Below are 56876 nucleotides of genomic sequence, written 5' to 3' on the forward strand. Positions count from 1 at the left end.
GGCGCGAAGCCGGTGCCCGACTGGTGGAAGCAGTACCGCTCCGACGCGCTGAACGCGCTCGTCGACGAAGGGCTGCGCAACAGCCCGACGTTGAGCGCGGCATCCCACTCGCTCGATGCCGCGCGCGAACAGTTGCGCGCACAGATCGGCAGCTCGATGCTGCCGTCGATCGACGCGGGCGGCCAGGCCACACGCCAGCGTGCGCTCGGCGTGCCGATTCCCGCGCTCGGAGCGCCGACGCTGCTGTACGACACGTTCGTCGGGCAGCTGCAGGCGAGCTACACGATCGACCTGTTCGGCGCGTCGCGTTTCGCGAACCGCGCGCTGGCGCGCCGCGTCGACGTCAGCGCGTTCCAGCTCGACTCCGCACGACGCGCGCTGGCCGCGAACATCGTCACCGCATCGATCACGGTGTCGGTGCTGAATGCGCAGATCAATACGACCGAGCGGCTCGTCGCGCTCGCCAACGACCAGGCGCACGATGCCGAACGCCGTTACGCGCTTGGTTCCGCCTCGCGCAGCGACGCGCTGAACGCGCGGCAAAGCGCCGAAACGTTCGCGGCGAGCCTGCCCGCGCTGCGCCAGCAGCGCGACTCGGCACGCCACGCGCTCGCGGTGCTGGTCGGCCGCACGCCTGACCAGCCGCCAGCCGATCTGACGCTCGCCGATCTGCACCTGCCCGAGCAGGTGCCCGTCGTCGTGCCGTCGGACTTGCTGCAAAGCCGCCCGGACATCCAGGCGGCCGACGCGGGGCTGAAGGCGGCCGCGGCCGAAGTGGGCCTCGCGACCGCGCAGATGTTCCCGCAGCTGTCGCTGTCGGCCGCGATGGGCAAAGGCGGCTTCAGCTGGCCGACGATGCTGTCGGGCGCCGGCGCGATCTGGAACGTCGGCGCGTCGCTGAGCCAGCCGATCTTCCATGGCGGCGCGCTGCTCGCGCAGCGCCGTGCGGCGAAGGCGACCTACGAGGCCGCCGTCGACCAGTACAAGCAGGCCGTGCTCGGCGCATTCCAGAACGTCGCCGATTCGCTCGCCGCGCTCGAGCACGATGCGGAGGCGCTCGACGCGTCGTCCCGTGCCGCGCTGTCCGCGCGCGGCGCGTACGACGACGCGGCGGCCCGCGTGCGGCTCGGCGCGCTGCCGCCGTCGGCCGCGCGCGCCAGCGAGCTGCAGTATCGCAACGCACGGCTCGACGAGATCCGCGCGACCGGCGCGCGGTTCGCGGATACCGCGCGGCTTTACCAGGCGATGGGCACGCCACCGGTCGACAAGACTGACAAGGCCGACCAGTCGGGCAAGACCGACAAGTCGGCCGACGCTTCCGCCACCGGCCAGCCAGCGCGCACCGCCGGCGCCGACACCCCGCCTTCGCCGCAATAGGCCGGCCCTGCCATCGGGTGCGCGGAATTCCCCCGCGCACCCGATTCCCGATCTTCCGCTTGACCCTCACGTAGCGTAACGTTCGAGACTCCCGTGTGCGACCCGAATGGAGGAACGAATGCGACTGAAAGTGGGAGAACTGGCGAAACGCAGCGGGCTGACCGTCCGCACGCTTCATCACTATCACGCGATCGGTCTGCTGACGCCTTCGGCGCGCGCCGACAACGGCTACCGGCTGTACGACCGCCACGACATCGCCCGGCTCCATCAGATCCAGGCGCTGCGTCGCTTCGGCCTGTCGCTCGCCGAAATCGGCGACCACTTGAACCAGCCCGACACGCCGCTCGTCGAGATCGTCGCGAAGCAGATCGCGCTGCTCGACCGTCAGCTCGCGCAGACCGCGCAGTTGCGCGAGCGGCTCGTGAACCTGCACGCGCAGCTCGCTGCGGGCACGGAGCCGGAGCTGGCCGATTGGCTCACCACACTGGAGTTGATGACCGTGTACGACAAATACTTTTCCGAGGAAGAACTCGCGCGCCTGCCGATGTACCAGAAGAGCCAGACGGGCGACGCCGAATGGATCGCACTCGTCGATGAAGTTCGCGCGCTGCACGACGCGGGCGTGCCCGCCGAGGACGAACGCACCCGTGCGCTCGCCAGCCGCTGGATGGCGCTGCTCGTGCGCGACACGAACAACGATCCGCGGCTGCTGGCGAAGCTGAACCTGATGCACGAACACGAACCGGCGATGCAGTCGAAGATCGGCATTTCGACCGCGCTGCGCGACTATGTGTTGCGCGCGTCGTCGGAAACCAAGATGAGGATCTTCGAGAAGTATCTAGCGCCGGACGAGATCCGCTTCATGCGGGCCCACTACGGCGAAAGCGCGATGGCATGGCCGCAACTGATGGGCGACGTGCGCGACGCGATCGATGCGGGCGCCCGGCCGGATTCACCGGAAGGCCGCGCGCTCGCGCAGCGCTGGCTCACGCTGTTCTGCAGCTATGCGGGCAACGATCCGGCCACGCACGCGAAATTCCGCCACGCGATGATGAACGAGCCGTCGCTGACGAAGGATTCGTGGATCGACGACACGTTGATCGGCTTCGTGCGGGAGGCGATGGCGCAGCTGGCGCCGGCGCGATGAGCAGGTTGAGCGCATGAGGTTGCGGGCGGCAGGCGGGTTTTCCGCGTGTCGCCCGCTTCACCTTTGCAACCCGTGCGCGGCGCGGGACCGGCGGCACGCCGCCACCACGTCACCTCGGCACCTGGAAGTCACGGTGTGTCAGTCCGCCTCGCCGACACCGTCATCGCTGAACGCGAGCAGGTCGCCTGGCTGGCAGTCGAGATAGCGGCAGATCGCCTCGAGCGTTGCGAAGCGGATGCCCTTGACCTTCCCTTGCTTGAGCAGCGACAGATTCTGTTCGGTGATGCCGACGGCCGCCGCGAGATCCTTCGAGCGGACCTTGCGCGTCGCGAGCATCACATCGAGCCTGACCACGATTGACATGGCGCGCCTCAGACGAACTGCCGATGCTCGGCGTCGAGCGTACTCGCCTGCCGGAGGATGTGTGCGATCACGGCAATGCAGGCCGCGGTGAACAGCGCGACGACGTACGGCAGACCGAAGCCGATGCTGACCATCCGCTGGCCGACCGGTTCGAGCATCGTCGCCCACATACTGAGGAGCGGTTCGCACAGTACGCTCAGCAATACCCACAGGCCGATCGCACGCCCGGTCTTGCCGAGATGGCCGGCCGCTTGCGCGGAGAAGTAGTCGCGCTGCGCATACGTGCGGAACAGCAGACGCAGGTGACGCAGGCCGTTCGCAAGCGCGACGAGCGGTACGCCCGACAACAGAAAGCCGCCGACCTTCTGCCACCACGGGAACGCAGCGACGTCGACGTTCAGGTTGGAGATCACCGAGTCGGACAAGCCGAACGCAAACCCGGGCCCAGTTCGACTCAGGATCAACGACGGAAAGGCCCAGAACGCGGCGTTAAGCACCAACAAGCCGACGATCAACGACAGCGTGACGGCAGCCATGCACTGGCTGATACGGGCAATGCGATCGGAATGCATGCGAAGTCCTCGGCGGGAAATGAACGTGCGTTGAGTGTACACCAAAAATTATCGTAAAACGATAATTAATCATCGCACACCCATGATTTCTTATCGTACAGCACGCTCGATTCACCTCGACAGGCGCAGGTCGAACGCACAGTCACGACCGCCGCGCGCGTCCCTACCGATAGTCGCGCACGCTGATCCCGTGCCAGTGCTTCGTCATGTAGCGCAGAAACGCGGGTTGGGCTTTCAGGTCCGCATTCGGCACGGGCGCCGCGCCGCCGTCCATGAACTTGCCGTTGACCGTGACCGTTTCCTCGCCGCGCAGCACGTACTTCGTGCCCTGGTCGATCAGGAAGTATTTGACCTGGTCGGCGCTCACATCGCCGCGGCAGCCGATCTTGTACGCGAACAGGAACTGCTTGCGGCCGTTGCCGAGCAGGTCGCGCATTTCGATCGACGCGGGGACGACGTCGAGAATCACGTCGACCGGGCAGGCCTTCACGTAGTCGCGCACGGTCCAGTCGGGCCGGCCGTCAAGCGTCGCGGCGACCTTGAGTTCGACGTCGTCGCCGGACTCGGTTCTCGCGAGCGTCACCGCATGCGCGCCGGCCGCGTCGGTCCACGTGTACTCGGCGGCGGCCTGCGCCACGTTGCACAGCGCAGAGGCTGCTAGAAACAGGCAAGGCGAAAGGAGGCGTCTCTTCATCGGCGAGGGGGAGGCAGATTCGAACGCGCCATTATCGACAAAGCCGCCTGCCGCTGCCAGCGACCCGTCGCGTGCGCACGCTCAGCGCTCGCGCGCCCCGAGCCCCAGTGCCTTCATCCGCCGGTACAACGTCCGCTCGCTCATCCCGACCTGCTCGGCGAGCGCCTTGCGCGTGCCGTCGAACGTGCGCGCGATCCGCACGAGTTCCGCGTCCGACACGCCGCGCGCATCGGCAGCCCGGTCCTGCGGCGCGACCGATGCGGCGACCAGCTCGGCCGGCAGATGCTCGATCCGGATCGTCCCGTCGTCCGCGAACAGGCACGCGCGTTCGAGCACGTTGCGCAGCTCGCGGATGTTGCCCGGCCACGCATACGCATCGAGACACGCGAGCGCGCGCTCGGTCAGCACGAACGGCCGGGCCGCGAACGGCCGCGCGCCCGCATCGCCCGCACTGGCGCGCACGTTCGCGATCCGCCGCAGGATCGATTCAGCCAGCAGCGCGACGTCCCCGCGCCGCTCGCGCAGCGCCGGCAACGGAATCGGAAACGCGTTGATCCGGTAGTAGAGGTCCTGCCGGAACCGCCCGTCGTCGATCATCTCGCGCAGCGGCTTGTGCGTGGCCGCGACCAGCCGGAAATCCGCGCGCAGCGCCTCGACGCCGCCCACGCGGCGGAACGTGCCCGACTCGATCAGGCGCAGCAGCTTCACCTGCATCGGCAGCGGCACGTCGCCGATCTCGTCGAGAAACAGCGTGCCGCCCTGCGCGGTCTCGACGAGGCCCGGCTTGCGCTGGTTCGCGCCGGTGAACGCGCCCTTCTCGTAACCGAACAGTTCGCTCTCGAACAGCGTCTCGGCGATCCCCGAGCAATCGACGACGACGAACGGCCCCATCGCGCGGTCGCTCGCCTCGTGCAGCGCGCGGGCGAACAGCTCCTTGCCGGTGCCCGATTCGCCGAGCAGCAGCACCGGCAGCATCGAGGGCGCTACGCGCTGCAGTGCGCCGAGCGCCGCATTGAACGCGTCGGCGCCGCCGACGAGCCCTTCCGCGCTCGGCTGCGCTGATGCACTGCGCACTGTCGTCAGGCGCTCGACATAGGCAATCACGTTGCCGTCGGCATCGAAGATCGGCCGCAATTCGACGTCGACATGCTCGGGGCCGCGCGGCGTGTGGTGGATATGCAGCACGCGGTTCAGCCCGCGCGATTCGAGCGCCTGCTTCATCGGGCAATGCTCGCCCGCCTGGTCGCACGGCACATCGTAGTGATGCGAGACCTGGAAGCAGTGCCGGCCCACGTGCTCGACGCCCGCGACGCCGAACTGGCGCCGGTACGCATCGTTCGCCGCGAGGATGCGGTAGTCGGGATCGACGACGATCATCGGCTGCGGATCCTGCTCGAGATACGCGACGAGCGCGCGCACGTCGGGCATGGCGTCGCGGCGCGGCGCGGGGACGATCGGGATGGTGTCGTGCGGATTCATGCGGACGCTCGGTGAAGGAGTGCCTGACGAACTGCCAGGCAGACTGCCAATTCTGCCACGACACTGCCAAACATGGCAGTCAGCAGCCGCAGCCGGGTGCCGCCAACACCCGCGCATCGCTGCAACCGCACCGAAAACCCGAGCCGAATCAAGCCCCTGGCGGATCGGCCGGTGCGTCGGCGCACGCTGGCACGCTTCTTGAGTGACCCATCCCGATTGCAGATGCAGAACCCGATCGAGGACACCCCGTGAGCCATGCCACCACGCTGTCGGTCGAAGGCTTTTTCGACCCGGCGACCCACACCGTCAGCTATCTGCTGCTCGATACCGTGAGCCGCGCGTGCGCGCTGATCGACAGCGTGCTCGACTACGACCCGAAATCCGGCCGCACGCACACCGCGAGCGCCGACCGGCTGATCGCCCGCGTCGCCGAACTCGGCGCGGACGTGCACTGGCTGCTGGAAACCCACGTGCACGCCGACCACCTGTCGGCCGCGCCATACCTGAAGGAACACGTCGGCGGCCGGATCGCGATCGGCTCGCACGTGCGCCGCGTGCAGCACGTGTTCGGCACGCTGTTCAACGCGGGCCCCGGCTTCGCGCAGGACGGCCGCCAGTTCGACCGGCTGCTCGACGACGGTGACACGCTCGCGCTCGGCGCGCTGACGATCCGCGCGTTGCATACGCCGGGCCACACGCCCGCATGCATGACCTACTGCGTCGACGACGCGACACAGCGCGCGGCATTCGTCGGCGACACGCTGTTCATGCCCGACTACGGCACGGCCCGCTGCGACTTCCCGGGCGGCGACGCGCGCACGCTGTACCGCTCGATCGCGCGCGTGCTCGACCTGCCGCCCGACACGCGCCTGTACCTGTGCCACGACTACCAGCCGGGCGGCCGCGACGTGCAGTTCGAGACGACCGTGGCCGAGCAGCGCCGCGCGAACGTGCACGTGAAGGACGGCGTGACCGAGGACGATTTCGTCGCGATGCGCACCGCGCGCGACGCCACGCTCGCGATGCCCGTGCTGATGCTGCCGTCCGTGCAGGTCAACATGCGCGCCGGCCATCTGCCCGAGCCCGAAGACAACGGCGTGCGCTACCTGAAGATCCCGCTCGACGCGATCTGAGCGACACGCCCCGCCCCATCCGGAGACCCCCGACATGACCATCCGCAAGCTGACCGACACGCTGTCGGTCTCGCCGCAGATCGCGGCGGCCGACCTGCCCGCGCTTCACGCGGCCGGCATCCGCGCGATCATCTGCAACCGCCCCGACGGCGAAGGCCCCGACCAGCCGACCGTCACCGAGATCCGCGCGGCCGCCGCGTCGCTCGGCATCGACGTGCATTACCTGCCGGTCGATACCGGCAAGGTGACCGACGATCAGGCCGCACAGTTCGGCGCGCTCGTCGCGTCGCTTGAAGGGCCGGTGCTCGCGTACTGCCGCAGCGGTACGCGTTCGGCCACGCTGTGGGCGCTGTCGCAAGCCGGCCTGCGTCCGCTGAACGACATCGTCGCGACGGCCGCTGCGGCCGGCTACGACCTGCACGCGATCGCCTCACGCGTCGCGCACGGCGGCAGGCTGGCGGCACCGGCGGTCGACGCGCGGCACGACATCGTGATCGTCGGCGCGGGCGCAGCAGGCATCGCGGTTGCATCGAGCCTGCTCGCGCGTGACGCATCGCTCGACATCGCGGTGATCGATCCGGCCGACGTCCACTACTACCAGCCGGGCTGGACGATGGTCGGCGCGGGCGTGTTCCGGCCCGAGACCACCGCACGCCGGATGACCGACGTACTGCCGCGCGGCGTGCACCGGATCCAGGCCGCCGTCGCGGGCTTCGAGCCCGACGCGCACACGGTCGTGCTCGACGGCTGCCGCCGCATCGGCTATCGCAAGCTCGTCGTGTGCCCGGGGCTCAAGCTCGACTGGCACGGGATCGAAGGCCTGGCCGACACGCTCGGCCGCAACGGCGTCACGTCGAACTACCGCTACGATCTCGCGCCGTACACGTGGGAACTCGTTCGCGCATTCCGTGGCGGCAACGCGCTCTTCACGCAGCCGCCGATGCCGATCAAGTGCGCGGGCGCGCCGCAGAAGGCGATGTACCTGTCGTGCGACCACTGGCGGCGCGCGGGCCGGCTCGAAGCCGCGAACGTCGAGTTCCTGAATGCGGGCGCCGCGCTGTTCGGCGTCGCCGACTACGTGCCCGCGCTGATGGAATACGTGAAAAGCTACGACATCGCGCTGTCGTTCGGCCACAACCTCGTGTCGATCGACGGGCCCGCGCGCCGCGCGACGTTCGCGCGCGCGCTGCCGGACGGCGGCAAGGAAACCGTCGTGCGCTCGTTCGACATGATCCACGTCGTGCCGCCGCAGAAGGCGCCCGACTTCGTGCGGTCGAGCCCGCTCGCCGATGCGGCCGGCTGGATCGACGTCGATCCGGCGACACTGCGGCACAAGCAGTATCCGGACGTCTACGCGCTCGGCGACGCCACCAACACGACCAACGCGAAAACGGCCGCGGCCGCCCGCAAGCAGGCGCCGGTGGTCGCGCACAACCTGCTCGCGTCGCTCGGCCGCGCGCACGGCGACGCGGCGTACGACGGCTACGGCTCGTGCCCGCTCACCGTCGAGCGCGGCAAGATCGTGCTCGCCGAATTCCTGTACGGCGGCAAGGTCGCACCGACCTTCCCCGCGTGGCTGATCGACGGCAAGCGCCCGTCGCGGCTTGCCTGGCTGCTCAAGGAACGCGTGCTGCCGCCGCTCTACTGGAAGGCGATGCTCAAGGGCCGCGAATGGCTCGCGAAGCCCGCGATCGCACGTTGACCGGAGCGCGCTGACGCCATGCTGATTTCCCTCGTCCTGGGCGGTTTCGTCGGCGCCGTGCTCGGCCTGACCGGCGCCGGCGGCGGCATCCTCGCGGTGCCGGCGCTGGTCGTCGGCATGAGCTGGCCGATGCAGCAGGCCACGCCCGTCGCGCTCGTCGCAGTGGCCGGCAGCGCCGCGCTCGGCGCGCTCGAAGGTTTCCGCCGCGGGCTCGTGCGCTATCGCGCGGCGCTGCTGATGGCCGTGGCCGGCGTGCCGCTGACCACGCTCGGCGTACGGCTCGCGCACGTGCTGCCGCAACGCCTGCTGCTCGCGTTGTTCGCGCTGACGATGCTGGTCGTCGCCGGCCGCCTGTTGCGGCAGGCGCTGCGACACGCGCCGGTCGACGCGGAAGCGTCGCCGCTGTGCGTCGGCCGCGTGAATCCCGATACGGGCCGGCTCGTGTGGTCCTGGCCGGTCGGCGTCGCGCTGGCGTCGACCGGCGCGATGACGGGCCTGATGACGGGGCTGCTCGGTGTCGGCGGCGGCTTCGTGATCGTGCCGATGCTGCGCAAGTTCACGAACGTGTCGATGCACGGGGTCGTCGCGACGTCGCTGATGGTGATCGCGCTCGTCGGCACCGGCGGCGTGTTCGCGACGCTCGTGTCGGGCACGCGCGCACCGCTCGACGTGACGCTGTGGTTCACCGTCGCGACCGCGCTCGGCATGGCCGCCGGTCGCGGCGCGTCGCGCCACCTCGCCGCGCGGCACGTGCAGGCCGGGTTCGCGGCCGTGCTCGTATGCGTCGCGCTCGGGCTGCTGGCGAAGGCGGCGGTCGGCGCGTAGGGCGGCGCGCGACCGGGCGCGGGAATCGAACCCGCGTCCCGTCTACGATGCCGTTCATCTGTCGCAATCGCGTATAGACCGGCACCGATCCACACGCAGCGCCCCCCAAACAAAACGCCCGGCCCGACTCGTCGTCGGCACCGGGCGTTTTTTACGGCAGCAATCCCGACCCGAACGTCAGGCCGCGAACCCCGCCATCCGCTTGCGCTCCTGGCGCAGCATCACGAAGTTCGCGATCACGACGCCGGCCGTCACCGCGACGATGAACAGCGTCGCGAGCGCGTTCATCTCCGGGTTCAACCCCAGCCGCACACGCGAGAACACCACGAGCGGCAGCGTCGTCGAGCCGGGGCCCGACAGGAACGCCGACAGCACGAGGTCGTCGATCGACAGCGTGAACGACAGCAGCCAGCCCGCGATCAGCGCCTGCGAGATCAGCGGCAGCGTGATCGTGAAGAACACCTTCAGCGGCGTCGCGCCGAGATCGAGCGCGGCTTCTTCCAGCGACGGGTTCAGCTCGCGCACGCGCGACTGCACGATGATCGCGACGTACGAGATGCACAGCATCACGTGGCCGAGCCAGATCGTGAATACACCGCGCTCGGCCGGCCAGCCGATCCACTTCGCCAGCTCGATGAACAGCAGCAGCAGCGAGATCCCCTGGATCACCTCGGGAATCACGAGCGGCGCGTTGATCATCCCGCTGAACAGCGCGAAGCCGCGGAAGCGCCCCATCCGCGCGAGCACGAAGCCGGCCCACGTGCCGATGAACACCGACGCGAACGCGGTCAGCACGCCGATCTTCAGCGACAGCCATGCGGCCGTCAGCAGCTCGTCGTCCTCGACGAGCGCCGCGTACCAGCGGAACGAGAAGCCCGACCACACGGTGACGAGCTTCGACTCGTTGAACGAATAAACGATCAGGCTGATGATCGGGATGTACAGGAACGCGAAGCCGGCAAACAGCGCCGCGAACTGCAGGTAACGATTCGGCTTCATCGGCGGCCTCCCTGCTCCTTCGCCTGGAAGTGCTGGAACATCGCCATCGGCACGAGCAGCAGCAGCACCATCGCGCAGGTCACCGCCGACGCCATCGGCCAGTCCGCGTTGTTGAAGAACTCGTTCCACATCACGCGGCCGATCATCAGCGTGTTCGCGCCGCCGAGCAGTTCGGGAATCACGTACTCGCCGACCGCCGGGATGAACACGAGCAGGCAGCCCGCGATGATCCCGTTCTTCGACAGCGGCAGCGTGATCTGCACGAACGCCTTCCACGGCTTGGCGCCGAGGTCGTACGCGGCTTCGAGCAGGCGCAGGTCCATCTTCACGAGGTGCGCGTAGAGCGGCATCACGAGGAACGGCAGGTACGAGTACACCATCCCGATGTACACCGCGTAGTTGGTGCGATACAGCTCGATCGGCGTATGCGTGAGGCCGATCCACATCAGGAAGTTGTTCAGCAGCCCGTTGTTCTTCAGGATGCCGATCCACGCATACACGCGGATCAGGAACGACGTCCAGAACGGCAGCATCACGCCCATCATCAGCAGGTTGCGGGTCGCCGGGTTCGAGCGCGCGATGTAGTACGCCATCGGATAGCCGATCAGCAGACACAGCAGCGTCGTGATCGCGGCCACCCACACCGAATTCACGTAGGTCGCGAAATACAGGCTGTCCGTGAACAGGAACGCGTAGTGCGACAGGTTCAGCGCGACGTGCACGACGCCGTCCGCGTACGACGCGAGCTCCGTGTACGGCGGGATGCCGAGCTGCAGCTCCGCGAAGCTGATCTTGACGACCAGCACGAACGGCACGAGGAAGAACAGCACGAGCCACGTGAACGGCCCGGCGACGACCGCCGTGGCGCCCGTCAGGTTGAAGCGCCGCACCGGCCACTCGAGCAGGGACTTGAACGCGGTCATGACGTCAGCACCACGCCGGCCGTCGCGCTCCAGCGCACGTAGATCTCGTCGCCGAGCGCCGGCGTCTCGAGCTCCGAAATCGCGAGGCTCGACACGTTCGCGATCACCGTCTTGCCGCCGTCGAGCTTCACGTGATACAGCGAGTAGCCGCCCATGTAGGCGACGTTGCTGATCCGGCCGCGCGCCCAGTTGAACGCGCCTTCGGGCGGCTTGCGCGTGAGCGCGATCCGTTCGGGGCGCACCGACACGGTGACCGGCATCCCGAGCGGGCCCGAGATCCCGTGGCTCACGTACAGCCGGCTCGGCAGCTCCGGCGACTCGATGTACACGTGGTCGGGCTCGTCCTCGACGGTCACGCCGTCGAACAGGTTCGTCGAGCCGATGAATTCGGCCGAGAAGCGGCTGTTCGGATATTCGTACACCTCGTTCGGCGAGCCGATCTGCACGATCTGCCCTTCGCTCATCACCGCGAGGCGATTGGCCATCGTCATCGCTTCTTCCTGGTCGTGCGTGACCATGATGCAGGTGACGCCGACCTTGTTCAGGATGTTGACGAGCTCGATCTGCGTGCGCTGGCGGATCTGCTTGTCGAGCGCGGACATCGGCTCGTCGAGCAGCAGCAGCTTCGGCCGCTTGACCAGCGAGCGCGCGAGCGCGACGCGCTGCTGCTGGCCGCCGGACAGCTGATGCGGCTTGCGCTTCGCGTACTTGCTCATCTGCACGAGTTCGAGCGCCGAAGCGACGCGCTCTTTCAGCTCGGCCTTCGGCGTGCCTTCCTGCTTGAGACCGAACGCGACGTTCGACTCGACCGACATGTGCGGGAACAGCGCATACGACTGGAACATCATGTTCACGGGCCGCTTGTACGGCGGCATCTGCGCGAGGTCCTCGCCGTCGATCAGGATCTTGCCCGACGTGACCGTCTCGAGGCCCGCGAGCATCCGCAGCAACGTCGACTTGCCGCAGCCCGAGCTGCCGAGCAGCGCGAACAGCTCGCCCTGGCGCACGGTCAGGTTGACGCTGCGCACGGCTTCGGTGTCGCCGAATTTCTTGACGACGTCGACGATCTGGACAAAGGACTCGGCGCGCGCATCGGCGCCGGAGGAGGAAACGGAGGACGGCGCGCCCGCGACCGGCGCACCCGACTGGCTATTCATGATGTGCTGCTTCTCTCCTGCGTTGAACGAACAAAGCCCCCGGGGGTACCAGGGGCTTCATGACTGCCGGGAACATCGGCTCGCGTCAGCGGCCCGACTTCAGCTCGGTCCACAGACGCGTCTGCAGACGCTGGATTTCAGGCGGCAGCGGCTTGAGCAGGAACAGCGTCTTCACGACGTCGGCCGGCGGATAGACGGCCGGGTCGTTCGCGACGTCGGGCCGCACGTACTTGCGGGCCTCTGCGTTGGCGCTCGGGTAGTACACCGCGTTCGTGATCGCCGCGTGCACCTTCGGATCCTCGATGTAGTTGATCCACTGCAGCGCGGCATCCTTGTTCTTCGCGTCCTTCGGGATCGCCATCACGTCGAACCACACCGGCGCGCCGCCCTTCGGAATGTAGTACTCGACCTTGTACGGCTTCTTCGCCTCGATCGCGCGATGCTTCGCGATCACGACGTCGCCCGACCAGCCGAACGCGAAGCAGATGTCGCCGCCGACCAGGTCGTTGATGTAGCCCGACGAGTTGAATTGCGTGATGTACGGGCGGATCTTCTTCAGCACGTCCATCGCGGCCTTGTAGTCGGCCGGGTTCGTGCTCATCGGGTCCTTGCCGATGTAGTGCAGCGTCGCCGCGAACATCTGGTCGGGGGCGTCGAGCACCGACACGCCGCAGGTCTTCAGCTTCGAGATGTTTTCCGGCTTGAACAGGATGTCCCAGTTGTCGAGCGGCACCTTGCCGAGCGCCTGCTGCGCCTTCGTCAGGTTGTACGCGAGACCGGTCGTGCCGTACGCCCAGGGCACCGAGTACTTGTTGCCCGGGTCCGCGCCGGCGACGAGCGCCATCAGTTGCGGATCCAGGTACTTGAGGTTCGGCAGCTTCGACTTGTCGAGCGGCGCGAAGATGCCGGCGGCGATCTGCTTGCCCGCGTAGTTGCTGGTCGGCACGACGATGTCGTAGCCCGAGCTGCCCGTCAGCAGCTTCGCCTGCAGCGTGTCGTCGCTGTCGTAGTTGTCGTAGCGGACCTTGACGCCCGTCTGCTTCTCGAAGTTCGGGATCGTGTCCTTCGCAATGTAGTCCGACCAGTTATAGACATTGAGCTGCGTATCCTTCGCCGCTGCCGCCGATGCACCCACGCACAGCGCGAGCGCTGCGAACCGGCCCACTACCTTTGCTTTCATCCCGTTCTCCCTCCGGCCGGACCGTGTGTCCGGCTGCCGTCTGCCTCGTCATGACGGCGCATTCTGGCGCGCCGCCCCTCGAAAACCCCGAAAACTACCATCATTCGCGCCCCGTCACAAAAAAATCATGCCGGTGTCGCGCAAACGGAACAGATTACCGCCGCCGGCCAGGCTGGCCGCCCGTGCGGCGGGGCGTTCCCGGGGAATTCTATCGGGTAATCGGCGGCTGTCCACCGGGAAAAACGGGCGGCGGCGCACCCGCGTCCGCCGGCCGGACGCGAACCGCCCGGCGGCCGTGCCCGAACCCCGCCGTACTGTCACGCCGCTGCACCGGTACGGCATGCCGGCGGCGCCCGTCCGACCGTTCGGCCGCGATGCATTAAAATGGCGGCTGACGATTCAACTGCGTGAACCCTTCCGATGGCCTCCAATCTCCACGACCTGCCCGACAGCCCCTGCATCGGCGTGTGCTCGACCCTCTTCGACGAAGTCTGCAAGGGCTGCGGCCGCACGGCTGCCGAAGTGTCGAACTGGGTGTTCCTGAGCGACGACGAAAAGCGCGCGGTGTGGGAGCGCATCTCGCGCGAAGGCACCGCGATGCGCTTCCAGTACGACAAGCTGTAAATCCGCCGCCGCCGCGCATAAAAAAAGCGGCATGCCGACCGACATGCCGCCAACCCCAACTCTGTTCTTTTCCCGCCGCGTCTAGAACTTCATCCCGACGCCCACGCCGACGATCAGCGGATCGATGTGCAGCGTGCCGATGCCCTTGTCGCCCAGCGTCGCATCGGTGCTCATCCAGATCTTCTTCACGTCGACGTTCATGAAGACCTTCTTCGTCAATTGCACGTCCACGCCGAACTGCAGCGCGGGGCCGAAGCTGCTCTTGTTGATCGACACGCCCTCGCCGCCGACGTTGAGCCCGTTGTTGTAGAAGTACGTGTAGTTCACGCCCGCGCCGACGTACGGACGCACCTTGCCGGCATGGTTGAAGTGGTACTGCAGCAGCAGTGTCGGCGGCAGCACGCCGACGCCGCCGAGATTGCCGACGCTCGACGTCAGCTGGTGCCGCGACGTACCCAGGATCAGCTCCACGCCGAGGTAGTCGCGGATCATGTACGTGAAGTCGAGCTCGGGCACGATCGCGTTGTTCACCCCGACGTTGAGCGCGCCCAGCGTATCGCTCGCGCGTTCGTTCGGCTGGATGCTGATCGCGCGCAGCCGGACCAGGACGTCGCCCTGGTTGATGCCGTCGCCCGGCGAGGCTGCGTGCGACAGCGAAGGCAGCGCGGCGAAAGCGGCCGCAACGGCGGCAGCGGTGACACAAGTTCGAATCGTTTTATGCATGGTACGGACCCCCAAAGAATGGTTTCCATTCTCCCTGTAGGGTCTTTTCTTCATCTTGATATTCGTCAAGCCAGCGTAAACGTGGGGCGGTTTGCCGCAGGCTCCGTCGCAGCGCCCGTCAGCAACAGGTCGAGCAGATCGCGCACGCTGCGGATCGCACGGCCGAACGGCAACGCTTCGCGGCCGCGGAAGAACAGCCCGTTCGCGACGTCGCCGCGCAGCGCGGCCGCGAGCCGCGTGTCGATGCAGAAATGGCCGAACTTCTCGATGCCGTCGCGCAAGCCGCATACGCTCAGGCATTCGAGCGCGGTCGGGCAGCGCTGCTTCAGCGCGCCTAGCTTGGTGCGGATGCGCGTCTCGTTGCGCAGGTAACGATCGAGCCACGGCGTCTTCACCGCGCGCGCGGGCAGCCCCGTCACGCTGACGAAGTCGACGATGTCCTCGGGCGTCGCGTCGGCCAGCACGCGCTTGAAGTGCGGATGCGCATCGCCCTCTTCCGTCACCGCGAACGGCGTCCCCACCTGCACGCCGTTCGCACCGGCGTCGAACGCCGCACGCACCGTGTCGTGACTGTTGATCCCGCCCGCAACGATCAGCGGGATCGTTTCGCGTGCGAGGCCGAGCGTCGCCATCACCTGGGCGGTCTCGTCGAGCACGCGCGCGAAATCGAAGCGAGGGTCGTGCATGTCGTCGATCTGCGTGACGCCGAGATGGCCGCCCGCATGCGCCGGATGCTCGATCACGATCGCGTCGGGCAGGCGCCCCTTCTTCATCCACTTCTTCAGCACGAGCGCGATCCCGCGGCTGTCCGACAGGATCGGAATCAGCGCGATGTCGTGTCCCTGCGTGAGGTCGGGCAGGTCGAGCGGCAGGCCCGCGCCCATCACGATCGCGTCCGCCCCCTCGTCGCACGCCACCCGCACGTAGTCCGCATGCGCGCTCACGGCCTTCATCACGTTGACCGCGATCATCCCGCGCCCTTCGCTGTAGGTCTTCGCGAGGCGGATCTCGCGTGCGAGCGCCTCGAGGTTCGCGGCCTCGAGCGTCGCGCGATCGGGTTGCGCGCGGCAACGCGCGAGCAGGTCCGCATGATGGTGGCGCAGGTCGATGCTCGCGATCGTGCCGACCGCGCCTTCGCGCGCGACGCTGCCCGCGAGCCGGTGCGCGGAGATGCCGACACCCATGCCGCCCTGCACGACGGGCAACAAGGTGCGGCCGCGAATCGTCAGCGGCGGAAAGGAAGTGCGTACGGTCATCTGAAACCTCGTCGGAACATCGGAACCGCGATGATCGACGATCCACCGACGCGCACCTTGACGGCCGTCAATAAAAAAACGGCACGCGAGCGTGCCGTTTCCGGTTCAGGCCGTGACAAACGCTCAGGCCGGCTTCGCGGGCTTCAGTTGCATCGACTTGTACTCGAGATATTCTTCGAGCCCGTACACGCCGTTCTCGCGGCCGTGCCCCGACTGCTTGTAGCCGCCGAACGGCGCGGCCATGTTCCATGCGCCGCCGTTGATGTCGACCTGCCCGGTGCGGATGCGGCGCGCGATGCCCATCGCGCGTTCGTCGCTGCCGGCCCACACCGCGCCGCCGAGCCCGTACGGCGAATCGTTCGCGATCCGCACGGCCTCGTCTTCATCGCGATACGTGATGATCGACAGCACCGGCCCGAAGATTTCTTCCTGCGCGATCGTCGATTTCGGATCGACGCGGCCGAACACGGTCGGCTTCACGAAGAAGCCTTTATCCAGCCCTTCCGGCAGGCCCGTGCCGCCCGTCACGAGTTCAGCGCCTTCGTCGATCCCGCGCTGGATGTAGTCCTGCACGCGCTGCTGCTGCACGGCCGATGCCAGCGCGCCCAGGCGCGTCGCATCCTGCCGCGGATCGCCGGCGACGTAGGTTTCGGCCGCCGCCTTCGCGAGCTCACGTGCCTCGTCGTAGCGCGCTTCCGGCACCAGCATGCGCGTGTGCGCGGAGCAGGTCTGCCCCGCGTTCAGGTAGCACGCGTTGACCGTGCCCTTCACCGCCGTCGCGAAATCGGCATCGTCGAGGATCACCGACGCCGACTTGCCGCCCAGCTCGAGTGCAACGCGCTTGACGCCCGCGGCCGCCAGCTCGGCCACGCGCTTGCCGGCGCGCGTCGAGCCCGTGAACGACACCATGTCGACGTCCGGATCGGTGGCCAGCACTTCACCGACCACCGGGCCATAGCCGCACACGAGGTTGAACACGCCGGCCGGCAGCCCGGCTGCGTGAATCGCTTCGGCGAGCATGAACGCGTTCAGCGGCGCGACTTCGGACGGCTTCAGGACGACCGTGCAGCCGGCCGCGAGCGCCGGCGCAACTTTCAGCGTGATCTGGTTGAGCGGATAGTTCCACGGCGTGATCGCCGCGACGACGCCGACCGGCTCGCGCACGACGAGCGAGTTGCCGACCTGTGCCTCGAATTCGAACGACTCGGCGAGCTTCGCATACGCCTTCCAGTTGTAGATCGGGCCGCCGACCTGGATCGCGCGCGACAGCTTGATCGGCATCCCGACTTCGCCGGTGATCGACTGCGCGAGTTCCTCGCTGCGCGCCTGCAGATGCTCGACGATCTTGCGCAGGTAGCCCGCGCGTGTCGCGGGCGGCGTGGCCGCCCACGCGTCGAAGGCTGCGCGTGCCGCGCGGATCGCGTCCTGCGCGTCGGACGCGACGCCTTCCGGGATCCGGCCGATCACCGCCTCGGTGCCCGAGTCGATCACGTCGATCGTGCCGGTGCCGGCCGGTTTGCGCCATGCGCCGTCGATATAGAACTGGTCGTAGATTTTCATCGCTTTCCGCCTCCAGGAAAGCCGCCATTCTAGCGAGCGTTCCGGTCCGCGGGTGTGACGCGGCGTGACGATTGACAGCCATTCGAAAGGTCTTTAGCCTCGGCGCCTCATTCATCATAAGAAAGGAGAATGCCTTGAGCATCCTGACCAAAATCGAGGGCGGCTATCTTCAGGTATTGCGCGTGATCGTGCTGTTGTTCGCGACCGCAGTCCTGATCGGCGGGGTCATATTCGGCGTGGTCGCACTCGATGCGCGCCTGTCGAAACCGCCGAAGGTTGATTCGGCCATCCAGGTCGATCCTGCATCGTTCGCGTGGGAGAACGATGCGCCCGCCAAGGCCGCGCCGGCCGCCGGCGGCGCCGCAGCCAAGGACGACGATGCGTCGCCCGCGCTGCGCCTGTCGACGCAACTGTCCGGCATCGTGCAGAAGCACGGCCGGGCGGCCCTGTCGCCGGACTACGCGGTCGATCGCGACGCGTACGAGCCGTCGTTCCAGCGCGTGCTCGGCGACGACGACCATCCGGACGTCGCGTACTACGAGCAGCAGATCGCGTATCTCGACAACGTACTGTCGCGCCCGGACGTCGCGGCCAGCGTCAAGAAGAAGGTCACCGGGCACGGCGACGAATATGCGCGCGAGCAGGCGTACACCGACGTCGTGTCGGCGATCATGCGCGACTTCTCGCAGCGCTACGACGCACGCCGCACCGCGATCGACGACGAAAAGAAGGCCGCGGAAGAAACCGCTGCCGAGAACGGACAGACCGCGCGCTTCGCGGGCGTCGCCGCGCTCGTCGCGCTGTATTCGTTCGTGTCGCTCGCGGTGCTGATCATCCTGATCCGCGTCGAGCGCAGCATCCGCTCGATCGCGCGCGCCACGCACACGACGACCTGAGTTCGCTCATCGGCAGCCGGGCCCGCGCGCCGGGCTGCGGCGGGCCCGGCAACGGGCCCGCTTCATGGCGCCGGCGGCCGTTCCCCGGCCGCCTCATCCCGCGCCGCGCCTCACGCGCTTGCGCACTTTCCGTTCCCGCTGCCCGCTCACATCGCCGTCGGCGATCCTCGCCGGCGCGGCGTCCGTTTCACCACCGCGATGTCAGCATCCGCCCGGGTGCGCGGTCGGGCCCGCATCGTGCTATGTTTTTATTATCGGCACCGGCCCAATGCAACCGGCGCCGCCCGGAATCGACGTATTTCGTGAGCGCTGCCATGTCCGACGCACCCCATATCCTCGGCTCGCAAGACCGCCTGGAACTGCTTTGCTGGCTCACCTGCGGCAATCTCGGCGCGTTTTACCTCAACGAATCGTGGCCGGACGCCACGTTCCAGGTCCAGGCCGCTCACCGCTGGCTCGACCGCCATCATCGTCAGGCCGACTGGCTGGCCGTTGCCAAGCTCGCGGCGCTCGCGCAGGACATCGCGAAGCGGCATGCCGGGTTCGTCGATGCGTCATGGGCGCGCGACGCGGTCGAGGAAATCGTCGATACCGACGATCTCGACTATCGGGCGAAACTCGTGCAATGGGTCTACGAAGACTGCTGCAAGGCGCTCGCCGACAAGCGGCTGGCCGATTGAGTCCGTGCGTGCGGGCCTCGGCATCGCGCGGCCGCCCGCTTTCTCCTCGATGACGTGCGCGGGGCGGCCGGAATGGCATGCGGAAGCGGTACGCATCGCACCGCCCCCTGCACCGCCCCGCGACGAATCGCTTACAGCAGTGACTTCGCCTGCGTCAGCACCTTGTCGCAGATCTGCTTGGTCACCTGCTGCTTCAGGCCGCCGCCGCTCAGGTCGAGCTTGCTGCCGTTGCCGGCATCGAGGACCCCGCTCGCGCCGCTGGTATAGCCGCTGTCGGACGATGCGTTGCCGCCGAGCTTGCCGATCAGCGCGTCCTTCACCGACGACGCACCGCCGGACGCCCCGCCGAGATAGTTGTTCTGGATGCAGAACTGCAACAGGCCGGCGACGTTCCCGGTGCTGCCCGGCGTCAGCGACGCACCGCCCCCGCCCGTCAATGCACCGCCGAGGCCGCCGAGATTGCCGAGCGCACCGCCCGCGCTGCCGCCTGAGTCGCCACCGCCGCCGACCTGCTTCAGGACATCGCCCAGCTGCGCATGCGCCACCGAAAACGGTGCGAGCAATCCGATCAGCGCGCCGGCAACGGTCGCGCGGTATAGACGTGCATTCATGTGAAGCCTCCCGGTTGTGATGGCATGAGTACCGCGAATCGAATCCAAGGATACTCAATCGAACCGTGCATGACAGCCTTCGAAGGCGGCCTGAAACGTCAGGCATCGTGATATCGCCGCAATTTGACAAAGCTTGACGGCGCACCGTGTGCGGAACGTCGGTTTGACGCAGGCTCGCGATCGCTGTGCCGGGTCGCCGGCGCACGTGAAGCGTCATAGAATCGTCGGGCCGGCCGTTCGGACCCTCCGGCCCGATCCCCATCCCGAACCTGAAGGATGCTCGCGTGATGCTTGCCCATCGACTTCTGCTGATCGCCGGCGCGTCGGCCGCGCTGCTTTGCGGTTCCGGCACCGCCCGCGCGGCGACGGCGACGGCCGCCGCCGCATGCCCGTCGCCTTCGTTCGACCGCTATCCGGCACTCGCGGCGAGCGCGCCACGCAAGCCGGCTGCGGCACCCCGCCTGACCACCAGGGAAACCCGCCTCTACCGCACCGTCATTCGCGACGAATTCACGCAACCGGCCAATTTTGCCGGCCACTACCGGGTCGCGATCTGGGGTTGCGGAACGGATTGCCGGAATTTCGCGATCGTCGACAAGTACACGGGCGCGACGTACACGATGCCCGGCGTGCAGGCCATCGCAGGCGTGATGGGCAACGACGAGGAGCGCGTCGATTTCCGCCCCGGCAGCAGGCTGCTGATCGTCGCGGGCTGCTTCAACGACGAATGCGACGACAACAGCGCGAAGGCCGCCCGGTTCTTCTACGAGTGGACCGGCACGCAGTTGCGTCGGATCGGCACCTGTCCGCTGGCGATCGAGCCGCTCCAGTAGCTGGCCGATGAGCGCGCCGGCCGCCGCTCGCCGCGACTTGCGCTATCGTTGCTCCGGTATAACTTGAACGGCGCCCCCACCCGCAATGTCCATTCGCCTCAGTTTCGACGATGGGCCCGGCCCCTCGACACGCCCCTTGCTCGATGTCCTGCGCGCTGCGTCATGCCAGGCGACCTTCTTCCTGCTCGGCCAGAATCTTAAAGACGCACTCGATGTCGCGGCAAGAATGGTGAGCGAAGGCCACCCACTCGGCAATCACACCCATTCGCACGCGAGGCCGGGCGCGCTGACAGACGACGCGCTAATCGACGAAATCGACGCAACCGACGCGCTGATCCGTGAAGCCTATCGTCGAGCCGGCGTTCCGGCGCCAGCCACGATTCCATTGCGCCTGCCTTACGGCCTGATGCCGCAGGACAGTCGCGCCGGCGTGCTGGCGCGGCTGCAGCGCGAACACACGGGCTGGACCGCGATACTGGACGACTGGCAGCGGCCGGCGCCGTCGCCGCAGGCGCTGTTCGACGCGATGTGCGCGCACGTCGACGCCAGCGCGGCACGGCAACATGACGTGCTGTTCTGCATGCACGACGGATCGCGGCGCGGCGAGGCGCGGCCCCATACGGTCGAAGCGGTGCGCCTGTTCCTGAATCGGCCGCGCTGACGAAGCAGCCGGTTAACGTCCCGGCGCCGCACCCTCCAGCAACTGCCACCAGCCGCCGAGAAAACCGATGCCCGCCCCCGGCGTCCACAGCCCGCGCTGTGCAGCTTCGAGATGGATCAGCGTCTGGTCCGCGCAGAACAGGGCCATCAGCGCATCGCGTCGGTCGTGCATCCAGTCCGGCACGTCATCGGGCCGCGTCGCGGCATAGGCTTGCAGGCCGGCGTCCCAGCGCCGCGCATCGAATACGAAGCGGTCGTCCCTGCCCGCATCGCGCGACAGCGCAAACAGCGCAAAAGCCGCTTCGAGCCACTGCGCGCCCTGCCCGACATCGTCGAAATCGAGCACGCCGTTCACCGCGTGCCCCACGTACAGCAGATTGCCCGCGTGATAGTCGCCGTGCAACCAATGCACCGTCCCCGTCAGCCAGCGAGCAGCAGCGTCGAGATGCGCGCCGATCCGACGCATCGTCGTCTCGTAGTGGCCGCTCAAGCCACCCGGCAACGACGGCGCGGCACGCGCCGCTACACGTGCGTGGCGTGCCGACAGCCAGGCCAGCGGCGCCGATTCGGTCACGGGCATCGCCGCCATCGCCGCATGCAGATGCGCGAGTGCACGCATCGCATCGATCGCGCCCGCCTCCGCATCGTCCGGCAGGCCGGGGCGGCCGTCGATATGCTCGAACAGATGCAGCCAGCTTCCATCAGGCAGTTGCACACCGGACTGGGCGTCCACGGTCGGCCGCTGCTTCGGCAGCGCAGGCAGCATCGGCGCCGCACGCGAGCGGCCGAGATGGCCGAGCATCGCCGCCTCGCGATGCACCTGCTCGATCGCCTTGCCGGGCCACGACACGCGCAGCACCGCGCGCCCCGCATCGCACTCGACGAGATACGTTTTGTTAGTATGGCCCGACGCCAGCGCCTGCAGGTGCGCCGGCCCGATGTTCCAGTACCGGTGAAGCCACGGTTCCAGCGTTTTCACGTCACTCCTACTCGTTGCATTGACCATGTCAGAGCGTCCCTCGGCCCGCATGCGGGACATCAATATCGAATGGCTGACGCGCGCTGCCGAATTCGACCATCTGTTCCAGACGCGCTGGCTCGGCGATCGCTTCTTCCACCTGCCCGGCGACATGCTCGCCCTCCAGGAGCTGATCTGGCGCGAGCGTCCCGACTGCATCGTGCAGACCGGGATCGCGGCGGGCGGCGGCGTCGTATTCTCCGCGTCGATGCTGGAGCTCGCTGGCTTCAGCGGCCGCGTCGTCGCGATCGAACCGCGCCTGCGCGACGAGGTCAGGCAGCGCCTCCAATCGCACCGGCTCGCCCATCGGATGACGCTGATCGAAGGCGAATCATGCGCGGCCGACACGCTCGCATCGGTGCGTGCGCACATCGATGACGGCGCACGCGTGATGGCGATCCTCGATCTCACGCACACCCACACGCACGTGCTGCGCGAGCTCGAATGCTATGCGCCGCTCGTGACGCCCGGCAGTTACGCGATCGTGATGGACACCATCATGGAGTACCTGCCCGCGTCGATGTTCGACGGCAAGCCGTACGGCAAAGGCAACAACCCGGCCACCGCCGCGCATGAATTCCTCGCTCGCGACAAGCGCTTCGAGGTCGACTACGACATCGAGGACCGCGTCCTCATGACGCTGTCGCCCGGCGGCTTCCTGAAGCGAGTGCGCTGATCAGGCGCGCCGCCTCGGCAGAACCGTCGCACGACGCGTAGCTCGCGCGGATCCGCGCCGCCTGCTCGCGCAACGTCCCGGGCCGCAACAGGCGCTCGAGCGCAGCGGCGATGTCCGCCACGCCGGCCTGCTGCAAATCCAGCACGCACCCCGCGCCGGCCTGCTCGACGAAGTGCGCCGAATGGAACTGGTCATTGCAGAACGGCGACAGCAGCATCGGCACGCCGCACGCAAGCGACTCCATCACCGAATTCGCGCCGCCGTGACTGACGAACGCGTGCGTGCGCTGCAACAGCGCCAGTTGCGGCACGTAACGCACCGCGATCACACGCTCGTCGTCGGCCGGCAGCAGATCCGAATCGACCAGTTCGCCCACCGACAGCACCAGTTGCGCCGACGTCGCGCGCGTCGCCTCGATGACCTTCGCAAACACGTCGGGATGGTAGTAAAGCTGGCTGCCGAGCGACATGTAGACCAACGGACGATCCGCATCGACGCGATCCCACGGAAACGGCGTCTCGTCGCCGCGCGGGCCGGACGGCATTGCCGGGCCGACCAGCTCGACACCCGGCGGCGGCGCACCGACCAGCGCGTCGGTCGTGAACGCGAGCGTCAGGTGCGGCGAAAGGATGTCGCAACCGCGAAAGCGCGCATCGAGCCCGTAGCGCGCGAACAGCCGCGTGCGTTCCGGCGTGAGCCAGCGCACCGTGCGCAACAGTTCCGAATCGAGATCGTCCGGCAGCACCGGATTCAGCGAATTCGACATCGAGACCCACGGCAGCCCTTCCACCTCCGCTGCGATCGCCGCCGCATAGAGCAGCGGATCGATCACGACCACATCGGGCCGCCAGTCGCGCAGCACCGTGCGGATACCGTCCACCTGTGCGGGCGCGAGATCGATCAGCAGCGTGCGGATCCAGTGCCGCAGCCAGTCCGCGTCGCGGATGTTCGCGGCGAAGCTCGCGCCGCGCGACAGGTCGTGGCGCTCGGGCGTCTCGCGCGGCCCGACGAATTCGAAGCCGCCGGCACCGTCGAGCTGTGCGCTGAGATCGGCCGGCGCATAGAACGCGACGTCGCACCCGGCGGTACGCAGATGCTGGGCCGGGCCGATACACGGATTGACGTGCCCCTTTTCGGGCACCACGCAGAACAGGATGCGTTTCATGAACGATTCAGGTTGGGCGATGCGCGGCATCGAGGTGGTCGAAATGATCGAGGATCAGCGACAGCGTCGTCCACAGCACGCGTTCGGTATCCGCCTGCAGCGTGGGCGCGGCCAGGCCGAGCGTGTCGGCCAGTGCGTGTGTGCGGTCGCGATCGAGCAGCGCCGTGAGATCCATCGCCGGGGCGAGCCGCCCGCGCTTCGGGCCGTGCACGAGACGGTCCGGCAGGTTCAGGCGCGCACCCAGGTCGCGCAGGCATTGCTTGTCCGGGTCGGGCGCGATGCTCGTCAGATGCGCGACGACGGCAGCGTCGACGAACGGCGGATGCAGGTCGACCGACGCCGCATCGAACAACGCACGGCACAGCGGCAGATAGTTGGCCGACTGGTCGCGGCGCAGCACCTGGTCCGCGCCGTCGCCGGTGATGGCCACCTCGACGCCATCCCCGGCCATCGCCTCGGCGAGCAGCAGCTTCGCGACCGGATGCAGGTTGAACATCGGCTCCTCGACCGCATGCGTCGTTCTCGGCAGCGCCGCGACGAAATCGGCCTCGTTCGCGCGCACGATCTTCACGTTCGCCTGCATCTGCGCGGCCAGTTCGAGTGCGGCATCGCGCTCGCAATAGTCCGGCATGTCGGTCACGAGGACGTAGGACGTCACGTGCCGCTGCGCGCCGAGTTCGCGCAGCAACGCGAGCAGCAGCGCCGAATCGAGCCCGCCGCTCAGCGCCAGCGCAACGCGCTTGCCGCTGTCGAGCGCGCGCTGCAGCGATGCGCGCAGCACGGTTTCCAGATCGGCGTGCTGCGGCTGCCCGGGTGCCGGCTGTACGGTCAGCCCTTGCGGCGAACGGATCAGCGCATGGCCGGGCGGCACCGCGCGCACGTCGCGCAACACGGTGCGGCCGACCAGCCGCTCGCCGCTCAGGTAACCGGCGATGGCCGCCGCGTCCGGCTCGCCGGCCGGTTGCCCCGACGCGTGCAGGACGGCCCGGATGCCGGACGCCGCCGCACCGCTGCGCGGATGGTAGTGAAGCCGGTCGAAGCCGAACCGGTCGCGCGTGCCGACGATCATGGATAACGCGCCTTCAAGGCGTCCACTTCGATACGTTTGAGGATGCGATGCGGCGCCACCGGCGCGCTGCCGCCCTGGCAATGCAGGCACGCTTCGAGCGGCGCCTCGCGTTGCAGATAGGCGAGCATCGCGTCGAGCATGCCAGCGTCGTCGCGCAGCGGCAGGCCATCGGACTGAAAATCCTTCTCGCCCTGGTAGAGCGTATGGAAATGCGCGGGACGCGTGCACGTGTAGAACATGCCGTCGCGAATCATATGGCAGCGCTCGCGGATCCAGCAATCGTGATAAAGGCGCTGCGCTGCGTCGCGATCGGTGCCGGGCTGCGCGCGGTTCATCGTAGTGAACACGTCCTGCACCTTCCAGTTCAGGCGCACGTCGAAGCGCGCGGCCTGGCGCTCGATGTGCGCGACCAGGTCGGGCGACAGCGACGGCTTCGGATAGCGCGAGATCGTCAGCGCATCCACCGCCTGCCAGAACGCGTCGCGCATCTCGCCGAGCTTCAGGCCGTTCGTCGTGACGGAGATCACGGGCGCGATGCCCGTGGCGCGCACGCGCCGGACGAGTTCGACGAGCGCCGGATGCAGCAGCGGCTCACCGCCGACCAACTTGAACATGCGCGGGCGCAGCACCTTCGCGGCGCGGCGCAGATCGGCTTCGATCGATTCGGGGCGCGCATACCACTCGGGCAGCAGCGGCGACAGCGAGCAGCATTCCGCGCAGGTCAGGTTGCAGTGATCGACGATGTGCGTTTCCAGCGAGCGCGTCAGCACGCGCCCGTCTTCGACGCGGTAATCGCGATCCAGCGGCGGCGGAAACACATGCTGCCGCTCGGTGGGCGGCGTCGGATTCGACATCCGGTTCAGATTCGCATTCACTTCAGCGTCCTGCTTCCACACAACGGGAAAAGAAATCGACCAGACGGTCGCGCGCATCCACCATCGCGGTGGCCATCGCCACCGCGCCGTTCAGATGCGATGCAAAGCGCGACGGATCGTCGTGCCAGCCTTGCACGATCCAGAGCTTGAGCGCGTGCTGCAAGCACGCGGCATCGACCGCCCATGCAAGGCGCGCGGGATCGACCGGCCGCGTCCGCCGATAAGCCAGCACGAACGCTTCCGCCCGATGCGGCGCCTCCAGCGGCAGATGGTTCAGGCAACGCACCAGCTCGTATTCGCGCGGCGCGCCGATCGACGCTTCCCAGTCGAGGATGAGCGGCGGCAGCGTGCCCGTGAACAGATAGTTGAACTGGTTGTAGTCGTTGTGGATCGGGTGCTGCGGATCGTCGGCGGGAAACGCGTCGATGCTGCCCGGATAGTAGCGGTCGAGCATGCGCAGCGCGAGATCGACGTAGCGGCGCAGGTCGTCGGCGGCGTGGTTCGAGCGTGCGCGATCGAGTGCGTCGTGCAGGCTGCGGCGCACCGCGTCCGCATCGATCGCGGTCAGGCGCGCGCGGATCGTGTCGATCTGCGGCAAATGAAGCGGCTCGAGACTCAGATGCAACGCAGCCAGGCTCGCGCCGAGCGCATCCCATTCGGCCGGCGAAAACGTGTCGTAGGTTCTGAACTGCCCGGCTTCCCAGTGCGTGAGCATCGCGTGCGAGCCTTGTCCCGTCCACAGCGGCTCGCCGGACGTCGTGCGTTTCAGCGCCTGCACATGGAAACGCGCATCGCGATGCGTCTCGAAGTGCGCGAGCACGGCGGCCTCCTTGGCCGCACGCGCATGATGTTCGAGCGCGTAGAGCTTGACCGCGACGCCGCCGTCATCGGTCGGCAGGTGCCATACGCGTTCGCCGACCTGGCGCGGCGGCCCCATGCGGCCCAACGCGTAGGCCTCGCGGATCTGGTCGAAGGTCGCGGCGAGCGAGTCCATTCAGATGTGCTCGGCCGGCCCGTATCGATACGGATGACCGCTCAGGAACGTGTTGTGACCGACGTAGCGCACCTTGTACATCGCCGGGCGGAACAGCACCGAAGGATCGTTGTTCGCGATGCCGAGCAGCGAGTACAGGTCCTGCCGCACGAAGAACGCGTTGTTGCCCATGTCATCGCAACAGACGAGTTCATAACCCTTCTGCCTGCCGAGATGGACGAGCGATTCGAGGCTCGCGCCGTAATAGGTCGAGCCGTCCCATTCGTGGTCCGGGTTGAAGCACATGACCCAGCGCTCGGGCGGCGTGTAGTACGGGTTGTATTCGATCACGACGATACGCGGCTGGAACGCTTGCAGGCCGCGCCAGACCCAGTAGTCGTTGCCGTCGATGTCGATCGACAGCAGGTCGAAGTCGGTTGGCGTGTCGGCATCGGCGAGCAACGTGTCGATCGTGTCGGGCTGAACGCGGTCGTGATGCAAGCGAACGCGGTCTACACCTGCGTAGTGGGCGGCCAGCTTGCCGAAGCGGTACGCACTCCCTTCCACCAGCACCCCGGCCCAATCCCGTTCGCGCAGCAGCCGCGCGGTGTTGCTGTTGCGCAGCCCGTCGCTCGCGCCGATATCGACGCAGAAGCGGTTGGTCGGCGCGATCCGCTCCATCAGGCGCGACAGGATGCCTTCCTCGGTGCCCTGTGCATAGAGGCTTGGCGCAAGGCCGGATAAATCGAGCGGGAGAGGATGGTCCTGCATCGAGGGCGGCTCCGGGTCGGAATTGAGGGTGGTATCCGGAGCGTAATTTACCCGAAGTCGATTGACGGGAGGAAACGGGAATCGCGACACTGCCGGGCGTCACCGGAGCGGAAATGAAAAAGCCCGCATCGACAACACTGTCGATGCGGGCCCAATGCGTTTTTCGCGGCTTCGCGCTGCTATACGCTCCGGCTTCGTACCACCGCCAGACCTCAACACACGGACGGAAGCGTCAGGACAATTACTCCTGCCCCTGACTCGTCAGGAACTCCTCGTAATTGCCGCCGAAGTCGAACAGCGTGCCATCCGTACGCACTTCAATAATCCGGTTCGCCAGCGCTCACGAACTCGCGGTCGTGCGACAACCATACCCAACCTGATTTCCTATCATTATCTGGAGGCCAGAATGGCAACTATCATTCAACGTGGGTACAAATTAATCGGGTGCCCGTGAGTCGCAAGATTGCCGGTGCTCCCTTGGGGACGCCGTGTTGGGCTATGCCGCCTCAGCGGCCGTCCCTTTGGCGCCGCGATTCGCCCACTGCCCCACTTTGATACCCAGGGCCGTAGGGGATTTCCGGTTCGTATGTGCGGGACACCGTGTTACGAATTTTCTGAGAAAAAATGAGGTAACGGTGGGAACGGGCTACCGCGACGGAGCGCTATGATTCCCACTTCGGCAACTCCAACACTTTCTTTGAGCGCATTGTACGGGATACGGCCTTTTTAATATCTTCCAATAGAGACTCAAAGTTGGCGAGCGAGCAAACAATTATTTGTGAAAAATATTTTGTGAGCTTTTCACCCGAATTAATAGCCAACCGCCTGCACTCACTTGTTGGGAGGTGAACGCGAGGAACTCCCGCTTGCTCACGGAGATATTCAATTAACATTGCACCATCATCCTTCACTGATTCAAGAAGTGACGCACATGCCTGCGCTCGATGTCTCTGGAATTCCGGGGTCTCATCTGCATATACGACAACGTAGGGAACAGGCGATGCAAAATCTGCAAGGGTGTCTGCATGTTCCACATCATTCATCGTCAACCCATCGGCGGCGACAAGAATTTCAGAGGTAGTTAAAAGTATTGGACAGAAAAAGAACGGTACATTTTCCTCGGGAAGCATACCCAAGTTCCATTCAATGTATTGAGTAACCAATCGCGGCAGTGCGTATTGAAGCTGTGACAAACCATGTCTGATCTCCGCGTCGTGAACATTGCCGCTACCAACATCAACCTCAACTCCTTTAAGGCAGAAGGTTGATTTTTTGTCGAAAGCTGTAGAGTAGTCACTCTTTAGAAAAATCGGCGAAAAATCGTCGACGACTCGCAGTGTATGACCGAGCGTAAATGGCGACATTTCATCTTGATTTGGATCCGAGAAGAACAACCATTTGTTTCCCCTTTGGCGATACTTACACTCCACCAATAGTTCAAGAGACGCCTTTATCTCGTTCGCCCGACGAAATGGAACGTAAATAGATGCATGAAGGTCAACAGAAAAATCTGCGGCAGTTTTTGCATCGAATCGCGTGTACGAGTAGTCAGCATGTATGGAAAAACCTTTATTCACGAGCAGCTTCGATACTTCATACTCCATCGGTGCACTCGAAGACAGCAGTTTGCTCTTCCATTTACTTGATTCCGACATCTTACCCCCTTATTTATCAAGCATGCTAACACAGAGGTATGCCTCTGCTTGACTCGTAGGGCGCCTCTATATGGATTGCGCCGCCCGTGGTATTCCCTGCCCCTAACCGATGTGCCTCCCCTTGCTAATGACTCTTTCCCGTGGTCAATGTGTCAAGTTGAAGTCCAAGACCATGACGCCAGAGCGTCAATAAAAAACTAAACCACCCTAATCTGACAATCCAGTGCTATCCACCCGACAGTCAGGATGGGGTGTACCCAAAGCTGACGCGAGGAATCAAGAGCAACTCTTTTCTGCTGGTGTCACGACGACCGGCTTACGTACCATTGATTCATCTTCAAAGGGGTGCCGATATGAATACGTACAAGGCGTTGCAAAGCTATGTGAGGGCCACTCACGGGCGGGTCATGCAGCGGTGCTGGATTGCCCACGTTAAAGAGCTGAACGGCTTCACGGTACAGTCGCGACGAATAGCAGCAAGGATAAAGCCATGCCCGCCCCAATGGCGTCCCGTAATCGAAGCTGCCATGCGCGACCTTGGGTGGATGTGAGGGTAAGTGTCTGCCCCTAACGAGCTAACAAGACGCGCCCGCCCGCGTCAGGGTATCGCGCGTGTTACCTGATGCGCGTCAAAGGGGCTGCGCGTGACGACGTGCTCGCGAGAATCGGGAGGCCCACCGGGGGGAATTCCGTGGCGGGACTCTATCAGATACCCTCTGAGATTTTCCCGGCCAACATTTGAGCCCGCTCGGCCGCAACTGCCCAGCCCAAACTAACCCTTCTTGCTTGCGTCTTGTTTTGCCATCGCCACGCGGAAGCCAATCACACCGTATGGCCCAAACCTATCTAGCGTGATACATGCGACATCGCTGAGCATCGCCACGTGCCGCGCAAATGCCTCAACCACCGAGGATACGGAATTTTCGTCAAAATCAGGGGAGAATGGTAATCGCTTGATAGCAATAGCTAACGGTGCCACGTCGATTGGCGCAATGCTCTCATGCAAGTTGTGCGCAATGCGATTCCTCACATTCCCCAGCACCTTCAACGCAGAAATCATCTCCGGAAGATGTGGATGAAGTGATGGATCTATTAATTTAATTTTCCTCTCAAATGACAGCCGAAGCTCAGAAAACGGGAGTCCGGGATAGCTCTTTTCAAGCAACCCATCAATGAAATGCTCAGCAACCAAATGTGCCGAAACAACATGAACCAGTCTTTTGTTTTGGGAATACGGCAATGCATCGTAACGCTTCCGAAACTCAATATACTGAGGATCATCAAGTGGATCATCGTTATTCATATGGATTCCCCAGATATGCCATCAGAATTCAATACTTCATTTCCTCAAAACTCAACAAATCACTTTCGCGACCGAGATTCAAGAGTAGCCAAGAGAAACAGCGCCACCGACCCAGCGAGATTCACAGCAAGTTCCGCATGCCTCGGGGCAGGTTTCACCGCAACCTTTCCCTTCCCGTGAGAATCGCCTAGGCGATTGCGAACAGCACCGAGTCCCTCCACAACGGATGTACACCCACCAAGAATCTGTTTGAAGACGGGTTCCGTATGCTGACTAGGCGAGAGATTAAGGGCCTTTGCCGTCAGCCCATATAGCTTGTTGAGTTCTGGCGTCTCAGGATACTCCGTAGCCGTCTCATCAAGAATATGCTTACATACGCTCTCCAGGAGAGTCCGAGCACTTGTAATAGCCCCTTCTGGGTCCGTCTCGCGTCGTTCTAGTGCTTTAGTCCAAACGTTCTTTATGTACTGCGCATCAAACTTGTCGATTGCAGCAGATACGATTTGATCGGCCGGAGCGTTTCCGCCTGCCTCTAGGTAATCCAGTAGCGGTCGAAACTCATCCCAAATATATGTTCGACGCTCTTGGTAGGTCGGAAACTTATGCTTTATGAACTGCCAAAATTCGCCGGTAGAGCGACATGTTTTGACGAATCGAGGGACCAAGTGGGCTAGGCCCGGTCGTTCCAGCAGATATGTCCGCTCGGACCTGTAGTCTGGGTCTCTTCCGACACCACCAGTGGCGACATTGATAAGATGATTTTGCAATCCTTCGATTGCATCGAATGCTTCGTCGCTCACACCCGCTCCTTGGTTAGTTCTTATGTTTCCTGGATGTTCAACTGTACTCGAAATAGTACTACTCGATGAAAGCGCACAAGCTCAAAAAAGAAGGGCCCACACCGACAAACAGCCGATGTGGGCCCTTCAATATTTACACCAGTACGCCCCAAGCGCTCAGCGGTGAGTCTAGTGTGCGGTAGAGGTCTTGTCCCAACGGGACAATTCCGTGGGACAATCCGGGACACATGAACGGTGGTCTTGGGACAAACCGGCGGCTTTTACTCCTGCCCCTGACTCGTCAGGAACTCCTCGTAATTGCCGCCGAAGTCGAACAGCGTGCCATCCGTACGCACTTCGATGATCCGGTTCGCCAGCCCGCTCACGAACTCGCGGTCGTGCGACACGAAAATCAGCGTGCCTTCGAACTGCTCGAGCGCGATCTGCAGCGACTCGATCGACTCCATGTCCATGTGGTTGGTCGGCTCGTCCATCAGCAGCACGTTGTGGCGGCCGAGCATCAGCTTGCCCCAGATCATGCGGCCCTTCTCGCCGCCCGACAGCACCTTCACCGACTTCTTGATGTCGTCCGACGTGAACAGCAGGCGGCCCAGCGTGCCGCGCACCATCGTTTCGTCGTCGCCGTCCTTGCGGTACTGGTCGATCCAGTCCATCAGCGTGATGTCGTTCGGGAACTCCTCGTACGTGTCCTGCGGCATGTAGCCGACGTTCGCGTTCTCGGACCACTTCACCGTGCCGTGCTCGAGCTCGAGCGCGCCGAGCAGCGAACGCAGCAGCGTCGTCTTGCCCGCGCCGTTCTCGCCGATGATCGCGATCCGCTCGCCCGGCTGCACCGACAGGTTGAAGTTCTGGAAGATCGTGCGCTCGTACTTCTTCGTGATCTCTTCAGCGACCACCGCGACGTTGTGCAGCTTCTTCTCGAACTCGAAACGGATGAACGGGTTCTGGCGCGACGACGGCTTGAATTCCTCGATCTTGATCTTGTCGATCTGCTTCGCACGGCTAGTCGCCTGACGGGCCTTCGACTTGTTCGCCGAGAAGCGGCGCACGAAGTCCTGCAGTTCCGCGACACGCTCCTTCGCACGCGTGTTCGCCGCGGCCTGGCGCTCGCGCGCCTGTGCCGACGCGAGCATGTAGTCGTCGTAGTTGCCCGGCCAGACCTTCAGCGTGCCGAAGTCCATGTCGGCCATGTGCGTGCACACCGAGTTCAGGAAGTGACGATCGTGCGAGATGATGATCATCGTCGAGTTGTACTCGTTGAGCGTTTGCTCGAGCCAACGAATCGAGTTGATGTCGAGGTTGTTGGTCGGTTCGTCGAGCAGCAGCACGTCCGGCTTCGAGAACAGCGCCTGCGCGAGCAGCACGCGCAGCTTCCAGCCCGGCGCGACGTCGCTCATCGTGCCGTTGTGGAATTTCTCCTCGATGCCGATGCCGAGCAGCAGCGCGCCCGCGCGCGCCTCGGCGTCGTAGCCGCCGTATTCGGCGAACTTGCCTTCGAGCTCGGCGGCGTGCATGTAGTCGTCGTCGGTGGCTTCCGGGTTCGCGTAGATCGCGTCACGCTCGGTCATGGCGGCCCACATTTCGGTGTGGCCCATCATCACGACGTCGAGCACGCGCACGTCTTCGTACGCGAACTGGTCCTGGCGCAGCTTGCCGAGACGCACGTTCGGCTCCAGCGCGACGTTGCCGGCGCTCGGCTCGAGGTCGCCGCCGAGGATCTTCATGAACGTCGACTTGCCACAGCCGTTCGCGCCGATCAGACCATAGCGGTTGCCCTCGCCGAATTTGACCGAGATATTCTCGAACAAGGGCTTCGGCCCGAATTGCATCGTGATGTTGGCAGTAGAAAGCACGGCAGGTCCCGTTAAAGGATAAATCGACGGAAAACCGTGTATTTTAGCAGGTGTCGGAGAAACTGCCGACCACGCCGTTCCGGCAGCGCATTTCCGGCCTCCCCGGCCTGCCGCCCGACGGCCCGCCAACACGACGGCACGCGCCCCACCGCCGCCTTACCGGAATCCCGCATGCTTGCCAGCCAGCTTCGCGAACAACTCGTCGGCGCATGGCGCCTCGTATCCTACGAAGTCCGGCCGCGCGACGGCAGCGCGGTCACCTATCCGCTCGGCCGCGACGCGCGCGGCTGGATCCTGTACACGCCGGACGGCTACATGTCCGCCCAGCTGATGGCCGCCGGCCGGCCGCCCTACGCGGACGGCGACCTGCAGGGCGGCACCGCCGACGAGCGCGCGGCGGCCGCCGGCGGCTACATCGCGTATTCCGGCCCCTTTCAGGTCGCCGACGACGGCACGCTGACCCACGAAATGGACGTCAGCCTGTTCCCGAACTGGATCGGCAACGTCCAGCAGCGCGCCGTCAGGCTCGACGGCGATCGCCTGCAGCTCGGCACGGCCGCCCCGGTACGGATCGACGGCCGGGAAGTCGATGCCGTGCTGCTCTGGGTGCGCGCGGGCCGCTGACGCGCACGCGCGTCACTTGCCGGCCTTCGCCGCTGCCCGCTGGGCCGCCTTCGCGTTCATCTGACCGAACAGCTCCGAACACGGCACGTCGCGGTTGTTGCTCGGCGCGATCAGCGGAATCAGGGCCGCGAACGGGTTGATCAGCCCGAGGCCGACCATCGCACCGGCGCGCAGCGCGAGCGCGCCTGCATCGACGCCGACGTTCGGGTTCTTGAACGTGCCCTTCGCGTACAGCGGCGAGCGCAGCGAGAAGATCCGGAAGCCCTTCGTGTGCGGATGGATCTTCAGGTTCAGCGTTTCGTCGCGCAGGCTGATCGGGCCGTCGACGTTGATCAGCGCGTCGTCCGTATCGAGCGCGAACACCTTCGGGTCGAGAATGCCGTTGGTCGCGACGAAGTCGATTGCTGCGCAATTGATCTTCACGTCGTTGTTGCCGAACAGCTTCTCGTAGACGACGTTCGCGACGTTCAGCCCCGCCGCTTCCATCAGCAAGCGGCTGATGCGGCCGTCGGTCACGAGCGCCTTCACCTCGCCGGTCGACGTCGCGGCCAGCGCGGCCGGCGAGTTGCCGGTCGCCGACAGCGACGCATCGCCGTTGATCTCGCCGAGCGCCGACTGCATGACCTTCTGCGCCGGGAACAACTGCTTGAGCTTCAGGTGCCGCGCCGCCACCGTGAAGCGGCCCTTCAGCGGTGCACCGCTGCCGTCGAGATGCGCGGTCGTCGCGAGCGTGCCGCCCGCGACGCCGAACTGCAGCGGCTCGAGCGACAGCACGCCGTCCGTCATCACGATGTGCGTGTACAGGTTGGTGATCGGCAGGTCCGAACTCTTGATCAGCTTGCGGCCGGTGAACTTGACGTCCGCGTCGAGCGCGCGCCAGCGGTCGGTGCGGAACGTCTCGACCGGCAGCACGCGGCCCGACGGCTGTTTCGTCGTGTCGCCGCGCTTGGCCTTGCTCGCGGCCGTATCCGCGCCGATCACCGGTGCGAGATCGGAGAACTGCAGCAGGTTCGACACGAGTTCGCCCGACAGCTTCGGCCGCGGCTCGCGCTGCTCGTAGACGAGCGTGCCGCCGAGATCGCTGCCGCCGACGCGGCCGTTGAAGTTCTCGTAACGGAAGGTGCTGGCCTTGCGCTTGAAGTTGCCGATCAGCCGCCCTTCGGTCGCGTAAGGCGGCGTATCGGGCAGCGTGATGCCGCTGAGCTGATAGAGATGCGACATCGACGTGCCCTGCAGCCACAGCCGCAGGTCGATGGCCGCGAGATGCATCGGGTCGGTCAGCGTGCCGACGATCGCGAGCCGCGTGTCGCCGGCCTTCACGTCGGCCTGCAACGGGAACGGCCGCGACGCGTCCTGGATCGCGAGCACGCCGCCCAGCTTGCCGGTGCCGCTGATCGGCACGTTCTTGTAGCGGCCGTCGACCTTCAGCCCGAACGCATAGGTCGGGCCGGACGGCTTCGCGGGCGTTGCGACGCTGCTTGCACCAGACGCGGCAGCAACCGTCGATGCAGAAGAGGTGGCCGAAGCAGACGAAGCCGACATCACGGCAGACCCGGCCGAAGCACCGGTGGCCGAGGCCGAACTCGCAGCCTGCGCAGCGGACGCACTCGACGCAGCCTCCGCGTTGGCCTTCGCGCTCAACTGCGCGGCGCCATGCTTGCCGACCCGCTGCGCCGATGCCGCGCGCGACGTCTGCTCCTGCTCCTTCAGCACGTCGCCGAGCGGAATCGGCTGCCCGAGCGTATCGATCGCGACGGTCAGGTCGGCCTTCGTGATCGCGTCGCGGTACGTGACGGTGCCCTTCGCGAAGCCGAAGCTGTCGAGCCGCACCTTCCACGGCGACGGCTGCGACGATTGCTTGAACTGGAAGGTCCACGTGTTGCGGCCGTCGGCGAGCCGCTCGAGGTCGACGGCCGGATTCACGACGTCGATCGACGGGATCACGATTTCATGCGCGAGCAGCGGCAGGATCGCGAGATCGAAGTGCGCGGCGTCGAGCGTGACGAACTTGGGCATCTTCGCCCAGTCGGGGTTGCCGATTTCGAGCTGCGTGGCCGTGAAGCTCGGCCAGGGCACCCAGGCGCGCCAGCCGGTTTCGCCGTCGGGGCGACGCCAGCCCACCTTCAGGTCGCCGTTGATCGCGAACGGGCGGCCGAGCGCGGCCGTGACCTGCTCGTTGACCCACGGCTTCGCGCGGTTCCAGTCGAAGATAAAGAGAAAGACGCCGGCCGCCGCGATGAGCACCGCGACGATACCGACGATCCATGCAGCCGATTTGCCGATGGCTCGGGCTAGCGTCATGGCGGTTCCGTTGTTGTTCTGAAATGTTGCCGCACCATGCCGGGCCGCTTGCGTGGACGAACGGCGCACGACACCCGCGGCTTTTCAATCGGTATTATGACGCACGCCATGGTGACGTTTCGGCGCCATTAACGCTTTTTTTCATTTGTGACATGACAGCCCCCACCGGCCTCATCGATGCAGCGCGCATCACGCGGCGCGATGCCAGCAGCGGCAAGACCCTGCTCGCCCCGACCGATTTCAGCCTCGCGGCGGGATCGCGAATTGCTATCACCGGGCCGTCCGGGTCGGGCAAGAGCGTGCTGCTGCGCGCGCTCGCGCTGCTCGATCCGCTCGACGGCGGACACATCCTGTGGCGCGGCAAACGGATCCGGCGCAATGCGATCCCGCGTTACCGGCGCAGCGTCGCCTATGTACGCCAGCGCCCCGCGCAGATGGACGGCACCGTCGAATCGCAGCTGCGCTATCCGTATTCGCTCGCGATCTATCGCGACGTGGCGTTCGATCGCGCGCGCGCCGAAGCGCTCGCCGCGCAGGCCGGCCGCGGCCCCGACTTTCTCGACAAGCGCGCGAGCGACCTGTCCGGCGGCGAAGCGCAGATCACCGCGCTGCTGCGCGTGCTGCAGCTCGATCCCGACGTGCTGCTGCTCGACGAGCCGACGTCCGCGCTCGATCCCGAATCGGCGCGCGCGATCGAGGCGCTCGTCGGCGCGTGGTTCGACGCGGCACCCGACGCCCGTGCATACATGTGGATCTCGCACGATCCGGCCCAGGCCGCGCGAATCGGCACGATGCAGCTCGTGATGCAGGCCGGCGTGATGCACGCGGCCAACCCGACGGAGGCCACGCAATGAGCCCCGCCCTGCAGGACCTGAGCCTCGTCGACGTCGGCATCGCCGCCGCGCTCGTCGCGGTCAACGGCGCGATCTCGATGGCCCTGTCGCTCGGCCTCGGCCGCAAGCTCGCGCTCGCGGCCGTACGCACCGTCGTACAGTTGCTCGCGATCGGCTACGTGCTCGGCTGGGTGTTCGGTCATCCTCACTGGTACATCGTGTTGCCGCTCACCGCGCTGATGACGCTGATCGCCGGGTTCGCCGGCGCGGGGCGCGGCAAGCGCACGTATCGCGGCCAGCGCATCGACAGCATCGCGTCGATCTGGTTCAGCAGCTGGTTCGTCGCGGCGGTCGGCCTGTTCGTCGTGATCCGCATCCACCCCTGGTACGCGCCGCAATACGCGATTCCGATCCTCGGGATGATTCTCGGCAATACGCTCACGGGCGTGTCGCTCGGGGTCGAGCGGATGATGGAAGAACTCACGGCGCGCCGCGACCGCGTCGAAACCGCGCTGGCGCTTGGCGCGACGCGCTGGGAAGCCGCGCAGGACGCCGCGCGCCAGGCCGTGCGCGCCGGCATGCTGCCGACGCTGAACCAGATGGCCGTCGTCGGCGTCGTGAGCCTGCCGGGGATGATGACGGGCCAGGTGCTGGCCGGCCAGTCGCCGCTGCAGGCCGTGCGCTACCAGATCGTGATCATGTTCCTGATTGCCGCGGCCTCCGCGCTCGGCACGGTCGGCGCGGTGCTGATGACCTATCGCCGGCTGTTCTCGGCAGATCACCGCTTTCTCGCGGCGCGACTCGAAGAACGCGCGCACTGACACGCGGCGCCGTCGCGCGATGCGTGCGCGCGGTTCGCCAGTCGGCGCGCGCTGCGGCGCTTGCCGAGCGCCTGACGCAACGCGGCCGTGATGTCCGCGTCCGGCGCGAGCCCGTCGACCGACGCGACGAGCCTTACCGCGCGCGATGTCGTCACATAGGCCTGCGCGCCGACATAGCCGCCGCTGCCGGCCGAGCGCGTCGTCACGACGAGCGCCTGCGGCGCACGTGCACCGAGGTCGGCCGTGAATGCATCGGTGACCGTACCATCACGCGCATGCAGCGCACCCGTCACGTAATCGTCGGTATCGAAGCCGGGAGCGGCATGCGCGGTCGAATACACGCGCACCGCGTAGCTGCCGGTCGAGCACGGTTCGAGCGCGCCGCTCGACACGACCGCCACCTGCTGCCGCGACGACAGCTCGACTTTCTTCACGAAGCCGCAATCGTCGGCCGCGTGCGCGTGTGCGGCAACGAACGCAATGGCATACAGCAACGCGCGCATTCGGTATTTCATCGGGATGTCGTGACAGGAAGGTGATGACGCGGGCGAGCATAGCGTGACATGCTCATGACGTCACGCGGGTCGCTACGCGACGCCACCGCACGGCGAACGGCCGCCATGCCGCTGAAGCAGGTCGCGAGAAAGCACTGTGACGGCGACACGAAACGGTCACGTGTCGCCGCGTGGTACCGCAAGTCGAATCCGTTGCGCGCGCACCGGCTCCGACGCCGGCCCATGCGCACCGCTCAACGCTTGATCGACACCGTCACCTTCGAGCCATCGCTCATCGTGACGGACTTCGACCCGCCGTTGGTCGGGATCGACACCCACTTCACCTGGCTCACCGACACGACGTCCGGACACTGCAGCGACTTGCCGCCGGCCGTCACGTTGCGCGTGCCTTTCGGCGCGGCCGCCTGGAAGCTCAACTGCACGTTGGCGATCCCCTTCGCGTCGATCGACGGCGCGAGCCGCACCTGGGTCTGGCGCACCATCGCGCCGTTCTCGTCGCGTGGCAGGTTGTCGGCGTTCGGGCAACCTTCCGGCATCGCGACCGCCCCGCTCGGCGGCACCGACTTCCAGTTGAAGTCGTCCGTCTCGCCCGAGCGGATCTTGCGGGTCTCCTGCGTATTGCCGAAGCTCTTCGAGTCGACCTTGACGGTGTATTCGAGCTGTCCGGTGCCGCCCCCCTTCAGGCTGCCCTTGACCGGCGGCGCCGCGAATACGCTCGCGCTGACGCACGCCGCCGCGAACACGACCGACCACGTTGCGGCGACTGACAAGCTGCGTTGGCTCATGCTGACCTCCTTGGTATGCGGCGGCACGCGCGTGCCGCGCGGTTTTCGATGCATGATGCGCTGCCAGTCTACCGCCAAGCGGCATGCAATGCGCCGCAAACGCATCGGGTGTTACCCCGCTTGCGTTCGCGGCGCCGCAACCTTACACGCGAGGCCGGCTCAGAAGCCGCTCAGCACGAGCTTGCCGATCGAACGCCCGGCCTCGAGCAGCTGGTGCGCGCGCCGCACGTTCGCCGCGTTGATCGTGCCGAGTTGTTCGCCGACCGTGGTGCGCAGCGTGCCGCCGTCGACGAGCCGCGCGACTTCGCCGAGGATCCGGTGCTGTTCGATCATGTCCGGCGTCTCGAACATGGCGCGCGTGAACATGAATTCCCAATGAAACGCCGCGCTCTTCGCCTTCAGCAGTTCGACCGGCACCGGCTTGTCGTTCTCGACGATCGTGCAAATGCCGCCCTGCGGCCGGATGACCTCCGCCGCGGCAGGAAAGTGACGATCCGTGTCGTTGAAAATCAGCACGTAGTCGACGTTCGGATACCCGGCCTCGCGCAGCTGCGCAGGCAGGTCGCCGAAATGGTCGACCACCGCGTCCGCGCCCAGCGAGCGCACCCACTCGGCCGACGCCGGCCGCGACGCGGTCGCGATCACGTGCAGCTTGCCGAGCGTCTTCGCGAGCTGGATCGCGATCGAACCCACGCCCCCCGCGCCGCCGATGATCAGCACCGACTTGCCGGCGTCCGCGCCCTGCGGCGACACACGCAGCCGGTCGAACAGCGCTTCCCACGCGGTCAGCGCGGTGAGCGGCAGCGCGGCGGATGCGGCGAAATCGAGCGTGCGCGGCTTCAGCGCGGCGATCCGCTCGTCGACCGTATGGAATTCGCTGTTCGCGCCCGGCCGCGTGATGCTGCCCGCGTAGAACACTTCGTCGCCGGGCCGGAACAGCGTGACGTCGGCGCCGACCGCGACCACCGTGCCGGCCGCATCCCAGCCGAGCACGCGCGGCGTGTCCTCGACCTGCGGCTTCGGCGCGCGCACCTTGAAGTCCACCGGGTTCACGGAAATCGCCTCGACCTTCACGAGCAGGTCGCGCGGGCCCGGCACGGGCTGCGGCAGCTCCACGTCGAGCAGCGCTTGCGGGTCGTCGATCGGCAGATAACGGGTCAGTCCAACGGCTTTCATCACGACACTCCTTCAGGAAATCCTGTGGGCCGCGGCGCAGCCCCATGAACGTCATCGTAGGCAACCCGATCATTCGAGAAAAGCGCTATATTTCCTGAAACATTTTCAGGAATTTCAGAATAATGGCCTCCGATCCGATTCCGGCCCCCGACAAGCCACTCGACCTGCTCGACGTCGCGCTGTTCGTGCGCGCGGCGCTGCTCGCGAACGTCACCGCCGCCGGCCGTGAATTCGGTGTCTCGGCCGCGGTCGCGAGCGCGCGCATCGCGCAGCTCGAACGCCAGCTCGGCGCGCGGTTGCTGCACCGCACCACGCGCCGCATCAGCCTCACGCAGGACGGCGAAGTCTTCATGGCGCACGCCGACACACTGCTGTCGGCCGCCGATGCCGCGCGCGCATCGGTCGGCCACGGCCGCTCCGAGCCGTACGGGCGGCTGAAGGTGTCGATGTCGTCGTCGTTCGGCCGCCAGCATGTCGCGCCGGTGATTCCCGCGTTCCTGCGCCGCTATCCGTCCGTGTCGCTCGACCTGCGGCTGTCGGACGAGATCGTCGACCTCGTCGACGACGGCTACGACGTCGCGATCCGCCTCGGCGCGCTGAAGGATTCGACGCTCGTCGCGCGCAAGCTCGCCACGAACCGCCGCGTGCTGTGCTGCTCGCCCGCGTATCTCGCCGAACACGGCACGCCGCGCCATCCGGCCGACCTCGCGCGGCACGAGTGCGTGATCCTCGGCGACCAGCGCGACTGGTCGTTCGCCACGCCGCAAGGCCCGCTCACCGTGCGGGTGGGCGGCCGGCTCGTCGCGAGCAACGGCGAGGCGATCCGCGAAGCACTCGTCGACGGCTTCGGGATCGCGATCAAGTCGACCTGGGACGTCGGCCCGCTGCTCGCGAGCGGCGCGCTCGTCACGGTGCTCGACGACTATCCGTTCGCGGAAGACATCGCGATCTGGGCCGTCTACCCGAGCCGCGCGCACGTTCCGCTGAAGACGCTCGCCTTCATCACGTTCCTGGCCGAGCATTTCGGCGATCCGCCGTACTGGGATCGCGCGGACGGGCCATGACCGTCCCGCCGCGCACGCTTTCGATCCGCCCCTGCCGCCGCGTGCGGCCAACCGGCTACAATGGCGCGTTCGCCACGCAAGGGCCCGACGCCGGACGGGGCCCGCATCGGCAGGCGGCTGCCCGTTGGCCGCAGACGCATTTCATTCGCTTCCCAACCATCCCGTCATGACCCACAACCTCGTCATCCAGAGTCTTGCGCCGCTGTCGGACACCCATCACAAACCGCTGCTCGCGCTGTCGCGCGGCACCCGCATCGTGCAGACCGACGATCATGCGCTGCGGATCGACAACGCGAACCCGGCGCAGCGCCTCGACATCGATGCCTACTGCGGCACGCACGCGCTCGACTTCGCGTTCGTCGAGGCCGGCCTCTCGCTCGGCGATTTCGGGCTCGCCGTGATGGACATGGATTCGACGCTGATCACGATCGAGTGCATCGACGAGATCGCCGATTTCTGCGGGCTGAAAACGCAGGTCGCCGAGATCACCGAAGCGTCGATGCGCGGCGAGATCCGCGACTTCAACGAAAGCCTCACGCGCCGCGTCGCGCTGCTGGCCGGGCTCGACGCGCACGCGCTCGAACGCGTGTACGAGGAACGGCTGCAACTGTCGCCGGGCGCCGAGCAGATGCTCGCCGGCGTGAAGGCCGCCGGCATGAAGACGCTGCTCGTGTCGGGCGGCTTCACGTTCTTCACCGAACGGCTGAAGGCGCGCCTCGGCCTCGACTACGCGCATGCGAACACGCTCGAGATCGTCGACGGCAAGCTGACCGGCAAGGTGCTCGGCGAGATCGTCAACGCCGACGTGAAGGCGCGTCTGCTGCGCGAGACGTGCGCGTCGCTCGGCCTCGAGCCGCGCCGCGCAATCGCGATGGGCGACGGCTCGAACGACCTGAAGATGATGGCCGAAGCCGGGCTGTCGGTCGCGTACCACGCGAAGCCCGTCGTGCGCGATGCGGCGACGGTCGCGTTCGATCACGTCGGCCTCGACGGGCTGCTGCGACTGTTCTGATCCCGCGGCAGCCGAAATGAAAAACGCCGGCGCGATGCAACATCGCGCCGGCGTCTTGTTTTTCTGCCGAACGTTGTCGGCGCGCGATCAGCCCAGCGCAGCCTGCAGCGCGCGCTCGATGTCCGCACGCAGGTCGGTTTCGTCTTCCAGGCCGACATAGAAACGCACCAGCGTGCCGCGATGCGCCCAGTCCGGACGCATCGACGCGACGTCGTAAGGCATCGCGAGGCTACATGCGCCGCCCCAACTCCAGCCGATCGCGAACAGCTCGAGCGACTCGACGAAGCGGTCGACCTGCTCCGCACTGTAGCGTTCGTCGAACACCACCGAGAACAACCCGCCCGCGCCGGTGAAATCGCGCATGAACGACGCGTGCCCCGGGCAATCGGCGATCTGCGGGTGCAGTACCGCCGCGATCTCCGGCCGCGCCTTCAGCCATTGCGCGAGCGCAAGCGCGCTCTTGCTGTGCGCGTCGAAACGCACCTGCATGCTCGGCAGGCTGCGCAGCACGAGCGAGCAATCGTCGACCGACACGCCGATGCCGCAGCGCATCCGCGCGAGCTTCAGCTGCGCATGCAGCGCCGCGTTCGCGGTGATCGTCGCCCCCATCAGTACGTCGCTGCCGCCCGACTGGTACTTGGTCAGCGCCTGCACCGAGATGTCGACGCCGTGTTCGAACGGCTTGAACGCGAGCCCGGCCGAAAAGGTGTTGTCGATCGCGGTGACGATGCCGCGCGCCTTCGCGGCCGCCGTGATCGCCTGCACGTCCGGCACTTCCATCGTCACCGAGCCGGGCGCCTCGATCCAGATCAGCCGCGTGTTCGGCTGGATCAGGTCGGCGATGCCGGCGCCGATCAGCGGATCGTAGAAGCGCGCGGTGATGCCGAAATCCTTCGCCAGCCAGTTACCGAAATCGGCGTTCGGCCCGTACACGTTGTGCGGAATCAGCACGTCGTCGCCGGCTTTCACGATCCCGAAGTAGACATTCATGATCGCCGCGAGGCCCGAAGGCTGCAGCAGCGCATGCGTGCCGCCCTCGATCTCGGCCAGCCGCTGCGCGAGCGCGAGCGACGTCGGCGTCGCATGCAGGCCGTAGCGCCACTGGTTGTCGTTGTGCCAGACGAGCGCACGCATCGTCGCGAGATCGGGAAACACGACCGTCGACGCGCGCGCGACCGGCGGCACGAACGAACGGAAGCCTTCCGGGATCACGTCGTCGGGTTGAACGATGCGGGTTTGCAGTGCGCGCTTGGGAGTGGATGCAGTCATGACGGGAAGCCGGGCACGAGGCCGTTCGGTTGCGGAATATGCAGCTAGATTAGCCAAAATCGGCGCAATTGGCCCGGTACAATGCGCGCCGCGCGCACCGAGCCAGCGCGGGTTCAGTCGTCGGTGCGCAGGTTGACGACGCCGCCCACCGTCTCGATTTCCTGTACGCGGCCGTCGCGCACCTGCAGCGCCGCACGCTTGCCCGGCGCGAGACGCAGCACGACGGGCTGCGGATCCGACTCGTCCGAATTCATCCGGTCGGCCTTCAGGGCACCCGTCGCGTCGAAGCGGCCGATCCACACGCCCGTGATGTTCGTGCCGTCGTTCGATTCCTCGATTTCGAGCGTGTCGCCGTCGCGATCGCCCGCGAGCAGCACGACCTCGCCCGTATCGGCGAACTGGTATTCGCCGTGCACGCCTTCCTCGTCCGTCTTCGGGCCGAGATGCACGACGATCGGCCGGTCACCGAGCGTGCCTTCGTAGCGCGGCAGGCGGGCGAACTCGGGATTCGGCTTCAGCGGCCGCGCCATGGCCGGTTCATCCTGCTGCGCGCCCGGCGTGGCGGCCTGCGCTGCCGAGACGCCCGGCATCGCCATGCCCGCCGCCAGCGCGCCCGCGACGACGAGCGCCCGTTGCCATTGCGAATATCGACCCACCGTGTGTTGCTCCTTGCTTCAGATTCGCTCGAAAACCGCGGCGATGCCCTGCCCGCCGCCCATGCACATCGTCACGAGCGCATTGCCGTGGCCGGCATGCGCATGGCGCGTCAGCCCTGCATCAGGCGCTCCACCGCATCGCGGTGCGGAATCGGCGCAACCGCGCCGTAGCCCGTCGTCGACAGCGCCGCCGCGGCGTTCGCATAACGCGCTGCCGCGAACGGATCGTCGCCCGCGACGATCCGCGCGACGAAGGCCCCGCCGAAGCAGTCGCCCGCGCCCGTCGCGTCGACGGCTTCGACCGCGAAGCCCGGCACGACGCGCCGTTCGTTCGGCGTCGCCACGTAAGCGCCTTCCTTGCCGAGCTTCAACGCGACGACCTGCGGCCCGTGTTCGAGCATCGCATCGACGATCGCATCGCGATCGTTCGCGCCCGTGAGTGCCGTCACGTCGTCCCAGCTGGGCAGGCAGATGTCGGTCTGGCGCAGCGCCTCACGCATCACCGCGCGGGCGCGCGGCAGCGGCCACAGCTTCAGCCGCAGGTTCGTGTCGAAGCTGACCTTCGCGCCGTGGCGGCGCGCGTGGTCGATTGCCGCGAATGCGGCGTCGCACGCGGCCGTGCTGATCGCGAGGCTGATGCCCGACAGGTGCACGGCTTTCGCGGCAGCCAGCGCATCGAGCGGCAGATCACCCGTTGCATAACGGCTCGCCGCCGAGCCCGCGCGCAGGTAGTCGAACTGGTGACCGTCGGCGCCGTGCGTGACGAAGTACACGCCGGTCGGCGCCGCGCGGTCGATCCGCACGTACGTCGTGTCGACGCGTTCCGCGCGCCACATGTCGGCCAGCAGGCGGCCGAACGGATCGTCGCCGATCGCCGACACGAAGCCCGTCGACGCGCCCTGGCGCGCGGCGGCGATGCAGAAGTTCGACGTGTCGCCGCCGAAGCCTTGCAGGAATTCAGGCCGGCCCGGCTGCGACTGGTTGAACTCGATCATCGCCTCGCCGAGCGCGAGGATCTCCGGAAATGCGGCGGCCATCGCTTACACCTCGCCCCACAGATCGTGGCCGTCGGCGCCCGTGATCTTCACGGACACGAAATCGCCGACCTTGTAGCGCTTCGATGCCTTCGCCGCCGGCTCGACATAGACGACGCCGTCGATCTCCGGCGCATCGGCGGCCGTGCGGCCGATCCCGCCTTCGTCGCTGACTTCGTCGATCAGGACCTTGAGCGTCTTGCCGACCTTGCGCTGGATGCGGTTCGCCGACACTTCCTCGGCGACTTCCATGAAGCGCGCGCGGCGTTCCTCGCGGACTTCATCCGGAAGCGCGCCGTCGAGTTCGTTCGCGGTCGCGCCTTCGACCGGCGAGTAAGCAAAGCAGCCGACGCGATCGAGTTCCGCCTCGCGGATGAAGTCGAGCAGCGTTTCGAACTGCGCTTCCGTCTCGCCGGGGAAGCCCGCGATGAACGTGCTGCGAATCGTCAGGTCCGGGCAGATCTCGCGCCACTTCTGCACGCGCTCGAGCACCTTCTCGGCGTTCGCCGGACGTTTCATGCGCTTCAGCACTTCCGGGTGCGCGTGCTGGAACGGCACGTCGAGGTACGGCAGCACGTGGCCCTTGAACGGGCCTTCAGCCATCAACGGAATCACTTCGTCGACGCTCGGATACGGATACACGTAGTGCAGGCGCACCCATGCGCCATACTGCGCGGCGAGTTCGCCGAGCGCGGCGACCAGGTCGGACATGCGCGTCTTGATCGGCTTGCCGTTCCAGAAGCCCGTGCGGTACTTCACGTCGACGCCGTACGCGCTCGTGTCCTGCGAGATCACGAGCAGTTCCTTCACGCCCGACTTGAACAGGTTCTCGGCTTCCAGCATCACTTCGGCGACCGGGCGCGACACGAGGTCGCCGCGCATCGACGGGATGATGCAGAACGTGCAGCGGTGGTTGCAGCCTTCGGAGATCTTCAGGTATGCGTAGTGGCGCGGCGTGAGCTTGATGCCGGCGGCAGGCACGAGATCGGTGAACGGGTCGTGCGGCTTCGGCAGGTGCGAATGCACGGCCTGCATCACTTCGCCCACTGCGTGCGGGCCGGTGACGGCGAGCACCTTCGGGTGGACTTCCTCGATCAGGTTCGACCCGCTGGCGCTCGACTTGGCGCCGAGACAACCGGTGACGATCACCTTGCCGTTCTCGGTCAGCGCTTCGCCGATCGCGTCGAGGCTTTCCTGCACGGCTTCGTCGATGAAGCCGCAGGTGTTCACGACGACGAGGTCGGCACCGTCGTAGGTGCCGGAGATTTCATAACCTTCGGCGCGCAGTTGCGTGATGATCTGTTCGGAGTCGACGAGCGCCTTCGGGCACCCGAGGGATACGAACCCTACTTTGGGGGATTGGGACATCTGGAATGTGGGGGCGTGGCAGCAAAAGCGTGAGTTTACAGCCATTTAGGGGTGGCGAGGCAAAACAGGCGATCGGCGGCGGCATCGACAGTCGAATCGGATGCACGACGCGCCGGCGGGCCGTCATGCGACGGCTGCCCGATGCGCCCCTTTCACTTTGAAACGGTGCATTGCCGCGCGACCCGCTCACGCGATGTCCGAAACCAACGCATTTGAAGCGCTGATGGCGCCGCGCTTCCTTTGATCCCGGTGAGACTCTCGATCGAGCGGAAGGCAAAGCGCACCTGCATGCACGATCTTTCATGGCCGGGGCCTGCCGACGAGTGCGCCGGCTCTGCCCCAAACATTCGAACTCGTCTCATTTCACGATAATGGGGCGCAAAGTAGCATTGCGCATGCGTCGCCCTGCCCCTCGGCTGCACTGCCGCATGGGGTGAAATCTGGCGCATCGGCTTCCTCCCGACGTCGTTTGCCGGCAAACCCAAGGACGATGCGCCACTGAAGAAGTCCAGGCCCGACAATCGCTTTCAGGTGATCTGCACGTTCAACGGGGATCGCGCCGTCCGTCGCTACACGTCGACGGTCAAGCAACGTACGGCCGTCGACGAACGCATCACGGCTGCGACGCCCCCGCAACGCGCCATCGGTCTACACGCATCGAAAAGTATGAAAAACTTCACGCTCGCCGCGCTCGACGCATCGCAGTCAACTGACCGCCGGGCCGGCACCCGATCTTCCGCGTTCATCCTGCCTATACAAAAGGACGCTACATGTCAGTACGACGTTTGATATACACGTGGCTCTCGCTGTGCCCGTTGATTGCAGGCACGGCGATGGCCCAACCCGTCGAGGTACCGGGCTTTACCCACGTGCGCTCCCTGGGCGGCATCGACGAATACCGTCTGGAGGCCAACGGCCTTACCGTGCTTGCCGCGCCCGATTCCGCTGCGACGGTGGTCAGTTTCCAGGTGTTGTACCGGGTGGGTTCACGCAACGAAGCCGCGGGCACGACCGGCGACACTCACCTGCTCGAGCACCTGATGTTCAAGGGCAGCCAGCACTACAACAAGGCGCTCGGCAATGCACTGAACAGCTACATGGAGCGAGTGGGCGCGTCCTTCAACGCCACCACTTCGATGGACCGCACCAACTACTTCGGCACGCTCGGGCGCGATGCGCTGGAAGGCTACATCGCGATCGAGGCCGACCGCATGCGCAACCTCCTGCTGCGCCCGGAAGACCTGGCCAGCGAGATGACGGTGGTACGCAACGAGTACGAGCGAGGCGAGAACAGTCCTTTCACCGCCTTGTTCCAGCAGGTCATGGCCACGGCTTACCAGGCGCATCCCTACCACCATCCCACCATCGGCTGGCGTAGCGACATCGAGCATGCGAGCGTGGACAAGCTGCGCCGTTTCTACGACACGTTCTACTGGCCGGACAACGCCACCGTCATCCTGGTCGGCGATTTCCGGCCGGACCAGGCGTTGGGGTGGGTCAGGCAGTATTACGGCGGCATCCCGCGCGCGCCCCAGGCCATTCCCGCCGTCACGACCGAAGAGCCGCCGCAGCAGGGGCCGCGACGGCTGGTGCTCAAACGCGCGGGCGCAACGGGCAGTCTGATCATCGCCTTCAAGGGGCCGCGCGCGCTCGATCCGGATGCGCCTGCGTTGACCGTACTGGGCCTGGTATTGAGCCAGGGCAAGAGCAGCCGGCTGTACCGCGCACTGGTCGACACGACGGTTGCCACGCAAGCCGGCGCCGGCTTCCATGCACTGCGCGATCCCGGCCCGTTCGTCGTGACGATCAGCCTGCCGCCCGACGCGAAACACGAGCAGGCCGAGAAAATCGCCTGGACCGAACTGGAGCGGATCAAGACCGAGGGCGTCACTCGCGAGGATATCCAGCGGGTGCTCGGCCCTTACCGGGCCGATCAGGTCTACCAGCGTGACGGCGTCCGCGCGACGTCCGCCCGATTGGGCAACGCGGTCTCGCAGGGCGACTGGACACGGTTCGTCACCGAGCTCGAAGAACTCGAAAAGGTGACGCCCGCCGACGTGCAGCGCGTCGCCCGCAAGTACCTCGTTGAAAACCAGAGCACCACCGGCTGGTTCGTCCCGGAGAAATCGTGATGAAGCATGTTCGTTTCAACCCTCTGCGGACGTGGTTCGTGTGGTTCGCCATGCTGTGCCTGCCTGTTGCGGCTCAGGCAGGCATCGCCGACCGTATCGTGCGCGCCCAGGCCGGCAGCATCACGCTATTGACCTATTCGATGTCGCCGCAGGAAATGGTGTCCGTGACCGGAGTGATGCCCCTGGGCGATGCCGACACGGCCAGCAAGGCGGCCAATCCCGCCGTGCCGTTGCTGACCGGCATGTTGCTGCAGGAGGGCACCACCCGTCGCGACAAGGTGGCCATCTCCGCGCTGCTGGAAAGCCTGGGCGCCCAGTTGTCGTTCCAGACCGACGGCGGCTATGTCGGCATACACGGCCAAAGCCTGACCAAGGATTTGCCGACGCTGATCGACCTGATGGCCGAGCAGTTGCGCCTGCCGGCCTTCAAGCCGGAGGAGCTGGCCAAGGCCAAGAGCCGGCTGGAGGCCGCGGTCCGTCACGCCGGAGAAAACCCGTCGGTTCGGGCCACCGAGGCGCTGGATCGTTCCATTTACCCCGCTGCCCACCTCAACGCACCGGTGCCACGCGAACGGATGCTCGACGCAATCGCCGCTGCCACGCTGAACGACATCAAGGCCTTTCATCAAGCCTATTACGGGCCCGCCCACATGACGCTCGTCGTGGTCGGCGGCGCGGACCCTCGCCGCCTGCAGTCCATGGTGACCGAAGCCTTCGCGGGCTGGAGCGGGGGCCGGGCACTCGTGCGACAGGGCCCGCCACGCAAGGCAAGCCGGCCCGACACGCAGCGCATCGCCATGGGGGACAAGGAATCCGTCAGCGTGATGCTGGGTCAGGCCATCGACCTGCGCGCCAACGATGCCGACTATCTGCCCCTCAGCGCGGGTGTCAACATCCTGGGCAACGGCTTCACCGGCCGCCTGATGGCAGGAGTCCGCGACAAGGAAGGCCTGACCTATGGCATCCGCGCCGGCCTGTCCGGGCTCTCCCTGATGGACGGCGGATTCGTCATCACCAGCAGCTTCGCCCCGCCCCTGCTGAACAAGGGCGTCGCCAGCACGCGCCGGATTCTGGATGCCTGGTGGAAACAGGGCGTGACCCAAGCGGAACTGGATGCACGCAAGGACGGCATGATCGGCCGCCATCAAGTCGCGATGGAAACCACCGGGCAGATGGCCGCCATGATCGCCCAGACGGTGCTCCAGGATCGCCCGCTGAGCGACCTGGACACCTATCCCGAGCGCGTCCGCGCGTTGACCGTCGAGCAGGTCAACACCGCCATCCGCAGGTACCTGGCCCCCGACAAGATGACGTTGGTGGAAGCAGGCACGTTTGCGGAGAAATAACCGCCGCCTCGCTTCGTGCCGTGCCCCGCCCGGCTTCGGCCGGGCCGCTGCCATTGCACGATCGTGCGTGCGCCTGCGCTTCGCAGAACGCCACCGGATGCACCTTCGCGCCGATGGTCGCACTCACCGACTGGTCTTGATCATCCGCGCCGGTCGCCCAGTCCTTGCTCTGGCTGCCGATCCGTGCACGATGACATGGATCGCGCCGAAACACGCATGGGAAACATGCGTGCCGCTCACGTCGGTTTGATGCGGGATGACGGGCTGTCGGCTTACCGTCAACGCCACGTGCGGCAAGATGCGTGGCCACTTCCCGAACGACGAGGCGGCGATCAAGCTGCTCTGGCTGGGGCTGCACAACGGGCTGGCCAGGACCGTGCAGTCCGCCTTCGACTGGAAATCGGCGAAGTGACGGGATCCACGCGCACGCGTCACTTCCCGACAATTCCGGCGGAACCGCGCCGTCGCTATGCGAAAATCGCAGCGTCCACGCTCTTCCCTCTCTTCCATTACCCAACGGGGCTCGCATGACCACCCACATCACGATCGAATTCACCGAACACGCAGCCGAAACCATTGGCGAGCAAACCAGCACGAGTTTCTCCTACGACCAGGGCGCGCACGTGCCGCAACCGGGCGACTTCGTCGAGCTCGAGAATTCGCGACAGACGTTCCTCGTGATCGGCCGCGTGTTTTCGCTCAAGGCGAACTACTGCGCGGTCAAGCTCGTGCTCGATCTGCCGCCGCACGACGACGAGCAAGGATTCCCGGCATAAGACAAGCCGGGCCGGTAACGTCGGCCATTGCGCACACCTGGCCCGCCTCGTAGTGAACCGCCAATCGCGAGCACGTAAAAACGCCCGCCGAAGCGGGCCCACACAACAGACCAATCCAATCCGGCGCTCACGGAAACTTCGCAGCGGTCAAGCAGCGCTCGAACCACAAAGCATCGTCGCCATCGCCGATCGGCCACATTTCCGCATCGAGTTGCGGCAGCCCCGCTACCGGCGCTGACGCGTGGTTATCGCCACCGGATGCCCCCGCACGCATCCACGCCGATTGCGCGCCACCGGTGTCGCACGCACTCCCATGGGCCTGCGCTTCGCAATACGCAACGGGTCGCACCTTCCCGCCATCAGCCGTGCTCACCGACCGGTACTGATAGACCGCCCCGGTCGCCCAGTCCTCGCTCTGGCTGCAGACCCGCGCACGATGCTGCACATGGACCGCGCCGAAACATGCGTAGGAAACGTGCGCGCCAGTCGCATCGTCGGGAATGAAGTCGCAGTTTGCATCGAAACCGGTAAGCGGGCCGCCCGTGTATTTCGCGAGCCACTGGCGCTCGGCCTGCGCGCGCGCGATCAACCCTTTGTTCGATTGATCGGCCAGTACGGCGGTGCGCCGATCGATTGCCTTGCGCACTTCGTCGACGGCGAGCGGACGACCCTCGTAATCGGCGTCGAGACGATTGTTGCGCGCGCTGATCCAGCGGCGCTGGCTGCGTACCAGCATGTCGCGGGTCGCCGTGTCCGGTGCAGCCTTCAGCGCACCCGTGTACGCCGAATTCATCCGCGCGTCGGCTGCGCGCAGGATGGAGCTCGCGCAGATGCGCTTCTCGATCGACTGCACGGTTTTCGCGCAGTCCATCGCAAAGGCAGGCACCGCCATGCCAACGCCCAGCATGAACATCGAAGCTAAACCAGCCAGCCGGCCGGCTGGTGCCACTCGAATCCCACGCATGCTTTCTCTCAGTCGGTTTTTTCTTGGTCGCATTGCCTCGACGCGGCATCGCGAATCACGGCCTGTCGTGCCCGGGCGGCGTCATTGCATTTCGCCGAACGCAGCTTCCACGCCACACCGCGCAGCGCCGCTCATGGTACGCGTGCCCGCACGAACGCGCACCATGAGGCACGACACGCCCCGGTATTTCTTCGCAAGTGACGGGATCTCGATCGACTGAACGACGGCCACGCACGCCCGAACCCGGGATGCGCATTCGGTGCCGACGGTCATGAACGACCGTCGGCGAGAGGATCCGGCAGGCGGCGGCCACACACATCGTCGCGCCCGAATGCACGATCGGCCGACCCGCGCCGCGCCGCTTCGCGGCACCGACGCCCGGCGGGTTGCCCGCCGCGGTCGGCCTGCCGCGAGACCGTTACTTCTTTTCCGGCTCCGACGCGCCCGGCTGCTTGAACGGGAACGTGCTGAACATCGACTTCGCCTGGTTCTGCATCTGCTCCTGCATCTGCACGAACATGTTCTTCGACTGCTCGATGTAGCTGGTCATCATCCCTTGCATCATCGGCGCCTGCATGTTCATGAACTGCGACCAGACTTCCGGATTCATCGCATTGCCTTCGTACAGGTTCTTCGACTGATCCGCGAGCTTGTTCTGGATGTCGATGAACGCCTGGATGTTCTTTTCCAGGTACGTGCCCATCATGCCCTGCATCGCATGCCCGTAGAAACGGATGATCTGCGACAGCATCGACGACGAGAACATCGGCACGCCGCCGCTTTCCTCTTCGAGGATGATCTGCAGGAGGATGCTGCGCGTCAGGTCTTCGTTGGATTTCGCATCGACGACCTTGAAGTCCTCCTGCTCCAGCACGAGTTGCTTCACGTCGGTCAGCGTAATGTACGTGCTTGTCTCGGTATCGTAGAGCCGACGGTTCGGGTACTTCTTGATGAGCCGTTCGGCCGTCTTCTTTGTAGTAGTCATGTAACGCCTTTGAGTGCAGCGTAGCGGAAGTGACGAATCCCCGCCGCCCGAATCCGGGAGGCGGGGGCCTTCGGAAAACGTCCGGCTGCGCGGCCACCCGGCCCGCGCAGCGCGGACGCTCAGCCCATGTGCAGGCCGCCGTTCAGCGAGAAGTCTGCGCCCGTCGCGAAACCGGAATCGTTCGACGCGAGCCACGCGACGATCGAACCGATTTCCTCCGGCCCGCCGAGACGCCGCACCGGGATCGTCGCGACGATCTTCTCGAGCACGTCCGGGCGAATCGCCTTCACCATGTCGGTGCCGATGTAGCCCGGCGACACGGTGTTGACCGTCACGCCCTTCGTCGCGACTTCCTGGGCGAGCGACATCGTGAAGCCGTGGATACCGGCCTTCGCGGTCGAGTAGTTGGTCTGGCCGAACTGCCCTTTCTGGCCGTTCACCGACGAAATGTTGATGATCCGGCCCCAGCCGCGTTCGACCATCCCGTCGATCACCTGCTTCGTCACGTTGAACAGGCTCGTCAGGTTGGTGTCGATCACGGCGGTCCAGTCTTCGTGCGTCATCTTGCGGAACACGACATCGCGCGTGATGCCCGCGTTGTTGACCAGCACGTCGATCTCGCCGACTTCGGCCTTGACCTTGTCGAACGCTTCCTTGGTCGAGTCCCAGTCGCCGACGTTGCCTTCCGACGCGATGAAATCGTACCCGAGCGCCTTCTGCTCCTCGAGCCATTTCACCCGGCGCGGCGAGTTCGGGCCGCAACCTGCGACCACCTTGAAGCCGTCTTTCGACAGGCGCTGGCAGATGCTGGTGCCGATGCCGCCCATCCCGCCCGTTACGTACGCAATTCGCTGAGACATAAATCTCACTCCATTTTTTGGTTTCGAGAGCTGCCGGAGGCCCCCTCTGACTTCACGTGACGCCGACCGAAGCCGCAATCGGCCGGCACACGAATTCGGTTCGCTTGTGGCGAATGACCGCTGACGGACAGCCGCTTACGGAGGGCCGCTTACGGACGCTCGACCGCGAGCGCGACCCCCATCCCGCCGCCGATGCACAGCGACGCCAGCCCGCGCTTCGCATCGCGCCTGGCCATCTCGTGCAGCAGCGTCACCAGGATCCGGCAGCCCGACGCGCCGATCGGGTGCCCGATCGCGATCGCCCCGCCGTTCACGTTCACCTTCGACGTGTCCCAGCCCATCTGCTTGTGCACCGCCAGCGCCTGCGCCGCGAATGCCTCGTTGATTTCCATCAGGTCCAGGTCGCCCGGCGTCCAGCCCGCTCGCTCCAGGCACCGGCGCGATGCCGGCACCGGGCCCATCCCCATCACGCTCGGATCCACGCCCGCGTTCGCGTACGCCTTGATCCGCGCCAGCGGCGTCAGGCCCAGTGCCGCCGCCTTCTGCGCCGACATCACCAGCACCGCCGCCGCGCCGTCGTTCAGCCCCGACGCGTTCGCCGCCGTCACCGAGCCGTCCTTCGAGAACGCCGGCTTCAGCCCGGCCAGCGATTCCGCCGTCACACCGTGACGCACGAATTCATCGGTGGCGAACTGCAGCGGCTCGCCCTTGCGTTGCGGAATCACCACCGGCACGATCTCGTCGTCGAAGCGGCCGGCCTTCTGCGCGGCTTCCGCCTTGTTCTGCGACAGCGCCGCGAACGCGTCCTGCTCTTCGCGCGTGATCCCGTATTCCTTCGCGACGTTCTCCGCCGTGATGCCCATGTGGTACTGGTTGTACACGTCCCACAGGCCGTCGACGATCATCGTGTCGACCAGCTTCGCATCCCCCATCCGGAACCCGTCGCGCGAGCCCGGCAGCACGTGCGGCGACGCGCTCATGTTCTCCTGGCCGCCTGCGATCACGATGTCCGCGTCGCCCGCGACGATCGCGTTCGCCGCCAGCATCACGGCCTTCAGGCCCGAGCCGCACACCTTGTTGATCGTCATCCCCGGCACTGCCGTCGGCAGCCCGGCCTTGATCAGCGACTGCCGCGCCGGGTTCTGCCCGGAACCGGCCGTCAGCACCTGGCCCATGATCACTTCGCTGACCTGCTCGGGCTTCACGCCCGCACGCTCCAGCACCGCGCGGATCACCGTCGCGCCCAGCTCGGGCGCCGCAATCTTCGCAAGCGAACCGCCGAATTTGCCGACCGCGGTCCGCGCGGCCGATACGATCACTACGTCCGTCATTTCCCTTTCCTCCAGGCCCGCACGACACGGCGCATCGCTACCGGCCCTGTTAAAAAAACTGCGGTGCACCGGACAGCCTGCGCCGCTGTCCGGTTTTCGTCAATCGCGCTGCAATACGTAGCGGCCCGGCGCCGGCTCGATCACCGGGAACTGCGCGGTACCGGGCTGGGCAGGCGGCTCCACCTTGCGGCCGCCGTACTGGTCGAGCCATTCGACCCAGGTCGTCCACCAGCTTCCCGGGTGCTCGGTTGCACTGGCGAACCAGTCGTCCGCCGATTCGGGCAGGTCGCTGTCGTTGACCCAGTAGCTGCGCTTCTTCTTCGCCGGCGGATTGATCACGCCCGCGATGTGCCCCGACGCGCCGAGCACGAACTTCAGCGGGCCCGACAGGATCGACGTCGACGCATAGGCCGTCTGCCACGGCACGATGTGATCCTCGCGCGAACCGTAGATGAAGGTCGGCACGTCGATCAGCGTCAGGTCCACCGATTCGCCGCACACGGTCAGCGCGCCCGGTTCGCGCAACTTGTTCTCGAGATAGGTATTGCGCAGGTACCACGCGTACATCGGGCCCGGCAGGCTCGTCGAATCGCTGTTCCAGTACAGCAGGTCGAACGGCGCCGGCGTGCGGCCCTTCAGGTAGTTGTCGACGACGTAGTTCCACACGAGGTCGTTCGGCCGCAGGAACGAGAACGTGTTCGCGAATTCGACGCCGCGCATCAGCCCCGGCTGCGCGCCGTTCTTGCCGCCGATGGTCTGCTCGCGCATCTGCACGTGCGCCTCGTCGACGAACACGTCGAGAATGCCGGTGTCGGTGAAGTCGAGCATCGCGGTGAGCAGCGTCATCGACGCGGCCGGATGTTCGCCGCGCGCGGCAAGCACCGCGAGCGCGGTCGCGAGCATCGTGCCGCCGACGCAGAAGCCGAGCGTGTTGATCTGCTCGCGGCCGCTCACCTGCTGCACGGCGTCGATCGCCGCGAGCAGCCCTTCGTTCATGTAGTCGTCCCACGTCTTGTGCGCGACCGATGCGTCCGCGTTGCGCCACGACACGAGGAACACCTGATGGCCGTTCGACAGCGCATGCGCGACGAGCGAATTCTCGGGCTGCAGGTCGAGGATGTAGAACTTGTTGATGCAAGGCGGCACGATCAGCAGCGGCCGCTCGAACACCTTGTCCGTCTTCGGCGTGTACTGGATCAGCTGGATCAGGTCGTTCTCGTAGACGACCGCGCCTTCAGTACACCCGAGGTTCTTGCCGACCACGAACTGCGATTCGTCGGTCTGCGAAATCTTGCCGCGCTGCATGTCGCCGAGCAGGTTCATCATCCCTTGCCGCAGGCTTTCGCCCTGCGTTTCGAGGATCGATTTCTGCGCGTCGGGATTGAGTGCGAGGAAGTTGCTCGGCGCGGCTGCGGCCGTCCATTGCTGGACCGTGAAACGAATGCGCTCGCGCGTCTTCGGATCGGTCTGCA

General features: G+C 66.0%; 54 protein-coding genes and 1 pseudogene (2 of these 55 running past the window's edge). 20 read left to right on the forward strand and 35 right to left on the reverse strand.

Features of this window, described 5'->3' with window-relative positions:
- Together LGM89_RS19285 and LGM89_RS19290 are read left to right on the forward strand one after the other, a co-directional pair.
- On the forward strand, positions 1 to 1377 hold the 3' portion of the coding sequence (locus tag LGM89_RS19285; protein WP_226273678.1) for an efflux transporter outer membrane subunit. It extends 198 nt beyond the left edge of the window; only the last 1377 of its 1575 coding nucleotides appear in the window; its start codon lies off the left edge, out of view; it ends in the stop codon at positions 1375 to 1377.
- A 118-nt stretch (positions 1378 to 1495) separates the two neighbouring features.
- Positions 1496 to 2524, forward strand: coding sequence for a MerR family transcriptional regulator (locus LGM89_RS19290; protein WP_226273679.1), 1029 nt, complete (start codon positions 1496 to 1498; stop codon positions 2522 to 2524).
- A gap of 138 nt (positions 2525 to 2662) precedes the next feature.
- On the opposite strand, the gene LGM89_RS19295 is transcribed toward LGM89_RS19290, so the two are convergent.
- From LGM89_RS19295 to LGM89_RS19310, 4 genes are all read right to left on the reverse strand, one after another.
- On the reverse strand, positions 2663 to 2887 hold the full coding sequence (locus tag LGM89_RS19295) for a helix-turn-helix domain-containing protein (protein ID WP_089472884.1): 225 nt from the start codon (positions 2885 to 2887) through the stop codon (positions 2663 to 2665).
- 8 nt (positions 2888 to 2895) lie between these two features.
- Positions 2896 to 3459, reverse strand: a complete 564-nt coding sequence (locus LGM89_RS19300) for a DUF2975 domain-containing protein (protein ID WP_089472885.1) — start codon at positions 3457 to 3459, stop codon at positions 2896 to 2898.
- Positions 3460 to 3622: 163 nt separating this feature from the next.
- The gene (locus LGM89_RS19305; protein WP_206147282.1) at positions 3623 to 4153 is read right to left on the reverse strand and encodes a M949_RS01915 family surface polysaccharide biosynthesis protein; all 531 of its coding nucleotides are present in this window, start codon (positions 4151 to 4153) and stop codon (positions 3623 to 3625) included.
- Between the two features lie 81 nt (positions 4154 to 4234).
- Entirely contained in the window at positions 4235 to 5632 is a 1398-nt protein-coding gene (locus tag LGM89_RS19310) for a sigma-54 interaction domain-containing protein (RefSeq protein ID WP_226273680.1), read from the reverse strand.
- 72 nt (positions 5633 to 5704) lie between these two features.
- Here LGM89_RS19310 and LGM89_RS19315 point away from each other — a divergent pair, with 72 nt between their 5' ends.
- Genes LGM89_RS19315 through LGM89_RS19330 form a run of 4 tightly spaced genes read left to right on the forward strand, consistent with a single transcriptional unit; the run spans position 5705 to position 9292 of the window.
- Positions 5705 to 5884, forward strand: coding sequence for a hypothetical protein (locus tag LGM89_RS19315; RefSeq protein WP_226273681.1), 180 nt, complete (start codon positions 5705 to 5707; stop codon positions 5882 to 5884).
- The gene (locus LGM89_RS19320) at positions 5881 to 6765 is read left to right on the forward strand and encodes an MBL fold metallo-hydrolase (protein ID WP_226273682.1); all 885 of its coding nucleotides are present in this window, start codon (positions 5881 to 5883) and stop codon (positions 6763 to 6765) included. Before LGM89_RS19315 ends, LGM89_RS19320 begins: the two co-directional genes overlap by 4 nt.
- A 34-nt stretch (positions 6766 to 6799) precedes the next feature.
- The gene (locus LGM89_RS19325) at positions 6800 to 8467 is read left to right on the forward strand and encodes a bifunctional protein tyrosine phosphatase family protein/NAD(P)/FAD-dependent oxidoreductase (RefSeq protein WP_226273683.1); all 1668 of its coding nucleotides are present in this window, start codon (positions 6800 to 6802) and stop codon (positions 8465 to 8467) included.
- Positions 8468 to 8485: 18 nt separating this feature from the next.
- The gene (locus tag LGM89_RS19330) at positions 8486 to 9292 is read left to right on the forward strand and encodes a sulfite exporter TauE/SafE family protein (protein WP_226273684.1); all 807 of its coding nucleotides are present in this window, start codon (positions 8486 to 8488) and stop codon (positions 9290 to 9292) included.
- Between the two features lie 177 nt (positions 9293 to 9469).
- On the opposite strand, the gene LGM89_RS19335 is transcribed toward LGM89_RS19330, so the two are convergent.
- The 4 genes from LGM89_RS19335 to LGM89_RS19350 form a co-directional block, all read right to left on the reverse strand.
- Positions 9470 to 10291, reverse strand: coding sequence for an ABC transporter permease subunit (locus LGM89_RS19335; protein WP_089431135.1), 822 nt, complete (start codon positions 10289 to 10291; stop codon positions 9470 to 9472).
- Complete coding sequence (locus LGM89_RS19340; RefSeq protein ID WP_089425520.1) at positions 10288 to 11214, reverse strand: ABC transporter permease subunit; 927 nt, start codon at positions 11212 to 11214, stop codon at positions 10288 to 10290. The genes LGM89_RS19335 and LGM89_RS19340 overlap by 4 nt, the downstream gene beginning before the upstream one ends.
- The gene (locus LGM89_RS19345) at positions 11211 to 12371 is read right to left on the reverse strand and encodes an ABC transporter ATP-binding protein (RefSeq protein WP_089456287.1); all 1161 of its coding nucleotides are present in this window, start codon (positions 12369 to 12371) and stop codon (positions 11211 to 11213) included. Before LGM89_RS19345 ends, LGM89_RS19340 begins: the two co-directional genes overlap by 4 nt.
- An 85-nt stretch (positions 12372 to 12456) precedes the next feature.
- Positions 12457 to 13551, reverse strand: coding sequence for a polyamine ABC transporter substrate-binding protein (locus LGM89_RS19350; RefSeq protein ID WP_226273685.1), 1095 nt, complete (start codon positions 13549 to 13551; stop codon positions 12457 to 12459).
- Between the two features lie 420 nt (positions 13552 to 13971).
- On the opposite strand from LGM89_RS19350, the gene LGM89_RS19355 reads away from it, so the two are divergent.
- Positions 13972 to 14175: a DUF1289 domain-containing protein gene (locus LGM89_RS19355; RefSeq protein ID WP_010095552.1), complete on the forward strand. Its 204-nt coding sequence runs from the start codon at positions 13972 to 13974 to the stop codon at positions 14173 to 14175.
- An 81-nt stretch (positions 14176 to 14256) separates the two neighbouring features.
- Here LGM89_RS19355 and LGM89_RS19360 read toward each other — a convergent pair whose 3' ends face one another.
- The 3 genes from LGM89_RS19360 to LGM89_RS19370 form a co-directional block, all read right to left on the reverse strand.
- Complete coding sequence (locus LGM89_RS19360) at positions 14257 to 14898, reverse strand: OmpW/AlkL family protein (protein WP_089461130.1); 642 nt, start codon at positions 14896 to 14898, stop codon at positions 14257 to 14259.
- 65 nt (positions 14899 to 14963) lie between these two features.
- Positions 14964 to 16154: an NAD(P)H-dependent flavin oxidoreductase gene (locus LGM89_RS19365; protein ID WP_226273686.1), complete on the reverse strand. Its 1191-nt coding sequence runs from the start codon at positions 16152 to 16154 to the stop codon at positions 14964 to 14966.
- Positions 16155 to 16277: 123 nt separating this feature from the next.
- Positions 16278 to 17714 (reverse strand): aldehyde dehydrogenase family protein, encoded by a 1437-nt coding sequence (locus tag LGM89_RS19370; RefSeq protein WP_089494952.1) that lies wholly within the window; start codon positions 17712 to 17714, stop codon positions 16278 to 16280.
- A gap of 134 nt (positions 17715 to 17848) precedes the next feature.
- On the opposite strand from LGM89_RS19370, the gene LGM89_RS19375 reads away from it, so the two are divergent.
- Positions 17849 to 18610 (forward strand): hypothetical protein, encoded by a 762-nt coding sequence (locus tag LGM89_RS19375; protein WP_226273687.1) that lies wholly within the window; start codon positions 17849 to 17851, stop codon positions 18608 to 18610.
- Between the two features lie 314 nt (positions 18611 to 18924).
- Positions 18925 to 19290, forward strand: a complete 366-nt coding sequence (locus tag LGM89_RS19380) for a hypothetical protein (protein WP_069248063.1) — start codon at positions 18925 to 18927, stop codon at positions 19288 to 19290.
- Between the two features lie 131 nt (positions 19291 to 19421).
- On the opposite strand, the gene LGM89_RS19385 is transcribed toward LGM89_RS19380, so the two are convergent.
- Positions 19422 to 19901 carry a DUF2501 domain-containing protein gene (locus LGM89_RS19385; protein ID WP_089440193.1) on the reverse strand — a complete coding sequence of 160 codons (480 nt, stop codon included), beginning with the start codon at positions 19899 to 19901 and terminating at the stop codon, positions 19422 to 19424.
- Positions 19902 to 20185: 284 nt separating this feature from the next.
- Between LGM89_RS19385 and LGM89_RS19390 the strand changes: the two genes are divergently transcribed.
- Both LGM89_RS19390 and LGM89_RS19395 read left to right on the forward strand, forming a co-directional pair.
- Complete coding sequence (locus LGM89_RS19390) at positions 20186 to 20734, forward strand: hypothetical protein (RefSeq protein ID WP_226273688.1); 549 nt, start codon at positions 20186 to 20188, stop codon at positions 20732 to 20734.
- 85 nt (positions 20735 to 20819) lie between these two features.
- Positions 20820 to 21395: a polysaccharide deacetylase family protein gene (locus LGM89_RS19395; protein WP_226273689.1), complete on the forward strand. Its 576-nt coding sequence runs from the start codon at positions 20820 to 20822 to the stop codon at positions 21393 to 21395.
- A gap of 12 nt (positions 21396 to 21407) precedes the next feature.
- Here LGM89_RS19395 and LGM89_RS19400 read toward each other — a convergent pair whose 3' ends face one another.
- Positions 21408 to 22400 (reverse strand): phosphotransferase, encoded by a 993-nt coding sequence (locus LGM89_RS19400; protein ID WP_226273690.1) that lies wholly within the window; start codon positions 22398 to 22400, stop codon positions 21408 to 21410.
- Here LGM89_RS19400 and LGM89_RS19405 point away from each other — a divergent pair.
- Positions 22399 to 23088: a cephalosporin hydroxylase family protein gene (locus LGM89_RS19405; RefSeq protein WP_226273691.1), complete on the forward strand. Its 690-nt coding sequence runs from the start codon at positions 22399 to 22401 to the stop codon at positions 23086 to 23088. The two genes, LGM89_RS19400 and LGM89_RS19405, sit on opposite strands and share 2 nt — an antisense overlap.
- Here the strand turns inward: LGM89_RS19405 and LGM89_RS19410 are convergent.
- From LGM89_RS19410 to LGM89_RS19450, 9 genes are all read right to left on the reverse strand, one after another.
- Entirely contained in the window at positions 23045 to 24253 is a 1209-nt protein-coding gene (locus LGM89_RS19410; protein ID WP_226207676.1) for a glycosyltransferase, read from the reverse strand. The two genes, LGM89_RS19405 and LGM89_RS19410, sit on opposite strands and share 44 nt — an antisense overlap.
- Before the next feature lie 7 nt (positions 24254 to 24260).
- Entirely contained in the window at positions 24261 to 25322 is a 1062-nt protein-coding gene (locus LGM89_RS19415; protein WP_226273692.1) for an asparagine synthase-related protein, read from the reverse strand.
- Positions 25319 to 26197 (reverse strand): 4Fe-4S cluster-binding domain-containing protein, encoded by an 879-nt coding sequence (locus tag LGM89_RS19420; RefSeq protein WP_226273693.1) that lies wholly within the window; start codon positions 26195 to 26197, stop codon positions 25319 to 25321. Before LGM89_RS19420 ends, LGM89_RS19415 begins: the two co-directional genes overlap by 4 nt.
- Before the next feature lies 1 nt (position 26198).
- A complete protein-coding gene (locus LGM89_RS19425; RefSeq protein ID WP_226273694.1) occupies positions 26199 to 27191 on the reverse strand; it encodes a phosphotransferase enzyme family protein in 993 nt (330 codons plus the stop codon).
- On the reverse strand, positions 27192 to 27941 hold the full coding sequence (locus LGM89_RS19430; RefSeq protein ID WP_226273695.1) for an FkbM family methyltransferase: 750 nt from the start codon (positions 27939 to 27941) through the stop codon (positions 27192 to 27194).
- A 662-nt stretch (positions 27942 to 28603) separates the two neighbouring features.
- A complete protein-coding gene (locus LGM89_RS19435) occupies positions 28604 to 29545 on the reverse strand; it encodes a hypothetical protein (RefSeq protein ID WP_226273696.1) in 942 nt (313 codons plus the stop codon).
- An 823-nt stretch (positions 29546 to 30368) separates the two neighbouring features.
- Complete coding sequence (locus LGM89_RS19440; protein WP_226273697.1) at positions 30369 to 30899, reverse strand: hypothetical protein; 531 nt, start codon at positions 30897 to 30899, stop codon at positions 30369 to 30371.
- Positions 30900 to 30958: 59 nt separating this feature from the next.
- Complete coding sequence (locus LGM89_RS19445; protein WP_124617276.1) at positions 30959 to 31699, reverse strand: abortive infection family protein; 741 nt, start codon at positions 31697 to 31699, stop codon at positions 30959 to 30961.
- Positions 31700 to 31959: 260 nt separating this feature from the next.
- Positions 31960 to 33552 (reverse strand): ABC-F family ATPase, encoded by a 1593-nt coding sequence (locus LGM89_RS19450; protein WP_069248073.1) that lies wholly within the window; start codon positions 33550 to 33552, stop codon positions 31960 to 31962.
- Positions 33553 to 33723: 171 nt separating this feature from the next.
- On the opposite strand from LGM89_RS19450, the gene LGM89_RS19455 reads away from it, so the two are divergent.
- Positions 33724 to 34176, forward strand: coding sequence for a lipocalin-like domain-containing protein (locus tag LGM89_RS19455; RefSeq protein ID WP_089494962.1), 453 nt, complete (start codon positions 33724 to 33726; stop codon positions 34174 to 34176).
- Between the two features lie 12 nt (positions 34177 to 34188).
- Here the strand turns inward: LGM89_RS19455 and LGM89_RS19460 are convergent, their stop codons facing one another.
- The gene (locus LGM89_RS19460; protein ID WP_226273698.1) at positions 34189 to 36477 is read right to left on the reverse strand and encodes an AsmA family protein; all 2289 of its coding nucleotides are present in this window, start codon (positions 36475 to 36477) and stop codon (positions 34189 to 34191) included.
- 152 nt (positions 36478 to 36629) lie between these two features.
- On the opposite strand from LGM89_RS19460, the gene LGM89_RS19465 reads away from it, so the two are divergent.
- On the forward strand, positions 36630 to 37331 hold the full coding sequence (locus LGM89_RS19465) for an ATP-binding cassette domain-containing protein (RefSeq protein WP_226273699.1): 702 nt from the start codon (positions 36630 to 36632) through the stop codon (positions 37329 to 37331).
- Complete coding sequence (locus LGM89_RS19470) at positions 37328 to 38131, forward strand: ABC transporter permease (RefSeq protein ID WP_039357836.1); 804 nt, start codon at positions 37328 to 37330, stop codon at positions 38129 to 38131. The genes LGM89_RS19465 and LGM89_RS19470 overlap by 4 nt, the downstream gene beginning before the upstream one ends.
- Positions 38132 to 38181: 50 nt before the next feature.
- Here the strand turns inward: LGM89_RS19470 and LGM89_RS19475 are convergent.
- The 3 genes and pseudogenes from LGM89_RS19475 to LGM89_RS19485 form a co-directional block, all read right to left on the reverse strand.
- Positions 38182 to 38646, reverse strand: a pseudogene (locus LGM89_RS19475) (PliI family lysozyme inhibitor of I-type lysozyme); the annotation flags it as partial.
- 233 nt (positions 38647 to 38879) lie between these two features.
- Positions 38880 to 39431, reverse strand: a complete 552-nt coding sequence (locus LGM89_RS19480) for a DUF6013 family protein (protein WP_226273700.1) — start codon at positions 39429 to 39431, stop codon at positions 38880 to 38882.
- 159 nt (positions 39432 to 39590) lie between these two features.
- On the reverse strand, positions 39591 to 40607 hold the full coding sequence (locus LGM89_RS19485; protein ID WP_089494967.1) for a zinc-binding alcohol dehydrogenase family protein: 1017 nt from the start codon (positions 40605 to 40607) through the stop codon (positions 39591 to 39593).
- 122 nt (positions 40608 to 40729) lie between these two features.
- On the opposite strand from LGM89_RS19485, the gene LGM89_RS19490 reads away from it, so the two are divergent.
- Positions 40730 to 41671: a LysR family transcriptional regulator gene (locus LGM89_RS19490; protein WP_089494968.1), complete on the forward strand. Its 942-nt coding sequence runs from the start codon at positions 40730 to 40732 to the stop codon at positions 41669 to 41671.
- Positions 41672 to 41837: 166 nt separating this feature from the next.
- A complete protein-coding gene (gene serB, locus LGM89_RS19495) occupies positions 41838 to 42683 on the forward strand; it encodes a phosphoserine phosphatase SerB (protein WP_226273701.1) in 846 nt (281 codons plus the stop codon).
- Between the two features lie 87 nt (positions 42684 to 42770).
- Here the strand turns inward: serB and LGM89_RS19500 are convergent, their stop codons facing one another.
- From LGM89_RS19500 to rimO, 4 genes are all read right to left on the reverse strand, one after another.
- Positions 42771 to 43952 carry a cystathionine beta-lyase gene (locus tag LGM89_RS19500; protein WP_089494970.1) on the reverse strand — a complete coding sequence of 394 codons (1182 nt, stop codon included), beginning with the start codon at positions 43950 to 43952 and terminating at the stop codon, positions 42771 to 42773.
- A 113-nt stretch (positions 43953 to 44065) separates the two neighbouring features.
- Positions 44066 to 44608, reverse strand: coding sequence for a hypothetical protein (locus LGM89_RS19505; protein WP_089494971.1), 543 nt, complete (start codon positions 44606 to 44608; stop codon positions 44066 to 44068).
- 110 nt (positions 44609 to 44718) lie between these two features.
- Entirely contained in the window at positions 44719 to 45645 is a 927-nt protein-coding gene (locus tag LGM89_RS19510; RefSeq protein WP_226273702.1) for a sugar kinase, read from the reverse strand.
- Positions 45646 to 45648: 3 nt separating this feature from the next.
- Positions 45649 to 47010, reverse strand: coding sequence for a 30S ribosomal protein S12 methylthiotransferase RimO (gene rimO / locus LGM89_RS19515; protein ID WP_226273703.1), 1362 nt, complete (start codon positions 47008 to 47010; stop codon positions 45649 to 45651).
- Positions 47011 to 47843: 833 nt separating this feature from the next.
- Between rimO and LGM89_RS19520 the strand changes: the two genes are divergently transcribed.
- The 3 genes from LGM89_RS19520 (at position 47844) to LGM89_RS19530 (ending at position 51264) form a co-directional block, all read left to right on the forward strand.
- Positions 47844 to 49142 (forward strand): M16 family metallopeptidase, encoded by a 1299-nt coding sequence (locus LGM89_RS19520; protein WP_226273704.1) that lies wholly within the window; start codon positions 47844 to 47846, stop codon positions 49140 to 49142.
- On the forward strand, positions 49142 to 50488 hold the full coding sequence (locus LGM89_RS19525) for a M16 family metallopeptidase (RefSeq protein WP_226273705.1): 1347 nt from the start codon (positions 49142 to 49144) through the stop codon (positions 50486 to 50488). The genes LGM89_RS19520 and LGM89_RS19525 overlap by 1 nt, the downstream gene beginning before the upstream one ends.
- Positions 50489 to 51015: 527 nt before the next feature.
- Positions 51016 to 51264: a hypothetical protein gene (locus LGM89_RS19530; protein WP_089440216.1), complete on the forward strand. Its 249-nt coding sequence runs from the start codon at positions 51016 to 51018 to the stop codon at positions 51262 to 51264.
- 127 nt (positions 51265 to 51391) lie between these two features.
- Here LGM89_RS19530 and LGM89_RS19535 read toward each other — a convergent pair whose 3' ends face one another.
- The 5 genes from LGM89_RS19535 to LGM89_RS19555 form a co-directional block, all read right to left on the reverse strand.
- Complete coding sequence (locus tag LGM89_RS19535; RefSeq protein WP_226273706.1) at positions 51392 to 52171, reverse strand: lysozyme inhibitor LprI family protein; 780 nt, start codon at positions 52169 to 52171, stop codon at positions 51392 to 51394.
- Positions 52172 to 52646: 475 nt separating this feature from the next.
- A complete protein-coding gene (gene phaR, locus LGM89_RS19540) occupies positions 52647 to 53213 on the reverse strand; it encodes a polyhydroxyalkanoate synthesis repressor PhaR (protein ID WP_006485265.1) in 567 nt (188 codons plus the stop codon).
- Positions 53214 to 53332: 119 nt separating this feature from the next.
- Positions 53333 to 54073: a 3-ketoacyl-ACP reductase gene (locus LGM89_RS19545; protein WP_027784565.1), complete on the reverse strand. Its 741-nt coding sequence runs from the start codon at positions 54071 to 54073 to the stop codon at positions 53333 to 53335.
- Between the two features lie 149 nt (positions 54074 to 54222).
- Entirely contained in the window at positions 54223 to 55404 is a 1182-nt protein-coding gene (locus tag LGM89_RS19550; RefSeq protein WP_226273707.1) for an acetyl-CoA C-acetyltransferase, read from the reverse strand.
- A 99-nt stretch (positions 55405 to 55503) separates the two neighbouring features.
- Positions 55504 to 56876 carry the 3' portion of a PHA/PHB synthase family protein gene (locus tag LGM89_RS19555; RefSeq protein WP_089494978.1) on the reverse strand. The gene runs 493 nt beyond the window's last position, so only the last 1373 of its 1866 coding nucleotides appear in the window; its start codon lies beyond the right edge, outside the window; its stop codon occupies positions 55504 to 55506.

It is taken from the genome of Burkholderia sp. AU31624, assembly GCF_020420065.1.
Taxonomy (GTDB): domain Bacteria; phylum Pseudomonadota; class Gammaproteobacteria; order Burkholderiales; family Burkholderiaceae; genus Burkholderia.

Coding starts and splice junctions, on each gene's coding strand:
- LGM89_RS19290 (WP_226273679.1), top strand. CDS start 1,496: ATGCGACTGAAAGTGGGAGAACTGGCGAAACGCAGCGGGCTGACCGTC.
- LGM89_RS19295 (WP_089472884.1), bottom strand. CDS start 2,887: ATGTCAATCGTGGTCAGGCTCGATGTGATGCTCGCGACGCGCAAGGTC.
- LGM89_RS19300 (WP_089472885.1), bottom strand. CDS start 3,459: ATGCATTCCGATCGCATTGCCCGTATCAGCCAGTGCATGGCTGCCGTC.
- LGM89_RS19305 (WP_206147282.1), bottom strand. CDS start 4,153: ATGAAGAGACGCCTCCTTTCGCCTTGCCTGTTTCTAGCAGCCTCTGCG.
- LGM89_RS19310 (WP_226273680.1), bottom strand. CDS start 5,632: ATGAATCCGCACGACACCATCCCGATCGTCCCCGCGCCGCGCCGCGAC.
- LGM89_RS19315 (WP_226273681.1), top strand. CDS start 5,705: ATGGCAGTCAGCAGCCGCAGCCGGGTGCCGCCAACACCCGCGCATCGC.
- LGM89_RS19325 (WP_226273683.1), top strand. CDS start 6,800: ATGACCATCCGCAAGCTGACCGACACGCTGTCGGTCTCGCCGCAGATC.
- LGM89_RS19330 (WP_226273684.1), top strand. CDS start 8,486: ATGCTGATTTCCCTCGTCCTGGGCGGTTTCGTCGGCGCCGTGCTCGGC.
- LGM89_RS19335 (WP_089431135.1), bottom strand. CDS start 10,291: ATGAAGCCGAATCGTTACCTGCAGTTCGCGGCGCTGTTTGCCGGCTTC.
- LGM89_RS19340 (WP_089425520.1), bottom strand. CDS start 11,214: ATGACCGCGTTCAAGTCCCTGCTCGAGTGGCCGGTGCGGCGCTTCAAC.
- LGM89_RS19345 (WP_089456287.1), bottom strand. CDS start 12,371: ATGAATAGCCAGTCGGGTGCGCCGGTCGCGGGCGCGCCGTCCTCCGTT.
- LGM89_RS19350 (WP_226273685.1), bottom strand. CDS start 13,551: ATGAAAGCAAAGGTAGTGGGCCGGTTCGCAGCGCTCGCGCTGTGCGTG.
- LGM89_RS19355 (WP_010095552.1), top strand. CDS start 13,972: ATGGCCTCCAATCTCCACGACCTGCCCGACAGCCCCTGCATCGGCGTG.
- LGM89_RS19360 (WP_089461130.1), bottom strand. CDS start 14,898: ATGCATAAAACGATTCGAACTTGTGTCACCGCTGCCGCCGTTGCGGCC.
- LGM89_RS19365 (WP_226273686.1), bottom strand. CDS start 16,154: ATGACCGTACGCACTTCCTTTCCGCCGCTGACGATTCGCGGCCGCACC.
- LGM89_RS19370 (WP_089494952.1), bottom strand. CDS start 17,714: ATGAAAATCTACGACCAGTTCTATATCGACGGCGCATGGCGCAAACCG.
- LGM89_RS19380 (WP_069248063.1), top strand. CDS start 18,925: ATGTCCGACGCACCCCATATCCTCGGCTCGCAAGACCGCCTGGAACTG.
- LGM89_RS19385 (WP_089440193.1), bottom strand. CDS start 19,901: ATGAATGCACGTCTATACCGCGCGACCGTTGCCGGCGCGCTGATCGGA.
- LGM89_RS19395 (WP_226273689.1), top strand. CDS start 20,820: ATGTCCATTCGCCTCAGTTTCGACGATGGGCCCGGCCCCTCGACACGC.
- LGM89_RS19405 (WP_226273691.1), top strand. CDS start 22,399: ATGTCAGAGCGTCCCTCGGCCCGCATGCGGGACATCAATATCGAATGG.
- LGM89_RS19400 (WP_226273690.1), bottom strand. CDS start 22,400: ATGGTCAATGCAACGAGTAGGAGTGACGTGAAAACGCTGGAACCGTGG.
- LGM89_RS19410 (WP_226207676.1), bottom strand. CDS start 24,253: ATGAAACGCATCCTGTTCTGCGTGGTGCCCGAAAAGGGGCACGTCAAT.
- LGM89_RS19415 (WP_226273692.1), bottom strand. CDS start 25,322: ATGATCGTCGGCACGCGCGACCGGTTCGGCTTCGACCGGCTTCACTAC.
- LGM89_RS19425 (WP_226273694.1), bottom strand. CDS start 27,191: ATGGACTCGCTCGCCGCGACCTTCGACCAGATCCGCGAGGCCTACGCG.
- LGM89_RS19430 (WP_226273695.1), bottom strand. CDS start 27,941: ATGCAGGACCATCCTCTCCCGCTCGATTTATCCGGCCTTGCGCCAAGC.
- LGM89_RS19435 (WP_226273696.1), bottom strand. CDS start 29,545: ATGGAGTATGAAGTATCGAAGCTGCTCGTGAATAAAGGTTTTTCCATA.
- LGM89_RS19440 (WP_226273697.1), bottom strand. CDS start 30,899: ATGAATAACGATGATCCACTTGATGATCCTCAGTATATTGAGTTTCGG.
- LGM89_RS19455 (WP_089494962.1), top strand. CDS start 33,724: ATGCTTGCCAGCCAGCTTCGCGAACAACTCGTCGGCGCATGGCGCCTC.
- LGM89_RS19460 (WP_226273698.1), bottom strand. CDS start 36,477: ATGACGCTAGCCCGAGCCATCGGCAAATCGGCTGCATGGATCGTCGGT.
- LGM89_RS19465 (WP_226273699.1), top strand. CDS start 36,630: ATGACAGCCCCCACCGGCCTCATCGATGCAGCGCGCATCACGCGGCGC.
- LGM89_RS19470 (WP_039357836.1), top strand. CDS start 37,328: ATGAGCCCCGCCCTGCAGGACCTGAGCCTCGTCGACGTCGGCATCGCC.
- LGM89_RS19480 (WP_226273700.1), bottom strand. CDS start 39,431: ATGAGCCAACGCAGCTTGTCAGTCGCCGCAACGTGGTCGGTCGTGTTC.
- LGM89_RS19485 (WP_089494967.1), bottom strand. CDS start 40,607: ATGAAAGCCGTTGGACTGACCCGTTATCTGCCGATCGACGACCCGCAA.
- LGM89_RS19490 (WP_089494968.1), top strand. CDS start 40,730: ATGGCCTCCGATCCGATTCCGGCCCCCGACAAGCCACTCGACCTGCTC.
- serB (WP_226273701.1), top strand. CDS start 41,838: ATGACCCACAACCTCGTCATCCAGAGTCTTGCGCCGCTGTCGGACACC.
- LGM89_RS19500 (WP_089494970.1), bottom strand. CDS start 43,952: ATGACTGCATCCACTCCCAAGCGCGCACTGCAAACCCGCATCGTTCAA.
- LGM89_RS19510 (WP_226273702.1), bottom strand. CDS start 45,645: ATGGCCGCCGCATTTCCGGAGATCCTCGCGCTCGGCGAGGCGATGATC.
- rimO (WP_226273703.1), bottom strand. CDS start 47,010: ATGTCCCAATCCCCCAAAGTAGGGTTCGTATCCCTCGGGTGCCCGAAG.
- LGM89_RS19520 (WP_226273704.1), top strand. CDS start 47,844: ATGGCCCAACCCGTCGAGGTACCGGGCTTTACCCACGTGCGCTCCCTG.
- LGM89_RS19525 (WP_226273705.1), top strand. CDS start 49,142: ATGAAGCATGTTCGTTTCAACCCTCTGCGGACGTGGTTCGTGTGGTTC.
- LGM89_RS19530 (WP_089440216.1), top strand. CDS start 51,016: ATGACCACCCACATCACGATCGAATTCACCGAACACGCAGCCGAAACC.
- LGM89_RS19535 (WP_226273706.1), bottom strand. CDS start 52,171: ATGCTGGGCGTTGGCATGGCGGTGCCTGCCTTTGCGATGGACTGCGCG.
- phaR (WP_006485265.1), bottom strand. CDS start 53,213: ATGACTACTACAAAGAAGACGGCCGAACGGCTCATCAAGAAGTACCCG.
- LGM89_RS19545 (WP_027784565.1), bottom strand. CDS start 54,073: ATGTCTCAGCGAATTGCGTACGTAACGGGCGGGATGGGCGGCATCGGC.
- LGM89_RS19550 (WP_226273707.1), bottom strand. CDS start 55,404: ATGACGGACGTAGTGATCGTATCGGCCGCGCGGACCGCGGTCGGCAAA.